Origin of the sequence: Bartonella queenslandensis (genome assembly GCF_018155095.1) — a bacterium.
GTDB lineage: Bacteria > Pseudomonadota > Alphaproteobacteria > Rhizobiales > Rhizobiaceae > Bartonella > Bartonella queenslandensis_B.
The window spans coordinates 115,343-173,013 of record NZ_NAAI01000003.1; the positions used below are offsets into that span (position 1 = coordinate 115,343).

At 37.2% G+C, this 57,671-nt stretch carries 45 protein-coding genes and 2 pseudogenes (1 of these 47 cut by a window edge); 27 read left to right on the plus strand and 20 right to left on the minus strand.

The annotated features are described in order from the left end of the window. The 5 genes from cysS to pssA form a co-directional block, all read left to right on the plus strand. Positions 1-513 carry the 3' end of a cysteine--tRNA ligase gene (gene cysS / locus B5V81_RS03060; RefSeq protein WP_212112138.1) on the plus strand. The gene continues 996 nt to the left of window position 1, outside the view, so the window shows 513 of its 1,509 coding nt (coding positions 997-1,509); the start codon falls outside the window, past its left edge; its stop codon occupies positions 511-513. Positions 514-556: 43 nt separating this feature from the next. Beyond that, positions 557-1,228, plus strand: coding sequence for a DUF421 domain-containing protein (locus tag B5V81_RS03065; RefSeq protein WP_212112062.1), 672 nt, complete (start codon positions 557-559; stop codon positions 1,226-1,228). Between the two features lie 99 nt (positions 1,229-1,327). After that, on the plus strand, positions 1,328-3,211 hold the full coding sequence (locus B5V81_RS03070) for an ABCB family ABC transporter ATP-binding protein/permease (RefSeq protein WP_212112063.1): 1,884 nt from the start codon (positions 1,328-1,330) through the stop codon (positions 3,209-3,211). A 117-nt stretch (positions 3,212-3,328) separates the two neighbouring features. After that, the gene (locus B5V81_RS03075) at positions 3,329-4,027 is read left to right on the plus strand and encodes a phosphatidylserine decarboxylase (protein WP_212112064.1); all 699 of its coding nucleotides are present in this window, start codon (positions 3,329-3,331) and stop codon (positions 4,025-4,027) included. A 9-nt stretch (positions 4,028-4,036) separates the two neighbouring features. After that, positions 4,037-4,876: a CDP-diacylglycerol--serine O-phosphatidyltransferase gene (gene pssA / locus B5V81_RS03080; RefSeq protein WP_212112065.1), complete on the plus strand. Its 840-nt coding sequence runs from the start codon at positions 4,037-4,039 to the stop codon at positions 4,874-4,876. A 71-nt stretch (positions 4,877-4,947) separates the two neighbouring features. Here the strand turns inward: pssA and B5V81_RS03085 are convergent, their stop codons facing one another. The 9 genes from B5V81_RS03085 to rpsF form a co-directional block, all read right to left on the minus strand. Further along, positions 4,948-5,697, minus strand: a complete 750-nt coding sequence (locus B5V81_RS03085) for an SDR family NAD(P)-dependent oxidoreductase (protein WP_212112139.1) — start codon at positions 5,695-5,697, stop codon at positions 4,948-4,950. A 2-nt stretch (positions 5,698-5,699) separates the two neighbouring features. Beyond that, entirely contained in the window at positions 5,700-7,190 is a 1,491-nt protein-coding gene (gene purF / locus B5V81_RS03090) for an amidophosphoribosyltransferase (protein ID WP_212112066.1), read from the minus strand. Between the two features lie 105 nt (positions 7,191-7,295). Continuing rightward, positions 7,296-7,850 carry a CvpA family protein gene (locus B5V81_RS03095; protein ID WP_212112067.1) on the minus strand — a complete coding sequence of 185 codons (555 nt, stop codon included), beginning with the start codon at positions 7,848-7,850 and terminating at the stop codon, positions 7,296-7,298. Between the two features lie 102 nt (positions 7,851-7,952). Beyond that, complete coding sequence (gene radA, locus B5V81_RS03100) at positions 7,953-9,368, minus strand: DNA repair protein RadA (protein ID WP_212112068.1); 1,416 nt, start codon at positions 9,366-9,368, stop codon at positions 7,953-7,955. A 6-nt stretch (positions 9,369-9,374) separates the two neighbouring features. After that, positions 9,375-10,865 carry a replicative DNA helicase gene (locus B5V81_RS03105; RefSeq protein WP_212112069.1) on the minus strand — a complete coding sequence of 497 codons (1,491 nt, stop codon included), beginning with the start codon at positions 10,863-10,865 and terminating at the stop codon, positions 9,375-9,377. Positions 10,866-11,435: 570 nt separating this feature from the next. Continuing rightward, on the minus strand, positions 11,436-12,032 hold the full coding sequence (rplI, locus tag B5V81_RS03110) for a 50S ribosomal protein L9 (protein ID WP_212112070.1): 597 nt from the start codon (positions 12,030-12,032) through the stop codon (positions 11,436-11,438). Positions 12,033-12,057: 25 nt separating this feature from the next. Continuing rightward, positions 12,058-13,038 (minus strand): hypothetical protein, encoded by a 981-nt coding sequence (locus B5V81_RS03115; protein ID WP_212112071.1) that lies wholly within the window; start codon positions 13,036-13,038, stop codon positions 12,058-12,060. A 148-nt stretch (positions 13,039-13,186) separates the two neighbouring features. Next, a complete protein-coding gene (gene rpsR / locus B5V81_RS03120; RefSeq protein ID WP_039759862.1) occupies positions 13,187-13,435 on the minus strand; it encodes a 30S ribosomal protein S18 in 249 nt (82 codons plus the stop codon). After that, positions 13,435-13,842, minus strand: coding sequence for a 30S ribosomal protein S6 (gene rpsF / locus B5V81_RS03125; RefSeq protein WP_212112072.1), 408 nt, complete (start codon positions 13,840-13,842; stop codon positions 13,435-13,437). Before rpsF ends, rpsR begins: the two co-directional genes overlap by 1 nt. Positions 13,843-14,185: 343 nt before the next feature. Between rpsF and B5V81_RS03130 the strand changes: the two genes are divergently transcribed. The 7 genes and pseudogenes from B5V81_RS03130 to gmk all read left to right on the plus strand — a co-directional run bounded on the left by B5V81_RS03130 (position 14,186) and on the right by gmk (position 20,583). After that, positions 14,186-14,773 carry an undecaprenyl-diphosphatase gene (locus B5V81_RS03130; RefSeq protein ID WP_212112073.1) on the plus strand — a complete coding sequence of 196 codons (588 nt, stop codon included), beginning with the start codon at positions 14,186-14,188 and terminating at the stop codon, positions 14,771-14,773. Between the two features lie 76 nt (positions 14,774-14,849). Next, on the plus strand, positions 14,850-15,794 hold the full coding sequence (gene fabD / locus B5V81_RS03135; RefSeq protein ID WP_212112074.1) for an ACP S-malonyltransferase: 945 nt from the start codon (positions 14,850-14,852) through the stop codon (positions 15,792-15,794). Between the two features lie 20 nt (positions 15,795-15,814). Further along, on the plus strand, positions 15,815-16,552 hold the full coding sequence (gene fabG, locus B5V81_RS03140) for a 3-oxoacyl-[acyl-carrier-protein] reductase (protein WP_212112075.1): 738 nt from the start codon (positions 15,815-15,817) through the stop codon (positions 16,550-16,552). 261 nt (positions 16,553-16,813) lie between these two features. Beyond that, on the plus strand, positions 16,814-17,050 hold the full coding sequence (locus tag B5V81_RS03145; protein ID WP_005865658.1) for an acyl carrier protein: 237 nt from the start codon (positions 16,814-16,816) through the stop codon (positions 17,048-17,050). Positions 17,051-17,152: 102 nt separating this feature from the next. After that, positions 17,153-18,415: a beta-ketoacyl-ACP synthase II gene (gene fabF, locus B5V81_RS03150; RefSeq protein ID WP_212112076.1), complete on the plus strand. Its 1,263-nt coding sequence runs from the start codon at positions 17,153-17,155 to the stop codon at positions 18,413-18,415. A 96-nt stretch (positions 18,416-18,511) separates the two neighbouring features. Continuing rightward, a pseudogene (gene mltG, locus B5V81_RS03155) lies at positions 18,512-19,620 on the plus strand (endolytic transglycosylase MltG). 297 nt (positions 19,621-19,917) lie between these two features. Then, positions 19,918-20,583, plus strand: coding sequence for a guanylate kinase (gene gmk, locus B5V81_RS03160; RefSeq protein ID WP_212112078.1), 666 nt, complete (start codon positions 19,918-19,920; stop codon positions 20,581-20,583). A 31-nt stretch (positions 20,584-20,614) separates the two neighbouring features. On the opposite strand, the gene rsmA is transcribed toward gmk, so the two are convergent. The 6 genes from rsmA to lptF all read right to left on the minus strand — a co-directional run bounded on the left by rsmA (position 20,615) and on the right by lptF (position 28,151). Next, the gene (rsmA, locus tag B5V81_RS03165) at positions 20,615-21,445 is read right to left on the minus strand and encodes a 16S rRNA (adenine(1518)-N(6)/adenine(1519)-N(6))-dimethyltransferase RsmA (protein ID WP_212112079.1); all 831 of its coding nucleotides are present in this window, start codon (positions 21,443-21,445) and stop codon (positions 20,615-20,617) included. Continuing rightward, entirely contained in the window at positions 21,436-22,449 is a 1,014-nt protein-coding gene (pdxA, locus tag B5V81_RS03170) for a 4-hydroxythreonine-4-phosphate dehydrogenase PdxA (protein ID WP_212112080.1), read from the minus strand. Before pdxA ends, rsmA begins: the two co-directional genes overlap by 10 nt. Further along, positions 22,449-23,399: a SurA N-terminal domain-containing protein gene (locus B5V81_RS03175; RefSeq protein ID WP_212112081.1), complete on the minus strand. Its 951-nt coding sequence runs from the start codon at positions 23,397-23,399 to the stop codon at positions 22,449-22,451. The genes pdxA and B5V81_RS03175 overlap by 1 nt, the downstream gene beginning before the upstream one ends. Positions 23,400-23,502: 103 nt before the next feature. Then, positions 23,503-25,872: an LPS-assembly protein LptD gene (locus B5V81_RS03180; RefSeq protein WP_212112082.1), complete on the minus strand. Its 2,370-nt coding sequence runs from the start codon at positions 25,870-25,872 to the stop codon at positions 23,503-23,505. Next, positions 25,873-26,964 (minus strand): LPS export ABC transporter permease LptG, encoded by a 1,092-nt coding sequence (lptG, locus tag B5V81_RS03185; RefSeq protein ID WP_212112083.1) that lies wholly within the window; start codon positions 26,962-26,964, stop codon positions 25,873-25,875. Then, positions 26,961-28,151 carry an LPS export ABC transporter permease LptF gene (gene lptF / locus B5V81_RS03190; RefSeq protein WP_212112084.1) on the minus strand — a complete coding sequence of 397 codons (1,191 nt, stop codon included), beginning with the start codon at positions 28,149-28,151 and terminating at the stop codon, positions 26,961-26,963. The genes lptG and lptF overlap by 4 nt, the downstream gene beginning before the upstream one ends. Before the next feature lie 412 nt (positions 28,152-28,563). Between lptF and B5V81_RS03195 the strand changes: the two genes are divergently transcribed. Genes B5V81_RS03195 through B5V81_RS08755 form a run of 3 tightly spaced genes read left to right on the plus strand, consistent with a single transcriptional unit; the run spans position 28,564 to position 29,442 of the window. Further along, a complete protein-coding gene (locus B5V81_RS03195) occupies positions 28,564-29,010 on the plus strand; it encodes a DNA polymerase III subunit chi (RefSeq protein ID WP_212112085.1) in 447 nt (148 codons plus the stop codon). Then, positions 29,010-29,189 carry a hypothetical protein gene (locus B5V81_RS03200; protein ID WP_212112086.1) on the plus strand — a complete coding sequence of 60 codons (180 nt, stop codon included), beginning with the start codon at positions 29,010-29,012 and terminating at the stop codon, positions 29,187-29,189. Before B5V81_RS03195 ends, B5V81_RS03200 begins: the two co-directional genes overlap by 1 nt. Then, positions 29,179-29,442 (plus strand): hypothetical protein, encoded by a 264-nt coding sequence (locus B5V81_RS08755; protein ID WP_244979356.1) that lies wholly within the window; start codon positions 29,179-29,181, stop codon positions 29,440-29,442. Before B5V81_RS03200 ends, B5V81_RS08755 begins: the two co-directional genes overlap by 11 nt. Here B5V81_RS08755 and B5V81_RS03205 read toward each other — a convergent pair. Continuing rightward, positions 29,439-30,728, minus strand: a complete 1,290-nt coding sequence (locus tag B5V81_RS03205; RefSeq protein WP_212112087.1) for an MFS transporter — start codon at positions 30,726-30,728, stop codon at positions 29,439-29,441. The two genes, B5V81_RS08755 and B5V81_RS03205, sit on opposite strands and share 4 nt — an antisense overlap. Positions 30,729-31,301: 573 nt before the next feature. Here B5V81_RS03205 and bafA (B5V81_RS03210) point away from each other — a divergent pair. From bafA (B5V81_RS03210) to ndk, 4 genes are all read left to right on the plus strand, one after another. Next, positions 31,302-36,824, plus strand: a complete 5,523-nt coding sequence (gene bafA, locus B5V81_RS03210; RefSeq protein WP_212112088.1) for a BafA family autotransporter — start codon at positions 31,302-31,304, stop codon at positions 36,822-36,824. 350 nt (positions 36,825-37,174) lie between these two features. Continuing rightward, positions 37,175-39,739, plus strand: a complete 2,565-nt coding sequence (gene bafA / locus B5V81_RS03215; protein WP_212112089.1) for a BafA family autotransporter — start codon at positions 37,175-37,177, stop codon at positions 39,737-39,739. 820 nt (positions 39,740-40,559) lie between these two features. Then, on the plus strand, positions 40,560-43,145 hold the full coding sequence (gene bafA / locus B5V81_RS03220; RefSeq protein WP_212112090.1) for a BafA family autotransporter: 2,586 nt from the start codon (positions 40,560-40,562) through the stop codon (positions 43,143-43,145). A 400-nt stretch (positions 43,146-43,545) separates the two neighbouring features. Then, positions 43,546-43,968, plus strand: coding sequence for a nucleoside-diphosphate kinase (ndk, locus tag B5V81_RS03225; RefSeq protein WP_212112091.1), 423 nt, complete (start codon positions 43,546-43,548; stop codon positions 43,966-43,968). Positions 43,969-44,280: 312 nt separating this feature from the next. Here the strand turns inward: ndk and pgsA are convergent, their stop codons facing one another. From pgsA to B5V81_RS03240, 3 genes are all read right to left on the minus strand, one after another. Beyond that, positions 44,281-44,862 (minus strand): CDP-diacylglycerol--glycerol-3-phosphate 3-phosphatidyltransferase, encoded by a 582-nt coding sequence (gene pgsA, locus B5V81_RS03230; protein WP_212112092.1) that lies wholly within the window; start codon positions 44,860-44,862, stop codon positions 44,281-44,283. A gap of 72 nt (positions 44,863-44,934) precedes the next feature. Then, positions 44,935-46,920 carry an excinuclease ABC subunit UvrC gene (gene uvrC / locus B5V81_RS03235; protein WP_212112093.1) on the minus strand — a complete coding sequence of 662 codons (1,986 nt, stop codon included), beginning with the start codon at positions 46,918-46,920 and terminating at the stop codon, positions 44,935-44,937. A 680-nt stretch (positions 46,921-47,600) separates the two neighbouring features. Continuing rightward, positions 47,601-48,464: a 23S rRNA (adenine(2030)-N(6))-methyltransferase RlmJ gene (locus B5V81_RS03240; protein WP_212112094.1), complete on the minus strand. Its 864-nt coding sequence runs from the start codon at positions 48,462-48,464 to the stop codon at positions 47,601-47,603. A gap of 1,139 nt (positions 48,465-49,603) precedes the next feature. Between B5V81_RS03240 and tatA the strand changes: the two genes are divergently transcribed. The 6 genes from tatA to B5V81_RS03270 all read left to right on the plus strand — a co-directional run bounded on the left by tatA (position 49,604) and on the right by B5V81_RS03270 (position 54,678). Then, complete coding sequence (gene tatA, locus B5V81_RS03245; RefSeq protein ID WP_212112095.1) at positions 49,604-49,906, plus strand: twin-arginine translocase TatA/TatE family subunit; 303 nt, start codon at positions 49,604-49,606, stop codon at positions 49,904-49,906. 55 nt (positions 49,907-49,961) lie between these two features. After that, positions 49,962-50,402 (plus strand): twin-arginine translocase TatA/TatE family subunit, encoded by a 441-nt coding sequence (locus B5V81_RS03250; RefSeq protein WP_212112096.1) that lies wholly within the window; start codon positions 49,962-49,964, stop codon positions 50,400-50,402. Further along, positions 50,399-51,181: a twin-arginine translocase subunit TatC gene (tatC, locus tag B5V81_RS03255; RefSeq protein WP_212112097.1), complete on the plus strand. Its 783-nt coding sequence runs from the start codon at positions 50,399-50,401 to the stop codon at positions 51,179-51,181. The genes B5V81_RS03250 and tatC overlap by 4 nt, the downstream gene beginning before the upstream one ends. Before the next feature lie 77 nt (positions 51,182-51,258). Further along, the gene (serS, locus tag B5V81_RS03260) at positions 51,259-52,536 is read left to right on the plus strand and encodes a serine--tRNA ligase (RefSeq protein ID WP_212112098.1); all 1,278 of its coding nucleotides are present in this window, start codon (positions 51,259-51,261) and stop codon (positions 52,534-52,536) included. 133 nt (positions 52,537-52,669) lie between these two features. Next, positions 52,670-53,329 (plus strand): protein-L-isoaspartate(D-aspartate) O-methyltransferase, encoded by a 660-nt coding sequence (locus B5V81_RS03265; RefSeq protein WP_212112140.1) that lies wholly within the window; start codon positions 52,670-52,672, stop codon positions 53,327-53,329. Between the two features lie 167 nt (positions 53,330-53,496). Beyond that, positions 53,497-54,678, plus strand: coding sequence for a M23 family metallopeptidase (locus tag B5V81_RS03270; RefSeq protein WP_212112099.1), 1,182 nt, complete (start codon positions 53,497-53,499; stop codon positions 54,676-54,678). 105 nt (positions 54,679-54,783) lie between these two features. Here B5V81_RS03270 and B5V81_RS09155 read toward each other — a convergent pair. Then, positions 54,784-54,998, minus strand: a pseudogene (locus B5V81_RS09155) (antA/AntB antirepressor family protein); the annotation flags it as partial. A 631-nt stretch (positions 54,999-55,629) separates the two neighbouring features. Between B5V81_RS09155 and yajC the strand changes: the two are divergent. Further along, complete coding sequence (yajC, locus tag B5V81_RS03275) at positions 55,630-56,091, plus strand: preprotein translocase subunit YajC (protein WP_212112100.1); 462 nt, start codon at positions 55,630-55,632, stop codon at positions 56,089-56,091. 457 nt (positions 56,092-56,548) lie between these two features. Beyond that, positions 56,549-56,935 carry an Mth938-like domain-containing protein gene (locus tag B5V81_RS03280; protein ID WP_039759927.1) on the plus strand — a complete coding sequence of 129 codons (387 nt, stop codon included), beginning with the start codon at positions 56,549-56,551 and terminating at the stop codon, positions 56,933-56,935. The last annotated feature ends 736 nt before the right edge of the window (positions 56,936-57,671 follow it).

Here is a 57,671-nt window from a genome sequence, read left to right on the forward strand (position 1 = left end):
TTGTCTGCACGTTTTTCAATGCTCCAAACGCATTATCGTGAACCATTAAATTGGACAGCCCAGCGTTTAATGCAATCGAGCAGTGAACTGTATCGTTGGTATGAATTGCTTCGCAGTAAAAAGAGTATGATAGAAAACAATGAAGCGATTGAGGATACTTTAATAGATGCCCTCAGTGATGATCTTAATACGCCAAAAGCATTAACCCTTTTGCGAAAATTTTATAAAGCAGGAGATGCTTTGGCTCTTTTTAATGGGATGAATTTATTAGGATTATTACGACAAGAATGGATTAAAGAAATAGATTGCCCATTATTTATAAAAAACACACCTCTTGATTCAAAATTTATTGATCAGCGCATTGCCGAGAGACTACGGCTTATCCATAATAAAGAGTGGGGAGCTGCGGATACAATTCGCAATGAGCTTGCAGCCGAGGGGATTCTCTTAAAAGATAGTAAGGATCCGCAAAGTGGTGAGCGTATAACTGTGTGGGAAATAAAAAGATTCTAATTTTCCTATTCCAGCAGTTCTCATAAATTAAAGGGAGAATATGATGGAATTTTTATATCATTACGGATATATCGCGCTTAAGCTTTCTGTAGGTCTTGTTGCCTTCCTATTTATTTTAAGAACGACGGGTCGTGGTAGTCTTAGTCAGATGACTCCCGTTGATTTGGTCAGCAATTTTGTTATGGGGGGTATTATTGGAGGAGTCATTTATAATCAGAATATTAGCTGCATTCAGTTATTGCTTGTTTTATTGATTTGGCAAGCGTTGATCGCCTCTTTTAATTTTTTTGCACGCTATTCAGTTTTTTGTCATCGTCTTATCGCAGGGCGGAATGTCACATTGGTTTTAGATGGGGACTTTCAAATGGATAAGATTAAGAATTTAGGGATCAATGTTAATGATCTCATTACAATGTTACGTCTTAAAGGGTGTCATTTACACGAAGCTGCTTTTGTTCGTTTGGAAACCAATGGTGATTGCACTGTTATTAAAAAGGAAGAGGGTAAGAGATCGACGATTGTCGTAGAAAATGGTGAAGTTATTGATGATGGTCTAAAAGAGATTGGTAAGACAAAAAAGTGGCTTCAGGCAGAATTGAAAAAAAAGCATACAAAAATTGAAAATTTATTTGCAGCAGAGTGGTATGAGAATACAGATCAAAATAATAAACTGTATAGTGGATTATTTCTTGTTCCTTTTTCGAAAACAGTCTAACTTCAAACAACGAATAGGTATAGCTTATTGGAAGCGTAAGAAACTTATAAACAGCCACAAGAAGCCTATTTTTGTGGATGATAGAGAAGTAAGGGCTTTATGAAACGCAATGAAATGACAAAGACTGTATCATCAGATACAGGGAAAACTCTGCACACACTTTACAATTTATGGCCTTATATGTGGCCGGTAGATCGGCGTGATCTAAAAATACGTGTACTATGGGCGATATTTTATCTTGTTTTAGCCAAGCTCATTCTTATATCTGTACCATATTTCTTTAAATATTCTACCAATGTGCTTGATGCAAGCTTTAAGCTCCCTACATGGTTTCCATCCAGTTTGATTATTCCAATCATGCTCATTTTAGCATATAATGTTGCCCGTATTATGCAGGCTGGATTAAATCAATTACGCGACTCCCTTTTTGCTACTGTTGGTCAACACGCTGTTCGTCAATTAGCTTATAAAACCTTTATACATATTCATGAGTTATCTCTACGGTTTCATTTAGAACGCCGAACTGGTGGGCTTTCTCGTGTGATTGAGCGTGGAACAAAAGGAATTGAAGCGATCGTAAGGTTCTCAATTCTCAATACTGTACCGACAGTTTTAGAGTTTATATTAACGTCCCTTGTATTTTATATAAGTTACGGATGGTATTATCTTCTCATCGTTGTTTTAACGGTTTTATTATATACTTTGTTTACCATTAAGGCGAGTGATTGGCGTATTCGTATTCGGCAACAAATGAACACAGCAGATACTGAGGCAAATACGCGCGCTGTTGATTCTCTTTTGAATTTTGAAACGGTCAAATATTTTGGCAATGAAACTCTAGAAGCTGGTCGTTTCGATGCCTCTATGGCAGGTTATGAAAAAGCCGCAACAAAGATTTGGACATCATTAAGCTGGCTTAATTTTGGTCAGGCTCTGATCTTTGGTACTGGAATGACGATCATGATGCTGATGTCGGCTTATGAAGTTTTTTATAAGACACAAACTTTAGGGGATTTTGTTTTTATTAATGCCCTTTTAATGCAACTTTCTATTCCACTGAATTTTATTGGTTCAATTTATCGTGATGTTCGACAAGGTTTAACAGATATGGAAGCGATGTTTGATCTTTTGGATGTTCAGCAGGAGATCGTTGATAAATCGGATGCTAAACCCTTAGAGATAAGCAATGGGACCGTTCGTTTTCATCAGGTAAAGTTTTCTTATGATTCGACGCGTCAGATTCTCAGAGATATCGATTTTGAAGTTTCTGGAGGGAAAACAGTCGCCATTGTCGGTCCATCGGGTGCAGGTAAATCAACCATTTCTCGATTACTTTTTCGCTTTTATGATGTTGATGCAGGCTCTATCACAATTGACGGTCAGGATATTCGTGACATAACACAAAAAAGTTTGCGTGAAGCGATCGGCATGGTTCCACAAGATACGGTGTTATTTAATGATACAATTGCCTATAACATTCGCTATGGGCGACCAAGTGCGACAGATGAAGAGATGCGCAAAGCTGCTGAAATGGCACAAATATCAAAATTTATTGAGATGTTACCGGAAGGTTTTCAATCTATGGTAGGAGAGCGTGGTCTCAAATTATCAGGGGGTGAAAAACAACGTGTGGCTATTGCAAGAACACTCTTAAAAGCCCCCCCACTTCTTATTCTAGATGAAGCAACAGCAGCTCTTGATACGGCGACGGAACAGGAAATTCAACAAGCATTGGATATTGTAAGCCGTGGACGTACAACATTAATTATTGCGCATCGTCTTTCTACGGTTATCAATGCTGATGAAATTTTGGTTCTTAAAAGTGGTCGTATTATTGAAAATGGGACGCATACAGAGCTCTTACGAAAGAAAGGTCTCTATGCTTCAATGTGGAATAAGCAGCTTGAAGCATCGCAAGCTGAAGAAAAATTACGTAAAATGCGCGAAGAAGATGAGACGGGTATTGTTAATCGTAAAAAATAAGGTGGGCAAAATGTAATCTATATCTTTATAGGAAGTGATTGATTAAATACATAAAAAGAGACAAGAGGAACAAAAAGGTTTATTGCTTGTTTAAGTTTACGATGAATAGGAAATTATATGAGTATTCTACAATCTGTCCATAATAGCTTTGTACCGATCCATAAAGAAGGTTATCCTTTTATTATAGCGTTTTTTGTTATTTCGCTCATTCTTGGTTGGATATGGAGTCCATTATTTTGGTGTGGTCTTATCCTTACAGTGTGGTGTATATACTTTTTCCGTGATCCAGATCGTGTAATCCCTTTGAATTCAAATTGGGTTTTGTCACCTGCAGATGGGCGTATTTCATTTGTGGAATCATGTGTTCCACCCGATGAATTAGGTTTAGGGAAAGATGAAATGATCCGTGTTTCCATTTTTATGGATATCTTTTCATGCCATATCAACCGTATTCCTGTCAGTGGTACAGTAGAGTCTATCATTTACCATCCTGGTCGGTTTACTAATGCGGAGTTTGATAAGGCTAGCCAGTTTAATGAGCGTAATGGAGTGGTCATTGATAGCAAGCATGGAAAAATTGGTATCGTACAAATAGCGGGAATGTTTGCCCGTCGGATTGTTTGTTGGTCAAAAGAAAATGATTCCGTTATCACGGGAGAGCGATTTGGATTGATTCGTTTTGGTTCTCGCCTTGATATTTATATACCAACTGAAATGAAATTGCGCGTTGCAGTTGGACAAACAGCAATTGCTGGAGAGACAGTTTTGGGTTCTTTTGATGATAAGAGTGCTACAACGGACTTCAGATATGATTAGGACCACACGATGAAAAATTTTTCGCCATTTTCTTCATTCAATCCTGAGGGGCAAAATGATGATGTTGCAAATCGGCGGCACTCACCGACATCAATGCGGTATGTCATTCCCAATATCATTACTATTTTAGCCATTTGCGCCGGAATGAGCAGCATTCGCTTGGCTTTTGAGCATCGCTATGAGGCGGCTATTTTAATGGTGCTTTTGGCTGCTGTTTTAGATGGTGCTGATGGTCGTATTGCTCGTTTAATAGATGGGAGTTCATCTTTTGGAGCGCAGATGGATTCTCTTGCTGATGTTATAAATTTTGGTGTTACCCCTGCACTTATTGTTTATTCCTTCATTTTAAATCAAGCATATCACATTGGTTGGGTTGCAGCTCTTGTTTATTGTGTTGCCTGTTGTTTACGATTAGCTCGTTTTAATGTGATGTTGGAGAGTTCCGATATACCTCAATGGCAGAAAAGTTATTTTGTTGGCGTTCCTGCACCTGCAGGAGCGTTACTCCTTTTATTGCCTACCTATTTAGGCGCTCTTGGTTTGGTTCCCAATAGGGGGTGGGCATTATTTTTTAGTCTTTATACTGTAATTATTTCTTTTCTTTTGATTAGCCGTTTACCGGTGTGGAATGCAAAAACAATTGATCAAAATTTGAGGCGTGATATCGTTATACCGTGCATGTTGGTCATTGTTATTTATGTCGGTTTTCTTGCGACTTACACATGGACAACTTTATTGATTACAGCTGTTGGTTATATGATTTTTCTCCCCTGTAGCTTTATTGCTTATAATAAACGTGCTGCTTTAGAAGAGAAAAAGGCTGATGCTAACGCGATCGAAGAATCATAAAGTGCTTCATTCTTCTGTTGAGAAGCACAGGAAAAAGAGAGAGATTGAACTATTTCTGTCCCAGGTGATGTTCAATGCGGGACATGATAATCCACAAACCGATTTTTACGGACATTAAAAAGTTTTCCAGTTTCCTTTAAATCAGGAGAGAGCAAATGGATTATTTTTTTTGCAACCTCTTGTGGCGAGGGGAGTGTTTGTGGATCTTCACCAGGCATAGCTTCAGCGCGCATAGCAGTACGTGTGGCTCCAGGGTTGACACAATTAATTTTAATAGAGGTTTGTTTGAGTTCTTCTGCCCAACAGCGGGCAATCATTTCTAAAGCCGCTTTAGAGGCTGCATAAGCTCCCCAGAAAGGGCGTGCAACATGTGCAACGCTTGACGATAACAGGACGGCTCGTCCAGCATCAGATTCACGTAATAAAGGCTCAAGGGCTTTTATTAAGCGCCATTGGCTGATAAGATTTATTTGAAAAACATCTTCAAATACTGTGTTTTCTATATGCGCTATTGGTGAGAGTGTTCCAAGGATTCCTGCATTTGCAACGATAATATCAAGTTTTTTCCAGCGTTTAGCAATTGATATAGCAAGAGTATCGATGTTTTCCATGTGATGCAAATCCAGTGGAACAAGGGTTGCATAAGCCCCTTTTTCTCGGATTTGATTGTCCAATTCAGTAAGCCCACTGACTGTTCGGGCAAGAGCAATAATGTGAGCACCACGTGCAGCGAGCTCGAGTGCCAAATAATAACCAATCCCCCTTGATGCACCAGTAACAAGTGCAATGCGCCCATGGAGACTAAAGTCATGTTTTGTCATCATTAATCTCTTGTTTTAAGAACAGATGATTGATGAATTTTGGAGAGATTTTCTTGATCAACCAGATGCGTAGGATAATATCCAGTAAAATAGTGGTCAGTAAATTGTGGATCGGCATTATTTCGTTTTTCTCCTGCTACAGCAAGATATAATCCATCCGTTGAAAGAAATTCTAAAGAGTCCGCTCCAATAAAATTGCACATAGATTTTAAATCTGGATATTGATTTGCTAAAAGGCTTTCAGCTTTAGGTGTATCAATACCATAAAAGTCAGGATAAAAAATCATAGGGCTAGAAATGCGCATATGGACTTCTTTTGCTCCTGCATCACGAAGCATTCGCACAATTTTAAGGGATGTTGTTCCCCGTACAATAGAGTCATCAACCAGAATAACACGTTTTCCTTCAATCACAGGACGGTTTGCCGAATGTTTTAACTTGACGCCAAAAGCACGAATTTGTTGCGTTGGTTCGATAAAAGTGCGACCAACATAGTGATTACGAATAATACCAAGCTCGAAAGGAATTCCAATTTCTTGTGCATAGCCAATTGCGGCAGGCGTTCCTCCATCAGGAACAGGAACCACAACATCGCCCTCACAAGGGGCTTCTTGTGCTAAGCGAATTCCCATATTTTTGCGTGTAGTGTAAACACTACGCCCTCCAACGATGGAGTCTGGGCGGGCAAAATAAACATATTCAAACAAGCAAAGTTTTTCTGGTTTTGTATTTTCTGGTTTTATAATTTTTTTGGTAATTTCTCCATTTTTTTGTATTTCACATATGATGATTTCTCCATTTTTAACATCACGGACATATTTTGCTCCAATAATATCAAGAGCACAAGTTTCAGAACAAAAGATCGGCTTACCATCAAGTTCCCCCATCACGAGAGGTCTAATTCCTGTTGGATCGCGGGCTGCAATAAGCTTTGTACGTGTGAGCGCTAACATAGCATACCCACCTTCTACTTGCCGAATTGCATCAACAAAACGATCAGAAGAGGATTCATAACGCGAGCGGGCAATAAGGTGGAGAAAAACTTCTGAATCTGATGTTGATTGACAGATAGCACCAGAAGCGATGAGTTCACGGCGCAATGTAAGACCATTGGTAAGATTACCATTATGTGCAATAGCAATGCCTCCAGCTTTCAATTCAGCAAAAAGGGGTTGAACATTGCGTAATGCCACTTCTCCAGTTGTTGAATAACGGGTATGTCCAATAGCGCGATTTCCTGGTAAACGTGCAAGTGTTGCAGGGTTTGTATAGTGATCACCAACAAGACCTAAATGCTTTTCTTGATGAAATATTTTATTATGGTAAGAAACAATCCCAGCTGCTTCTTGCCCACGATGCTGAAGTGCATGGAGTCCAAGAGCTGTTAATGTTGCAGCATCTTCATGCCCAAGAATACCAAAAACTCCACATTCTTCATGAAGGGTATCATCATCTAATGAAAATTCTTGGCAGGAAATATCACTTTTTATCATCATACTCTTTCAGTTGTGATATGAAGGAATCATTCATATCACATTTTATACCATTTAGTTCTCTTTCCTCATAAAAAGCTATTCTCTATTTCTGAGGAGCGTTTTTTAATGAGAATTTTGTTTGCGCGTATGTTTATCGTTATCTTTAAACAAACTTTCCACTTTTTCGAGAACAGACCCAAGATCTTTGGGGAGTATTTCCCCAACTTTTTGTCCCAGTGAATCTAAAATAGGCCTTGTTTTAGCATCTTTTAACCAGTTCGCTTGGTGCTCGGGTTTAATCAGGGCATTAATCAGTAACATACCGATGACCATAATCAGTAAACCGCGAAGTGCTCCAAAAATAAAACCAAGAGTACGGTCGAGGATACCAATTCGACTATCAATAATAAAATCGGAGATTTTCATTGTAATAATTGAAGTAATAATAAGGACAATAATGAAAATTGTGACCAATGTTGTGATCAATGCAATCATTTTGTTAGAGAGATATTGTTCAAAAAAAGGTAAGACAGGTTTGAATAAAAACAGTGTCGTAACAGCTGCAACTGCCCAAGAAATCAATGATAACACTTCACGTGAAAATCCTCGAAGCATAGCAAGAAAAGCGGACAACAGGATGACTATTACGACAATTCCATCAAGGATTGTTATGATCATTTGTTTGTTCCTTATAAATAAAGTTGTGTTCTTTTAAGTCAGTATGCAAATATATTTTTTGTTATGCCATTTTTTGTTCTTATAGCAAGGATATTTTGTATTTTATATATTTTTTTCTATATTACTTTTCCTGTGGTGCAGACCATTTTTACTAGCGGTAAGGGCGGCAACAAGTTCGGGTAGGTCGGAGAAAGTTTTTTGTTGAAAATTGATCGACTTCATCATTTTGGTTGTTGTTGTGGGATGAAATGCTCCCTGAAAGCCGAGTTTTTTTGCTTCATTGATGCGTTGGGCTGAATGTGCAACAGCGCGGGTAGCTCCTGAAAGACTGACTTCACCAAAATATACATAATCTGTTGGCAAAGGAATATTGGCAAGAGAGGATACCAAAGCGGCGGCTACAGCTAAATCAGCAGCGGGTTCTGATATGCGATATCCACCTGCTACATTTAGATAGACATCATGCTGCCCAAAACGAATGCCGCAATGGGCTTCTAAAACGGCCAAAATCATAGAAAGGCGATTTCCATCCCATCCAACAACCGCACGTCTTGGTGTTCCAAGGGAAGAAGGAGCAACAAGCGCTTGAATTTCTACCAATATCGGGCGTGTTCCTTCCATGCCGGCGAAAACAGCAGCGCCTGGGGCTTTTTCATTGCGTTCTCCTAAAAATAATTCGGATGGATTAATCACTTCGCGTAATCCTTTATCAGACATTTCAAAGACACCAATTTCATCTGTTGGCCCGAAGCGATTTTTTACAGTTCTAAGAATGCGATAATGATGCCCTCCTTCACCTTCAAAATAGAGAACACCATCAACCATATGTTCAACGACCCGAGGACCAGCAATTTGTCCATCTTTTGTAACATGACCAACAAGAACAACAGCAGCGCCTGTTTTCTTGGCAAAGCGTATCATAGCTTGAGCACCAATACGGACTTGTGTGACAGTACCTGGTGCTGAATCTGCTGTATCTGACCATAAGGTTTGAATTGAATCGATAATCACCATATCAAGGTTTTTATGCTCGCTTAAGGTTGCAAGAATATCTTCAACATTGGTTTCAGCAGCAAGTTTCACCTCTGTATTATGAGCTCCAAGTCTTTGCGCACGCAAACAAATTTGCGCAATAGCCTCTTCACCTGAGACATAGATAACATTATGTCCTTTGCGCGATAAGGCCGCAGCTGTTTGTGTTAGTAAGGTTGATTTTCCAATACCTGGGTCACCACCAACGAGGAGTGCTGATCCACGGACAAAGCCCCCACCGGTAACACGATCAAGTTCAGCAATACCAGAATGAATACGTGGAGCATCTTGGATATCTCCAGAAAGAGATGTAAGGGCGACGATGCGTCCTTTACGCGTATTCTGCTTAGGAGCACTTCCTATGCCACCATTTATATTTTCTTCAACAAGAGAATTCCACTCTCCACAGGCACTACACTTCCCTGCCCAACGAGAATGGGCGGTTCCGCAAGTTTGACAGATAAATTGAACACGGTTCCGTACCATAGTGATTTAACCAATTTGTTCTGGAAGATAATTGCTATCTGCCAGATCACTAAAGCGTGTGAAGTCAGATTGAAAGGCAAGGGATACGATTCCTGTCGGTCCATGGCGTTGTTTTGCAACAATAACATCAGCTTTTCCCATAATTTTATCCATTTCATCTTGCCATTTCGTATGTTCTAAAGTGCCTAACTTGGGTTCTTCATTTTTGAAATAATATTCTTCACGATAGACAAAAAGAACAATATCGGCATCTTGCTCGATAGAGCCAGATTCACGTAGATCAGAAAGTTGTGGACGTTTATCTGTTCTGTTTTCGACTTGACGTGAAAGTTGTGACAAAGCAATAATAGGGATATTCAACTCTTTAGCTAAAGCTTTGAGTCCCGTCGTAATTTCTGTAATCTCTTGAACACGGTTTTCAGATGAACGCTTTGAGCCACTTGTCATGAGTTGAATATAATCGATAATTAAAATATCCAAACCATGTTGTCGCTTAAGACGTCGGGCACGGGCCGCCAGTTGCGTAATTGATATTCCCCCAGTTTGATCAATATAAAGGGGAGCCTTTTGAAGTTGATTCACCGCACGAATAATTTTTGAAAATTGTTCATCTGAAATATTACCACGTCGAATATCAGAAGAAGAGACTTCTGTTTGTTCGGAAATAATACGTGTTGCAAGCTGTTCTGAAGACATTTCAAGTGAGAAGAATCCCACAATACCACCTTCATTTTCTTCGGTATTACCATTACGATTATAAGCATTGGCAATATTAAAGGCAATGTTGGTCGCTAGTGAAGTTTTCCCCATACCAGGGCGTCCCGCAAGGATAATTAAGTCGGATGCTTGTAATCCTCCCATTTTTTCATCAAGTGTTTTAATATGGGTGGCTATCCCTGATAATTGTGAAGAACGCTTTTTCGCAGCACTTGCCATATCGAGTGCTTTTTTGACAGCTTCATTAAAATTTTCAAATCCACCTCCATATTTCCCTTTTTCTGCAAGCTCAAATAACTGATTTTCAACAGTTTCAATTTGTTGGGCAGGCGTAAGCTCTACAGGAGCATCAAAGGCTGTATTGACAACTTGAGTTCCAAGGTTGATCAAAGACCGACGGATAAAAAGATCATAAATAACGCGTCCATAATCTTCAGCGTTAATAATGGTGACAGCCTCTTTGGCTAAACGAATAACATATTGATATACAGTAATATCTCCAATTTTTTCTTCCATTTGGATATAGGGCTTGATCGTAACCGGATCTACAAGTTTTCCTGTTTTAATAAGATGAGATAAAACAGCATAAATCTTTTGATGTAATGGTTCAAAAAAATGTTCTGGTTTTAAAAAATCCGAAACACGATCAAGAGAATCATTATTGATAAAGATGGCGCCAAGTAATGCCTGTTCAGCTTCAATATTATGCGGAAGTTGTCGAAAAGATGGAGAATCTTCTTTTTTCGAAGAGCTGACATTAACAACGCTAGTTTCTTCCATAATATTTTCCCATTAAAATTCTAAACCTAGCTACTTGAGACGATAAATTGAAGGATGTACATCGAAAGAATAGGGCTATAAAGCTTCATTTTAAGTTAAAATCATACAATTTTTAAGAACTCTCTTTTCGTTGCTCATTTATCATTCGTGTATTATTTATATAATATCTATTTCGTATGTTTTGTTTTTATAATATGTGATTTTTTAAAGAGGTCGTTTCGGTAATCTAAATTTAAGTATTTTAAAATCCAGTATCGGTGTAGGTAGAATTACTTTTCTCTATTTAAAATGATGAAGATATGATCAACTCTTCGCTCATACAAACTTTTATCCTCAAGAGTAGAACTTTAAATTATTTTTATTTTTATGGTGGATAATAAAAAACATTTCTTCTTAGCGATATTATCATTTTGAGCATGCAATATCTTTAGATAATATATCTCTAATTCTTCATAAAAATTAGATTCTTTATGCATGATAGTCATAAAATACTCAATTTTAAGAAGTGAGTATTTTATGACCAATATTAAATGGAATAAAACATATAAAAAAGAAATTAAAACATAGCAATTAAGCTTCCTGATGAGGACTATCTATATCGCTTTCATTAATTTCTTCTGTCAACAATTCTTCCTGATTTTCTTCTAATATTTCTTCTTTAATATTATATATTTCTTCAACAGAAGTAAGAGTTTCACCTTCTGCTTGGCGTTGTGCTTCACTCGTGGAACGCGCCACGTTAATAACCACAGAAATTTGAACTTCAGGATGGAGGTTAAGGGTAATCGTATGAAGACCGATCATTTTTATTGGATGATTAAGTTCAATTTGATTTCGTCCAATAGAGAATCCTTCATTTGTTATGATTTCAGCAATATCACGTGTTGACACAGATCCATAAAGTTGTCCTGTTTCACCAGCAGAACGCACAGCAATAAATGATTGACCATCAAGTTTTTCAGCAATTTTTTGCGCTTCGCCTTTGCGTTCAAGGTTACGTGCTTCAAGTTGTGCGCGTTGTATCTCAAAATGTTTTTTATTAGCTTCATTTGCACGTAAAGCTTTACCTTGAGGTAAGAGAAAATTACGTGCATAACCATCTTTCACTGAGACAATATCACCCATCTGACCAAGACGAGGAATGCGCTCAAGTAGAATAATATCCATAGTCTTTCCTTTCGAACAAATAAATTTAGTGAAGTTTTTTACGTGATTGAATGTTGTATTGAATAGCAGCCCAAATACCCATCAAAAACATCATGAAAGAGATAGGTGGGGAAAAAACGATAGTTAAAATAGCAATATAAACAAGGGAAAGTATAATAATCCGACCGTTTACCCCTTTTGTAATATTGTGAAGATACGCTAGACCGCTAATTGATATAGTAACAATATAGGCAGAGCTAAAGACACATGTCCCCAAATTAAGGGAAGTGCTGAATTCAACCATTGACGCGATGGAAACAACAATGAAAATGACAATTCCAGAAATCGGAAGGCGAAGCGTTTTGCTCCAATCATCGCGCGGTCTTTTTAGCCACTTCATATATTGGGCTATTATCATTGAAAAATAAAGATTACCAATGAGAAAAATCAAACTATAAACTGTCAGAGCGATAGCTGCCAATGTTGCAGCATGTACCATTAAAAAATCACTAACAGCAAGGATATTAGCTTCTTTTAATGACTGCGATTGTTGTAGGGTTTGTACGATATTTTCAGTGATTTTTTTTGCAATGAGAGGAGTGTCTGGATGGGCTTTTACGTAGAGTCCAATGAAGGTTACTATCAGAGCAATAAAGTTTGTTAAATGAAAAATAACGGATGATAATGGATACCATATCAGTGAGTTTTCTTTTTGCGCTGGTCGTGCAAGTCCAAGAAGCCAAGAGGCATAAACAGCAGGAAGAAAAGATAACAACATAAGACCAAGAGCAATATAGATATCAGTGGTTACGACAAGAACAAGAGTAGCACTTACTAAGGCAATAAAGCTGGCAAATGTTCCTTGGCCGAAAGCAACAATAAAAATTGGTAATGAAAGAAAGCAGCCAAGAAGAAGAGAAAAAGAAGGCGCTATATTGGCAACACTGATGATTGCCATGTCTATCACAACAGCAAATAATCCTGCAACAACACCGGTTAATATCTCATAAGTACGATTTTTTTTCATTGCTGTCCTGCTTTCTGCAGTTAGAGGCATATCAATCCCTCAACTTTTATATTTAAGTGCTTAACATAGGATACAATAAGCTATTTCTCTAAACCATATAAGAAAAGCAACTGGAGAGATTCCCCAGTTGCAAGAGTGTATTGATCATTTACTTTATCACATATGGAAGTAAGCCTAAAAAGCGAGCGCGTTTTATAGCGTTAGCTAATTCACGCTGTTTTTTCTGACTAACAGCTGTAATTCGTGAGGGAACAATTTTTCCACGTTCCGAAATATAACGTTGTAATAATTTTATATCTTTATAATCAATTCTAGGAGCATTAGCTCCTGAAAAAGGACATGTTTTGCGACGACGATGAAAAGGGCGACGTGCAGAGTTTTGATTCGTATCAGTCATCATTCTACCCCTTCTATAGCATTTTCACGTTGACGACGTGAGGAACGAGAGCGCTCTTCATCCTGACCAATATGTGTATTGCGATCAAGGTGTGAAAGCATTGCAGATTTTTCTTTTTCGTGTTTTTCTACACGAATGGTCATATAGCGCAAAATATCTTCATTGATTCGCATTTGACGTTCCATTTCAGCAATTGCTGCAGCTGGTGCATCAATATTGACCAATACATAATAAGCCTTACGGTTTTTACGAATACGATAAGCAAGAGGACGAAGTCCCCAATTTTCTATACGCCCAACCTTTCCACCGTGCGTTTCAATGACACCTTTGTAAAGGCTTAAAAGTTCATCAACCTGCTGCGGTGCAACGTCTTGTCGGGCAAGGAACATATGTTCATAAAGAGCCATTGTTTTGCCTTTCTTCAATTAAATTTTACCGGTTTTAGCGCAAAGCCTCTGCGACTTGTCTTTTTTGGAAATCCAAAGAAGAAAGGACGCGTTTACGATTTGAGACATCTCAGAGCGGAGACACGGGAGGCCGGAAACATTATATCTCCTACTGATTTTACAGCCCTCCGTTCAACCTCCAGCTAAAGTGCCGGCAACGAACATTTCACATTTACAGGTTATCTTTTAAAATAGCAAGTTTACGCACATAAAAAAATGGATTTATTAAATCTTGATATATTTTCGATATATTTCTTTCTTCTACAAAGATATAGGACTGTAACATACAGATAAGGAGAGAAAAATGGATTTTTTAAACCAGATTGATGTTACGCTCTTTGAGATTCTTGTCGGAAATCATCAGTCTTGGTCAATTTTAGTTTTGTTTAGTATTTTTTGTGCAAAGTTTTTAATTTACGTTATCCCTCTTCATTTTTGTGTGTTGTGGTTTTGTGGTGGAGAAAGGGAGCGATGTGTCGTGCTAAGCATTTGCATGAGCATTTGTATTGCTCTTTTTATAGGTTATCTCATTTCTCTTTTTTATTTTCATCCACGTCCATTCGTTGTAGGGTTGACAACACCACTGATAAAACATCGTGCAACATCTTCTTTTCCAAGTAATCATGCCTTGACCATTGCATCTTATACAGCGAGCTTTTATTTTTATCGATACAAAGTGACTTTTAGATTTGCTGTGGTGTTTTTATGCTTAATCTGTTGGGCGCGCATCTTTGTGGGTGTACATTACCCTTTTGATATTTTAGCAGGTATAATTTTAGGAAGTTTCATAAGTTTGAGTGTTGTTCAGTTTATAGCCCCATATTTTCCTAAGTTTTTATATCAAATTCCGCCCTTAAAATATAATTTTAAGAGGGATATTCGTTCTAAATAAAAGACTTTGTCTTGATTTGTGCGGATGAATAAGGTCAAAAGAAACTAATTTAATGGCATAATTTAGGAGTTGATTAATGGGTGCAGCTTTTATTTTTCCAGGGCAGGGGAGTCAAATTGTTGGTATGGGGAAGGCGCTCACAGAGAAATTTGTTGCGGCGCGGATGGTTTTTGAGGAAGTTGATGATGCGTTGGGTGAGAAATTATCAGAGATCATTTTTGAAGGACCAGCAGATGTTTTAACGTTAACAACTAATGCACAACCAGCATTAATGGCTGTATCCATGGCTGTCATTCGTGTGATGGAACAATTAGGGCTTCATATAGAAAAAAAAGTAAAGTTTGTTGCGGGCCATTCTTTAGGCGAATATTCGGCTCTTTGTGCGGCTGGTAGCTTTAGTCTCACAGATACGGCAAGGCTTTTGCGTATTCGTGGCAATGCCATGCAAGCTGCTGTCGCGGTTGATGAAGGTTCTATGGCGGCACTTATCGGTTTGGAAGAGCACGTTGTGGAAGAAATTTGCCAAACTGTTTCTGAAGAAGGACTATGCCAGATTGCCAATGATAATGGTGGTGGGCAAATTGTTATTTCAGGTGAAGCAAAAGCCATTGAGGTAGCGGTAAAGATTGCATCAACAAAAGGTGCAAAACGTGCGCTTTTGCTTCCGGTTTCTGCACCTTTTCATTCGTCTTTAATGCAGCCTGCTGCCGATGCCATGAAGAAAGCACTTTTGGCTGTTAACAAAATAGCACCTATTGTTCCTTTGATTGCCAATGTTTCTGTTGCACCAGAAAGTGATCCTGAGCGTATTGCTACTCTTCTTGTCCAACAAGTGACTGGGAGGGTGCGGTGGCGCGAAACAATAGAATGGATTGGCGCTAATGGAGTTGATACGCTTTTTGAAATTGGTTCTGGAAAAGTATTAACAGGTTTAACGCGTCGTATTAACAAGGATATAAAGGGAATAACAGTTGGAACAGTTGATGAAATAGAATCAGCGCTAGGGACGCTTGGTGTTTAATCAGTAAGGAGTTAAAAAAAATGTTTAAATTAACAGGACGTAAAGCTCTTGTAACGGGGGCATCAGGAGGAATTGGTGAGGCTATTGCACGTTGTTTTCATGCACAAGGAGCCATTGTTGGACTTCATGGAACACGTGAAGATAAACTTAGAGAAATGGCAGCGGAATTAGAACAGAATGTTTTTGTCTTTCCCGCTAATCTTTCCGAACGCCAATCGATTAAACAATTGGCTGAAGTTGCAGAAAAAGAAATGGATGGTGTTGATATTTTGGTCAACAATGCGGGAATCACCAAGGATGGTCTTTTTGTGCGGATGCAAGATAAACACTGGGATGAAGTTTTAGAAGTTAACCTAACGGCTGCTTCCCTTTTGACGCGTGAATTAACACATTCTATGATGCGTCGTCGTTATGGAAGAATTATTAATATTACATCTGTTGTTGGTGTTGTAGGAAATCCTGGACAAACGAATTATTGTGCTGCAAAAGCAGGTTTGATCGGTTTTTCTAAAGCATTGGCACAAGAAATTGCTTCACGAAATATTACTGTCAATTGTATTGCTCCAGGATTTATTAAATCTGCCATGACAGATAAGCTTAATGAAAAACAAAAAGAATCCATTATGGCAGCAATTCCAATGAAGCGTATGGGGAGTGGGCAAGAAATAGCCACTGCTGCTGTATATTTAGCGAGCGATGAAGCGGCCTATATGACAGGACAAACACTCCATATTAACGGTGGAATGGCAATGATTTAAGTATTTTCTTGCATTCCACATTGATTTATAAGCGGGATTATTTTAGATAGTAACGATTGATATGAAAAGATACACTATTTCTTTAACATGGTCGTTGATCAATTGATATCGGAATGTCAAATTGGTTCATTTTGCAGGGGATATCCACAGGGTGCTTTAAATCATTGCTAAAATCTTTTAAATGAATGCATCTATTGCTTGATTAGATGAGCTGATATAGTTAACCAAATTATAGGAAAATATAAATTCGAGGATTTCAACATGAGTGATACAGTAGAGCGCGTTAAGAAAATTATTGTGGAACATCTGGGGGTTAATGCTGATAAAGTCGTAGAAAATGCCAGCTTTATCGATGATCTAGGGGCTGATAGTCTTGATACGGTTGAACTCGTTATGGCTTTTGAGGAAGAATTTGGTATAGAAATTCCAGATGAAGCTGCTGAAACGATTTTCACAGTTGGTGATGCAGTCAAGTTCATTGATAAAGCTTCTGCATGATTACTGAAAGGGCAAAGGCATTGATTGCTTTTGCCTGTATTCTTCGGAGCTCTTTTGAAAAAAGAGTTGTGAAAGCTGAGGTCTAGTTCAAGGTTAGAAGTTATGAGACGTGTTGTTGTTACTGGTTTAGGATTGGTATCTCCATTGGCTGGTAATATCGAATATAGTTGGAAACGACTTCTTGAAGGAAGGAGTGGTGTTCGGCGAATTACTGAATTTGATGTGTCCGATTTACCATGCCAGATTGCAGCACGTATCCCTTTAGGTGATGGAACAGAGGGGACCTATAATGCTGATTTGTATATGGAACCTAAAGAGCAACGTAAGGTTGATTCATTTATTGTTTATGCAATGGCTGCTGCTAACCAAGCGCTTGCAGATGCTGAATGGTTTCCTAAGAGTGATGAAGATCAGATTTGTACAGGGGTGTTAATTGGTTCGGGAATTGGAGGGATTGAGGGCATTGTTGAAGCTGGTTATACGCTTCGGGATAAAGGTCCGCGCCGTGTTTCTCCTTTTTTTATTCCAGGCCGTTTGATTAATCTTGCTTCTGGTTATGTGTCTATTCAATATGGTTTACGGGGGCCTAATCATTCGGTTGTGACAGCTTGTTCGACAGGGGCTCATGCGATCGGTGATGCGGCACGTTTGATTATGTTCGGTGATGCAGATGTTATGGTGGCAGGAGGAGCCGAATCTCCGATAAATCGGATATCTCTTGCGGGATTTTCTGCTTGTAGAGCTCTTTCTACTTGTCGCAATGATGATCCTGAACGGGCCTCACGTCCTTATGATGCTGATCGTGATGGTTTTGTGATGGGGGAGGGAGCGGCAGTTGTTGTTTTAGAGGAGCTAGAACATGCCAAAAGGCGGGGAGCGCGTATTTATGCTGAAGTTATTGGTTACGGTTTATCGGGTGATGCTTACCACATTACAGCACCTTCAGAAAGTGGTGAAGGAGCTCAGCGTAGTATGATGGCCGCTCTTAAGCGTGCACAAGTGAATGTGAGTGAACTTGATTATATTAATGCTCATGGGACATCAACGATGGCTGATTCCATAGAGTTAGAGGCTGTTGAACGTGTTTTAGGAAATTATGCGCCACAAGTTTCTATGTCATCAACGAAGTCCTCTATTGGGCATTTACTTGGTGCAGCAGGTGCTGCTGAGGCTATTTTTTGTGTTTTAGCTATACGGGATAATATAGCGCCAGCGACACTTAATCTTGATAATCCATCGATTGAAACGAAAATCGATCTTGTCCCGCATAAACCACGTGAACGAAAGATTGATACGATACTTTCCAATTCTTTCGGATTTGGTGGGACAAATGCATCGTTGGTGATGAGACGTTTTAGGGGATAATAAGTATTTTTATTTAATTTCTGCTTTTGAATTTTCACCTTTATTATAAGGTAAATAAGAAATCGTAATATTGTCCTTAATTGCTATTGAGGGGTTGTGTCTGATGTGGAAAAGGAAAAATCATTAAAGGGCATAAGTGATTCCTCTTCGAATCATTAAGCGGATAGTTAGGCATGTTAACACATAAAAAACAAAAGAAATCATCCATTGTCCGTAATCCTTTGGTTATTCTTGGTCATTTTTTTCTCATGCTGATAGTGATTATTCTTTTCGGCATAAGTATTCCTCTTTATATTGGAAAAAGTATTTTTGAAGAAAAGGAAAAAATTGAGGAAGCACAAGTTGTTCTTATCCATCCCGGGACAGGAATTCGCGAAATTGCTTCATTGCTAGAAAAACGTGGTTTAATTCGATCATCAGATATTTTTGTTTATGGGGTTGGTTATTACAAAAACACCAGTCACCTGAAGGCTGGTGAATATTTAATTCCAGCCCATGCTTCAATGCAGGATATTATGGATATTCTTGTGAAAGGAAAATCCATTGAGTATACCTTTACAGTACCGGAAGGTTTAACGGTTCAGCAAGTTTTCGATCGATTAGCGGCCAATGAAATTTTGATTGGGGATCTTCCAAAAACGTTGCCTCCAGAGGGCTATTTGATGACGGATACTGTTCGCTTCATTCGAGGAACAACGCGTAAAGAAATTATAAATAGATTGTATGAGGGACAGAAAAAATTAATTCATGCGATATGGGCTACGCGTTCACCTGATTTACCCATTAAATCAATTGATGAATTTGTCATATTGGCCTCAATTGTTGAGAAAGAAACAGGCGTTGCAGCAGAAAGACCAATGGTTGCTGCGGTATTTTATAACCGCCTTGCAAAGCATATGCGTCTTCAATCAGATCCAACGGTAATTTATGGTCTCTTTGGAGGAAAAGGGAAGCCATCAGGTCGTGCAATTTACCGTTCAGATCTTGAGAAGGAAACACCCTATAATACTTATAAAATTAATGGTTTACCCCCAACAGCTATTGCAAATCCAGGTCGTGATTCTTTGAAAGCAGTAGCACATCCACCAAGCAGTGATGCGCTTTATTTTGTTGCGGACGGTTCAGGAGGACATGTTTTCTCTCAAACCTTAGAAGAACATAATATGAATGTTCGCAAGTGGCGAGAATTAAAGGCAAAACATTAATTTATGATGATACAAAATTTTCTGGCATCATCAATGAGAGTCCCAAATATAGTAAGATTTTACTACTTAATCTTTTGATGAGAATGATAAAAAATTATTTTCTTGTATGTTACAAATGAGATGAGCGTATAGATACAAAATATTTAAGAAAGAAATGAAAATATTTCTGATAAATTATCTCAATGAAAGTGCAGAATAGCATGGAGAACTGCTGACAAAATAATTGATTAGGGAAAAGGTTGAAATAATGTATCGTTCAAATTTTGAAGAAAAATTTATACAAAGTAGAGTGGTGTAATGACAGTCATTGAAAGTGAATTGAATACTCTAAAAACAAATCAACGACGCGGTTTTTTATTTATTCTCTCTTCACCTTCAGGTGCTGGTAAATCAACAATTTCGAGGTTACTTTTAAAAGATGGACAATTAGAGCTTTCTGTCAGTGCAACCACAAGGGAAAAGCGTCCCAGTGAAGTCAATGGACTCCACTATCACTTTATTTCGAAGGAAGAGTTTGAACATAAACGTGATAGAGATGAATTTATTGAATGGGCAGAAGTACACGGGAATTATTATGGAACGTTACGTGAAACCGTTGAAAATGCATTGAGTGCTGGTCGTGATATGTTATTTGATATCGACTATCAAGGTACCAAGCAGATGCAAAAAAAGATGCCAAGAGACACCGTCTCTGTTTTTATTCTTCCACCATCAATGAAAGAGCTTGTTGCGCGTTTATATCGTCGAGCAGAAGATAGCCAAGATATCATTAATTTACGATTGGAAAATGCACGAACGGAGCTAAAACATTGGCGTTCTTATGATTATATTGTGATCAATGAAGATTTAGATCAGTCTTTGTCTTTTATTCGGTCCATTTATTTAGCTGAAACCGCAAAACGCGAGAGAAGTGCTTTTCTTGAAACTTTTATTAAGGAACTTATTTCTGAAAAGATTAATTAATATTTTTATTGTTTTAAAAAAGTTATACTTTTTAGGTTATCAAATTCGCTAAAGTCACAAATTCAGAAATTGAAAGTGTTTCAGCACGGCGTGTTCCATCAATTCCTGCTTTTTCTAAAAGTACTTCACCTCCAAGTGTTTTGAGATTTTGACGAAGCATTTTTCGTCTTTGTCCAAAAGCGGTTTTTGTAACAAAGCTTAGTTTTTGTGCAGAGCAGACAAGAGGTTGAGTTCGTGGAATAATATGAACAACAGAAGAAGTTACTTTAGGCGCTGGTACGAAGGCTTGAGGCGGCACATCAAAAGCAATTTTAGCCGTGGCACGCCAACCAGTTAAGACACTAAGACGTCCATAATGAGAAGATTGAGGCTTGGCCGTAATTCGTTTAGCAACTTCATGTTGGAACATCAATGTCATTGATTCATAAAAAGGAGGCCATGGTTCCACTAACAGCCAATTTAATAAGAGTTGCGTACCAATATTATAAGGAAGATTGGCAATAATGCGTGGTTTTTCTGAGTTTGTTTCAAAAAGTTTTGAAAAATCTTGTTTCAATGCATCATTACAAATAAGTTTTAATTTGTTCGGATAGTGCTTTTCTATTTCTAAGAGAGCTGGTATGCAGCGCTCATCACGCTCTATTGCTGTTACAATCGCGCCCTTTGCTAGCAAGGCGCGCGTGAGCCCTCCAGGACCAGGACCAATTTCAAGAACAGGTTTTCCTTTTATATTGCCTGCTTGATGAGCGATTTTAGAGGTTAAATTCAGATCAAAAAGGAAATTTTGTCCCAACGATTTATGCGCTTGTAACCCATATGTATCAATGACTTCACGCAGAGGAGGGAGATTATCTATTGGCATGATATCGAATTATTTTTTGCAAGTTGATTTGCAAGCTTAAGAGCCGCAATAAAGCTTTCAGGAGAAGCTATACCTTTATCAGCAATATTAAAAGCAGTTCCGTGATCTGGAGACGTACGAATGAAGGGGAGACCTAACGTAACATTAACGGTGGTATCAAAATCTAATGTTTTCACAGGGATAAGAGCTTGATCATGATACATGCAAAGAGCCACATCATATATTTTTCTTGCGCATTCATGGAACATTGTATCGGCAGGAAGTGGACCAGTAATATTGATTCCTTTCTTTTTAAGATATTCAATAGCAGGTGTGATAACTTCAATATCTTCTTTTCCCATTGCACCTCTTTCTCCAGCGTGAGGATTAAGACCAGCTACAGCCAGTCGAGGTGACGTTATTTTAAACCGTTTTTTTAAGTCGCATTCAGTAATGAAGGCCGTTTGAATGATTAAACGATCGGTCAGCTGTGAAGGAACATCTTTGAATGGAATATGAACAGTTATTGGTACCGTTTTTAATCGAGGCCCTGCTAACATCATAACTGGATGATAAGATTTATGAAAAGCTTTATGGGCTAAATCAGCCAAAAATTCTGTATGACCTGGAAATTCAAATCCGGCATCATAAAGATTCTTTTTGGCAATAGGACAAGTAACCAATGCAGAAGCCTGTCTACTTTGAATCAATTGAACACCGCGCTCAATAGATTCAATGATTCCAGCAGCATTGTTTGGAGAGGAAACCCCCAATTGATCACTTTGTTTGTTTTTTAATGGTATGATAGGGAGAGCGTTTTGAAAGTTTTCGACAGGATTGGTGGTTAAAACAGATTCCACTTCAACATCAATCTGTAAAAAACGAGCGCGCGAACGAATAACATCTGGATCAGCAACAAGTACAAAAGCCGGAACTTGACGAGTAACACGCAAGCTCCATGCTTTTAGAGCTATTTCAGGACCAATTCCGGCTGGATCACCACCACTAACAACAAGAGCAGTCATTATTGAATACGAGCGACACGCCGCAGTTCTTCTAAATATTTTTCGCTTAATTCTTCAAGTTGTTTCGGACTTCTTTTTTTATTATCTTGAAGAGAAAATATCAGCCGAGCAACATAATCATCAGAAACCCTTTTTATTTTGCAAACAGCAATTGCTTCAATTCCATCAGATGTTTCTTGTAATTTTGTCATTTTTCCAGCAGGTGTTGCAAGAATAGCTTGCTCCCATGCACTGGGAAGTTGAGGCTCCAGATACTTTCCTAAGTGGCGGATCGTAACGTCTAAAATACCTCTTGCTTGATTGTGGGCATTTGCACATCCACGAAAATGGGTGCGGAAATTATTTGCTTCTTTCTGACGTCTTTCAAAGATTTCTGAACGACGATGGGCAGGAATAACAAAAACAATGCGCTGTAATGTATACTCGTTGGTTGAAGGTTTAACACCACCATTTTTTAATATTCTGCGCACAGCTTCTTGTTCGCTAACCATACCAATTTGAGCTTGATAGCGTGCGTTAACAAGACGCCCCCATCCTATTTGTCCACGGATGTAGTCTTTAAAATGTTGCACAGTAATATCACTTTCGATTAGAATGTGGTTGAGCTGATCAAGAGTCATATTATTTTGCGCTGCAAAGTTTTCAAAAGCTTTATCAACTTCATCATTGGTTACTTCAATATTACGGCGTTTTATTTCAATATTTTTTAGCTCTTCATCGATAAGCTCTTTTTTAGCTTGTGCCACCAAATTACCTTGCTTTTGTTGCAATCTGAGAAATGCAACACGCCTTTGTATATCATAATTTGTGATAGGATTGCCATTCACTGTAACAACAATAGCAGTCTGCGCGAAGGCCGACGGAATCAAAAATCCCTTTATTAGAAGGCTGCTTACGCTTAAAGACGTAATATAAAATAAAGCAAGAATACGCTTTTTCAATTTATTCATGTAAATAGGCTTTCGCATTGTTTATTAATTCTCATCAACAACTTAAACTATACGCTTTTTTTCATAAAAACAATAATAAGTTTAATTACTTATACATTACTCTTTACAAATTTGAATCTATCTTTTTTCCGATATCTGCGATTGTACGCAATGAAAGAGAGAAACTAAAGTTCTGCAAGGGTGTTTTTCTTATTGGATTCATTATCTGTTGATAACCAAATGTGAGCCCAAAACATTCATCTGAATAATTTAAGCTAATTCCTCGTTTTATAAATCTCCCCGATACAAGATCATAACCGGCATTACTATTAACGAACCAATAGTCTGCCAGTTTTAAGCCCGTTTGAAAAGAAATTTCTTGGCGCTCTTGTGGATATTCGTAATTTGGTTGGCTTGCGATATAAGCATATTGTACAGAGGCCCAAAAAGATTTCCATTTTTGTGATGCTTCAATTTCACTACGGCGGATTTTTCCTGTTTTTTTGTCAAAGCGTCCACGAGTTTCTAAGGAAAAGCCGCTTTTATGGGTCGCACCAAACATTGCAACATAGTCTGAACGTTTTGCCTCTAAGCTAGAATGAATACCGACATTAACAAAGTCTTTTTCTGCAAAAGAATTCTTTCCTGCCAGATGAAAGGATTGTCCAATGAGACCATAAAGAGACCAAGTGTCATTAAAGCTTCCGGAATATCTTAGACCTATATTGGCTCTTGTGCCCCCTTCTACACGATCATAACCAGAAAATTTATCCCGTTGAAAGAGAGTGGTTGCATCAAAGATAAAGCTTTGGGCATCTTCATTAGGAAGTTGTCCAATATATTGTTCGTTATTGCGTATAAAAATTTGTGCGGTTGGTTCTATAATATGTGTAGAATGACCTGCTGTAACAAGGAAAGGATAGCGTGCTTCCAGCCCTGCTGTTGCCATACCACGAATTGTTGAGCTACGAATTACGGATAAGGCATTGTTTTCTACAGAAACAGCACGATTTTCGTGTACATTGGTTGTAATGATATCGGCCCGTAGAGAAAGAAGGGGAGTTAAGATGAGGCCATTGTACGTGTTAAAACGTTTTTTCCACTGCAGCTCATTTGTCAAACGCAAACTATTTCCAGCCAGACCAGAAAGTCTTCCCGTGTTGAGAGAATTTTCATTCCAGTTGGGTGAAATGAAATCGGCATGACGACGGTAAATCGATTGTATATTGCTATGGAAGGTAAGCTCTCCATTATAAATGAGCTCATCTGGTGTGAAAGAATAATCGATACGTGGTAGAACCCATGCTTGCCGAGAGTGACGTTCATAATAAGGATCATTCAATACGGAGTCTTGAATTTTAAAATGATAAAAACGCATGTCAAAATAGTTTTTTCCTGCAAGACCATTCAGATAAATCTGAGAAAGTTTTGTAGGATTGCTATAGTTTTCCAGCTTGTACGCACGACTAAAATGTCGATCGGATTGAGTAAAAATATCCCATCCATAAGTCCAGTGTGAATTAATACGAAAGTCCCCTTTTGTTGCTAGCATATAACGGTTTTTATGCTGTGCATCAATCGTATCATTGTCAAATCTATGTGGTTTCATTTGATATATATGAGCAAAGCGAATGTTATACCTGCCCATTTTTAAACGCTGACGCCATTCTCCTTCGGTTAAAAGCCCTTGTTGAGTATAAACGGTAGCAGAAAGCGTAAAATCGTAATGGGGGGCAAGATTCCAGAAATAAGAATTCTTTATTCCCATACCAAGATAATCAGTATAAAAAAAATGAGGTGTAAGCAGACCGCTAGCACGTCTGACAGTTGGATCATAGAGCTCAAAATTTGGAAATTTTATAATCGGCACACCAAAAACTTCAAAACTGCTATTTTCAAACCGAATCTTTTTAACACGATTATTCCATATGATCTTTCTAGCTTTAATTTTCCACAGGACCTCTTTATCTGGTTTATAAGAGCAAGGTTCACAGGCTGTATAGGTTGCATTTTCAAAAATTGTTATCTGATTGTTTTTTCGTGCTGCATTTTGAGCGGTAAAGTGCACATTGTTAGCTGTATCAATACGTAAGGCGTTTACAAAACCCTCGCCAAGATCTTTGGTCATATCAATTTGATTAGAATAAATCTTATTACCATCTTTTTGAGTAATTTCAACTTTTCCTTGTGCTATAAGTCGTCCTGTTTTTTGATTATAAATAATTTTTTGAGCGACCACTTTATTGCCATCATATTCAACTTGGACATTACCTTGTGCAGAAACAGTGTTTTCATCACGATTGTAGATGAGTTCATCCGCAGAGAGCAAAAGAGGACGTTCTGGATTTTGAATGCGACTTTGAGGAGGAGACATAAGGCTTTGAGCTTGTGCGCAATAAGGCAAAGCTCCCCCTAAGACAACCACTATAACACTTCTAAAAGTGAGAGCACTTAATCTTGTTAAAATGATTTTTTTACGTATTAATGCTTTCACTTAGCCATCCTCTTTATGAAGTAAAAAAGAGATTCCCAAGAATAATGCAATAACAACAGGTGTCCAAGCGGCAATAATTGGTGGGATATATCCAGCATTACCAAAAGCCTGAACAAGTACGGAAATAACATACAGCATAAATCCAGCTATTACGCCACCAAGAATCAACGTTCTAGATTGTCCAAAACGCGTAAAATTTAAAGATACAGTTGCTGCAATGAGAGTCATTGCCACAAGCAATGCCGGTAAGGCAATCAAAGATTGTAAATACATATCAAAATTATTAGCAGAATAACCAAATGAACGTGCGATCATAATTTTTTGGGGCAATTGGTAAAATGGAATAGTTGCTGGGTTCACTAGACGTTCCGTTAAAAATTCAGGTTTTAAATTGGTTTTTATTTTCAACACGGTAAATTTTTCAGGAGGGCGCCCTATTTTATAAATTGTTCCATTTGTTAATAGCCAAGCACCATTGGTCAAAGTTGCTTTTGGAGCATTAATCCAATTTTTGACGGTTGCATCGTCTTTATATTGTATAAAGGTTGCATCGAGAAGAGAAAGTCCTTGGTCGGTGATAAATTTAGCACCAATGGTTGTTCTTCCTAAATCTGTACGCTGTGTTAACCAGTGGATACGCGGATTATGAAGCGATGTTAGTACATTATTATTACGCCATTCAGTCATCATTTTCTCTGCTTGAGAAAAACCCCATGCAGCAAGTGGATTAATGAGAAGAATTGAAAATAATCCCAAAAGAAAAGCTCCCAAACAAGCAGGCATAAGAAATTGCCATGCAGAAACACCGATTGAGCGCGTCACGACAAGTTCAAGTTTTTTGTTAAGCGAGATAAGCGTTGCCATGGAAGAAAAGAGTGCAATGAAAGGTATAAGTTGTTGCATAATAAAAGGGATGCGTAAAACAGAGAGGAGAAATGCATCCTTTGCTGTATAATGCGGAAGGGAAGGGAGCCTTCCAGAATTTTCTGTAAAATCGATTAAAAGAGCAAGAACAAAAATCCCCCCCAAAAAATAACAAGTTATTCTAAGATAACGTATAAAGAAATAGCGTCCAAGTGTCCACCCAATCATGATATTTTATCCAGAGAATCTTGAGATTTTCGATGTTCAAATTTGTTCACTACTTTTTGAAAAATGATTTGAAGTATCTCATGAAGTTTTGCGGGGAGGCCAATTTTATGATTCGTTAAAAGCATAAAAAAGACAAATATACTTGTTCCTATGGGTGTAATATAAAGAAGAGGAACATATGCAAGATCATTCTTTGCTTTTTCGGCGAAAAAATATCCGATCCAATAGACTAGAAAAGAAAGGGCCATTGCCGAAAAATTTGCGGAGTGGCGTGCTTGTCGATGGGAGCCTACATTTCCTGCCGCTGCTAATGCAATAAGTGAAAAAACGATTGGATAGAGCCACTGTGTTAGTCGGCGGTGAAACTCGGCTTTATATTGGAGTGGTTTTCGTTGATAGTAGGGATCTTTTGGGTCAGGGTTTTGTAAATAAGAAAGAGATCGATCTTTTGGATAAAGAGTAGGAATTTTATCACTGGGAATAAATTCCCCTAGGCTAAAGGTATATGCGCTAAATTGAACGATTGAAACGCTATTATTTTCATGATTGACTCTTTCTATTTCACCATTATTGAGGATTAAAAAATGGCCATTTTTATTGCTTACAATGGAGGCTTTTGTTGCATAATAAAAAAGATCAGTTTTAGGATCACGCTGGTCGGCAATGAAAAGACGTTCAAGTGTTCCGTTTGGATTCCGTTCGCCGATTTCTATGTAAAGGTTATTGGCAAGCTTTTGAAAGCTTCCTTCACTAATGAACAGATTAATAAGATCAAAATGAGCACTTGCGAGCATTTGTCGCATATGAAGACGTGCTTGAGGAACAACAAAATTAGCTATAGAAAAGGAGATACATGATGCAACAATAGCAAGAAAAAGAATAGGTTTCCAAACGGTACTCTTAGGAAAACCAGAGGCATTAATAACAGCAAGTTCTGAGTCTTGATTCATTGCTGAAAGGGTGGTTGTGACCGCGATCACTAATGCAAATGGAATGACAAGAAAAATAACAGAAGGAACCAATGAAAGTGAAAATTGCAAGACTGTGAGGAGTGTTTGTTTACTTGTTGTAAGAAAGTTTATTCGTGCAAGAATTTGCACCGTCCAACTAACACCCACTGCTGCAATCATGACAGAACTAAACAAAACAAAGACACGTTTCAGGATGTAGAACTCAATAATACGCATAAATTGGGAAACACCCTCAGTCTTTAATTCGATAGCAAATATTCTTACTGCTTTCGGTTAAAATATAATAAAGTTAAAAAAACACCCTCCCCTGGATTGGACGTTTTCAGTAAATAAATAATATAAAATTACTCGCTAAATTCCCTTTAATTTTTTTTACACATTATATTTTTATTTTCAACGATAGTCTAGAAAGAAACTAGAAGATAACTTAAAAAACTTTTTTATTAACATTGAAAACAAAAAATTTCTGTCTTCTAAGGAGTCTTTTAAAGACATATGTAAAAAGATAAGGCATCTCAATCGAAAAAGAGGTTTATATCTTGAACCGTTTCCTTTTATATGAGGAATATAAAAGTTTTTCTAAAAAAGATGTTAGCTTTTTTATAAAGAGTGATGAGGGCTTAAGAAGTTGGATATTTTATTCTATCATTTGACGCATTCAACGCTGAAAGATATTTTACCAACGCTTGTAGAGCGGGCGTTGGCTCGTTTTGGTAAGGTAACAATACAATGTGTGAGTAAAGAGCAACGCGATTCTATAGATATGCATTTATGGGTTTATGCTGATGAATCATTTATTGGGCATGGAACGGAATGTGATCAATATTCAAGCCTTCAGCCTGTATTTCTGACTACAGGACAAGAAAATCCGAATGATTCAAAAATCCGTTTTCTCACAGAGGGAGCTGTTTGTTCGAATATTGATACTTATCAACGGCTTGTTGTGTTATTCGATGGTAGAAATGATGAGCAGTTGAATTTTGCTCGGGCACAGTGGAAAAAATATAAAATGGAAAATCATAATTTAACCTACTGGCAACAGACTGAAGATCATTGTTGGGAAAAACAAGTTTAATGCGCCTCGTATCTTTTGTTATGGTTTTGATAGGGTTGGTAGGAATCGTAAATCCAGCACTTTTTATTGCGGAAGGATCAGGGGGAGGGCGTTGGGTCTTTATTATTATTTTTCTTTTAGGCATGCTAAAGATATGGCCTATAATTAAAAAAACGAAACGGCATGGTGATGATTATTGATCGAATTTTGCTTATTTTATGGGCTGTGATGTTCGCTTTTTTTTGCGTTTCGTGGTTGGGGACAACGCATATCCTATCAGGGGTGTTTGCTATTTCTGATATGAGCAATATTGCGGATTTCTTATTTTTCTTTTTGAGTGCATTATTTGCGGGAATATTGTGGTGGACAATACCGAACCCCATGTCTCTTAAAATGAGACTGGCAGCATTTTTTCTACCAGTCATCATTTTATTATTTGTTATTATATCTTAGTTGGATATTTCATCATCTGTAAATCCAACAAAGCAAATCAGTGAAACAAAAGAAGCAAAAAGCAAATAATAGCCAATATAAGACGTATCAAAATGTTGCACCAAATATTCTGCAATATAAGGTGCGAGAGAAGCTCCTACAATACCAGATAAGTTGAAAGTAATAGAAGAACCCGTGTATCGAATGGCTGTTGGGTATGGTGAAGCCAAAACAGCACCAAGAGGGCTGTATATCATTCCCATGATAGACAAGCCAATGACAGACATTGCAAGGACTCCTATAACTCCAGAATTTAAGAAATAAGGAATTGCGAAAGAATAGATACCGGTGATGATTGTAATCCAAATCATCAAAGTTCTTCGTCTAATACGATCAGCGAGTCTTCCAGTAATGACGGTAAAAATTCCACAGAAAATAGCACCAACAATTTCGACTTGAAGAGCTTGATAATATGACAGTTGCAAATGGTTTGTTGAATAGCTTAACAAATATGCTGTAACCAAGTAAAACAAGACGAATGTTGCCATACCAGAAAATACCCCAAGAAATAAGATTCGAGGACATTTTAAAAAGACATCAATGATAGGAACTTTGACACGTTCTTTACTTTCAAGACTTTTTTTGAATTGAACAGTTTCATTGATTGAAAGACGAACCCATAATCCTATAATCATAAAAACAACTGAGGCAATAAAAGGGATGCGCCATCCCCAAGCGACAAGTGCATCATGATCAAGGAAGTATAACAGACCTAAATAAACAGCAATGGATAAAAACAAACCTATAGGAACGCCCAATTGGGGAAACATTGCGTACCAGCCGCGCTTTTCTGGGGGTGCATTTTCTGTTGCGAGCAAAACAGCTCCTCCCCATTCACCTCCTAGTCCCATTCCTTGTCCGATACGGCACAAGGTTAAGAGGAAGGGGGCAAACCACCCAGCGGTCTCATATGTGGGAAGAAAACCAATAATGACTGTTGAAAGGCCCATTGTGAGAAGAGAGGCGATAAGTGTTGCTTTTCTTCCAATTTTATCTCCAAAATGTCCAAAGACAATTGACCCAAAAGGCCGAGCAAAAAAGGCCGCTCCAAAGATTAGAAAAGATTGTAAAATGGCAATTTGATCATTTTGTGTGGGAAAAAACACATGAGGAAATATGAGAGCTGCGGCAGTGGCAAAGACATAGAAATCAAAGAATTCAATTGTTGGGCCAATAAGGCTTGCAAACAAAATGCGACGAGGGGAATTTCTGTTGCTTGTACCTTGCATTTCTAAGTTTATAGACATGAATAGAATGTCCCTTTCAGTATATAGCAAATCAAATATGAATTAACCGATTATAATTATAAAAATTTCAAATCGGTGTCGAGTCGATATTATGATGTTTCTTAATATATTAGAACAATGATTATAGCTTAATGAACATGAATTAAGTGTTTTTTCGATTATTAAAATTTAATAAAATTAAAGAAACTATTTTAAATGCTGTAAAAGATGAAAATATTTGTCCATAAAGGCAGCTCTCATTCATAGGGCTGTTTCCTTTAAAGTTTAAGTTCAATTTTTATCTATCGAGAGATTAATCTTATTCGTAGATCAGTGTTTAGTGTCTCAAAAATATTAAAATTTTTTTTAATGAATATAATCATAACACTTTTTAGTTGTATTTAATGAAAATTAAATCTTTTAATTGTGCATACATTTAAAAACACAAGGTGTATATTTGATCTGTCAGAGATTAATCATCGCATGCTTTATTATTAAAAAAAACATGACGTTAAGCCATTACAGAATGTTGTTTTGGTCTATGCACTTTTTTCTAAATGGGGGATTTAAATTTGGAATTATGGAGTGTGAATCATGCAACGCAAATTGAAATTAAGTTTTTATGCGTTAATGACCAGTAGTTTTTTTATCAAGATTGCAAGTGCAGATCGAGTCGTTACACCAAAAGAAAAACTATTAACACCGGTAGATATCAGTGAACATCTCAAAGAAACTCCAAAGTTGTTATCAAAAGTACAGGGATTAAAAGAAAAAAAAGGGGGATCAAAAAGGATAATGCATGAAAAGACAATAGAAGAAAGTAAGTCTTCAGAAGAGAAACAGAAGGGATTAGAAAACCTATTCTTTACAGTTCTCACAAATTCAATAATAAGCGATGGTGATATCATTTATATTACGAACCGTGACTCCGAAGGTTCTGAAATAAATAGCTTTAGCTATAAAGATGCTGCCTATTCCATCAATAATACAGTTCAAGAGGGGGGAAAACTCTACATTGATGCAGCAAGTGTGAGTAGGGATACGATCATTGAGCATGGTGGGATTGAGTTTGTCCAAAACTTGAGCACTTCAGAATATGCCGTTGTTAAAAAAGGGGGTAAACAAATTGTTGAAAGTGGCGCAAATGCTGAAGGAACTAAAATCAATGGTGGTGAGCAGATTATTTTTGGTAAGGGGGGCCTTGGAGATGGTTTGTCGCTTGAAGATAAGGAAAATCTTGAAGATAAGGCAAGTAGTGCTTATGGCACTGAGATTTATGCTGCAGATGGAATGCCAGGAATACAAAATGTCTATAGTGGGGGGATGGCTGTTGACACAAGGGTTATGAAAGGAGGAGTCCAGAATCTTGATGGTCAAGAGAATTTTAATAACGGCTTTTCAGAAGATGCTGATGCAGCCGATACAGAAGAGGAAGATTTTACAATCAATGAGGGGGCTTCTGCTCTGAGTACTGAACTTTTTAAAAATGGGATGCAGAATATCTTTGCAGGAGGGAATGCGAGCGAAGTTACTTTATACGATAGAGCTACGCAGAAGATATATGATTCTGGATATACGGATGATCTAACAATTAATCATCAAGCAAGCTCATGGGGTTTTGCGGGGGCAATATTAGATAAGGATACAAATATTTATGACTTTGGCAGCCTCTATCTTTCTGCTGGAAATGATGGAGCAGTTACGGAAGTAGAAAATCTTAATTTAAATGGAGAAAATACCAAACTATACATTATTGCGTCTGAAGATAACGGCAAAAAACCTCACGTTAATATCCAGAGTTTAAAAGGAAATGGTAGGGTTATTTTTACGTCTTCTGGGGCTAAAAAGCATTACTCAGAGCTTAATATTGATAATCTTTCAGGTTCTTTACATTTCGATTTTAATGTCAATTTTGCCAAGCGCCTTAGAGATTATCTTGTCATTAAAGAAAGCAGCTCTGGTTCTCACACAATAAGTGTGGCTGATTCTGGGCGTGAAATGACAAATTCTTTTCACAAAAAGCTTAAATTAATTTCTGATCGCAGTGGAAATGCTCATTTTACTCTGACAAATACTTTTGGTGAAAAAATCGAAACAATTGATGCTGGAACCTATAGATATCGTTTGAAACATAGAAATAATAAGGGGGCTGGTAAAATTTGGTATTTAGATGCGAATTATACTGTTGATGAGGCAAATACCTCTTTATTTTCTGATTTTAGCTTGCAGCCATCTGTTATGGCTCCATTATCGAAAGATCTCACAGAGCTCACAATTAAAAAGGGAATGATTGTTACGATTGCGGATCCTAGCTTTGAGAGTAGCAGTGAGAAGGTTAATAGCAATGGAGAAACTTCAATTAATAATACAGTTAAAGATGGTGGAAAGCTTTCCGTTTATAGCGGTGGTTTTAGCTTGTATACGACAATTCAAAGAGGCGGCACAGAGCTTATTAAAACACAGGGTCTTTCACAGGATAGTGAAGTTAAGAGAGGGGGAAAACAAAAGGTTGAAGATGGGGGAAAAGTTGAAGGGGCTAAAATTTACGGTGGTGAACAGTTTGTTTCGGGAAAGTCTGATATCAAGGGTAAGATGGTAAGGAGCCGCGCCTATGACACTGTTATTTCTGGTGAAAATGGAGTTCTAGGATATCAAAATGTGTACGATGATGGAGAGGTTTCTGGTACAAAGATCATAGCAGGAGGGGTGCAAAATCTTTATGTAGAACAGGACCTAAACAATTATAGCAGTTTTGCATTTGATACGAAGGTCTTTTCTGGTGGAGAGCAACACGTTTTAGCGGGGGGAATGGCTCTTGGAGTTCTTTTACAGGGGAATGCTTTCCAAGCAATAGATTTAGGAGGCTATGTAAAAGATTTAACGATTAAAGATCAAGCACAGTCATGGTTACATTCTGGTGCAACGTTAGAAGGAAATACCATGATTCATGATTCTGGACGAATTTATCTTTATGCTGGTGCTGATCGATCTCGTACTGAAGTAGAAAAAATTGTTTTAAATGGCAAAGATACAAAATTGTACGCTATTGCTTCTGATACAGATGGCGAAAGTTCTTTGATTGAGAATCTGAGTGGTGATGGCAGCGTTATTTTTGCGTCTACCGTATTTAATCCACATTACTCTCAACTTGAGGTCGGTAATCTTTCAGGGAGTTTACATTTTAGACTGAACACCAATTTTTCAGAACAGCGCGGTGATTATCTCCTTATCGAAAAGGGGGAGGGACATCACACAATAAGCGTGATTGATTCTGGTATTGAAATTGCCAATTCTTCTCTAGAAACACAAAATTTAGTCCTTAAGCTTGATTTAATTAATGAAAAAAGCGGAAAGGCTCATTTTGCTCTGACGGATTTTTCTGGTGAAGAGACCAGTACGATTGATGGTGGAGTCTACATATATGCGCTAAAGAAAAAAGATCATAACGGGGGAAAGATTTGGTATTTGGCGCCGTTGGAAACAACTTCTACTCCTGTGATCCCTGCACCTCATGCTGGGTCGCCTATAGATAAGCTTCCTGAAAAAGAAGAAAATATGATATCTTCAAAAGATTTTAGTATCTCGGATATCATTAATTTCAGTATTCATGAGGGAGGAGGCATTTTACAAAACTTTTTGCTTGGTGATGACAGGGTAGTTTATATCTCTAATGATGGAGAGCAAAGTGTTCTTAAACAGTCTATTAACGCTACAGTTGAGGGATCAGGAAGACTGTATGTTGAGGCTGGTGGTTTCAGTAAAAATACAACAATTGAAAGGGGTGGTGCCGAGATTATCGGGGAACAGGGGATCTCAGAATCTACGATTATTTACGAGGGTGGAAAACAAAAAGTGGAGGGGGGAGGCTCTGCATTGAGAGCTGAAATTTATGGTGGGGAGCAGCTTGTTTTCGGAGATGGGTACGTGGACGGTGGGATTATTGGCAGCAGTGTTTATGATACGACAATTTATGGTCAAGGGGACACACCGGGGCAGCAGAATGTGTATGATGATGGAATGGCAGTGGAAACAAAAGTGATGCGTGGAGGAATACAAACTCTTGCTAAATGGTTTCCTTATGACGATAACTTTGCAGAAAAAAACGGTGGTTTAGCTGTAAATACTGAAGTCTTTTCAGAGGGTATACAGCGTGTTTTAGCAGGAGGTGAAGCGAATACAGTCATTTTACGTACTGGTGGTGTTCAAGAAGTCTATGCGGGTGGAATTGTGAAGAATCTAACGATTGAAGGTAATGCCAATTCATGGGTTTCTAATGGTGCGATATTAGGAGGAGACATAAAAGTTCAGGATTTTGGAAGACTCTATCTTGATGCTGGAGATGATGGTCAACAAACTATAGTAGAAAACATTGCATTAAATGGAGAAGACGCTCAATTATACTCCGTTTCTCGTGGGGTTGACGACAAAGGTACACACATTCAGCAGTTAAGCGGTGTAGGAAAAGTCATTTTTACATCTTCTGAAGATAATTTATATTACTCTCAACTTTATATTGCTAATCTAGCAGGGAGTCTACATTTTAACTTTAATGTTAGTCTTGCAGAAGAAAAAGGTGATTACCTCTTTATTGAGAAAGGGAGTGGTTTTCACACAATAAGTGTTCTAGATTCTGGTATTGAAATTGTTGATCCTTCGTTAGCAGAACTTGATTTAATTTTGGATCACAGTGGAGGCGCATCTTTTACTCTACAAAGTTTTTCTGGTGCAAAAATTGGAATGGTTGATGGGGGAACTTACACGTATGGTTTAAAACAGAGAACTGATGAAGACGGAGGAGGAAAAGTTTGGTATTTATCCGCGGTCTTTATCGATAATTTTTCATTTCTTAATAGTTTACCACAAATTAGAAGCAGATATGCGCGGCATTTAAGTCAAAAACAACCGATTTCTTCTCTTTCAACTCTTACAAATACAGAAGAGCATGCGATTAAGTTGCCACGTCAAAGAAAAAAGCGCTCCAACTTGACTCAAAAATCTTCAGTTTCTTCAATTGTTTCAACTCTGAAAAGTCAAATGATTAAAGGAGCACCTCCAACAGGTTCTCGCCCTCTTTCTGATGAGAAACAACAGATTGCTGTTTCAGGCTCTTCTCACTCTTTAGCCGATCAAATGATTTTGCGTCCAAGTTCTCAGGAACAACCTTCTCCACAATTAAGTGAGACACTTTCAGTTTCTGACTTTTTAACCACGCCTTCTACAGATGCAGTCTTGTCTATGTCTGTAGCGCCAGCAATGGTGTTTCATAATGAAATGCAAACTGTGCGTGTGGGAAGAGGAATTCTCGATAAAAGTAAAAAGAATAAGGCTTTGTGGACCTATGCAATTAAATCTAAAGAAAGCATTGCGACAGAGCATATAGATTTTAAGCTGGATCAGACCGGTATCGTTTTGGGGATCAATGGTTTAAGCGAGTGGGAAAATGGAGATTTTTATATAGGTGGTTTTGGCAGTTATGATCATGCCCGTGTTGCGCATACACGGGGGGGGACCAGTGGTATCAATAGTTATGGCATTGGCGCTTATCTCACGTATTTGGATCATAGTGGATGGTATCTCGACAGTATTTTAAAATACAATCATTATCAAAATACGCTGAAGGCTGTTTCAACGAATGGTTTAGGGATTGAAGGAACATATGCGCAATGGGCGGTGGGAACCTCCTTTGAAGCTGGTTACCGACTTCAGGCGTCACAGAGCAGTTGGCTCCAGCCTTATGGACAATTTACATGGTTGCAAGTTGAGGGTAAGGAAATCAAGTTATCGAATGACATGACAGGTGATATGGGTCCCTTTACTTCATTACGCAGTGAGGTTGGCTTATCTTTAGGGTATGAATTTGGTTCACACGATGCTTCTTCATCCCTTGCGTATATTACCGCAGCATGGTTGCGTGAGCATAAAGATGATAATCAAACGTTGATTAATCAACGCCATCCATTTACCACGGATGTATCAGGGAATGCAGGAAAATTAGGGATAGGTTTAAGCAGTTTAGTGAGTGATAAGTTGAAGTTATATGGAGAAGCCCATTATGTTAAAGGGCGTAAAACGAAGCAGTCTCTTCAGGGCATTATAGGGATACGCTATAGTTTCTAATGATAGGGATGTTTTTCAGTTATATTCAAATGTATAATTGCTTTTAACAGTCTTTAACGAAGCGTAAACAACTTCAGAGCATGCAGTTCGTTTTTTATGACAGAGTGTATGCTCTATTTTATATTATAGTTTATTATGTGTTACTTTTTTCTTTGAAGAAAAAACTTTGAAGGAATGGAAGGATTCCCTTATATCTTCGATCAAAAATGCGTTGAAGAGATGGTAAAAAAACAGTTTTTGAATAAAGTGATGAGGCTACTTAGAAGAATTATTACAATCTAAGGTTGAAAATATATTTTGTAGAGCTAGTTACGTTTGGTGTCTATACAGACGTGAAGAGGGGGGAAGATATGGCTACAAAATATAAATGGAAACGAAATTTTTGGGTACTCATGTTGAGCAGTTGTTTTGTACAGGCTGCTGCTGCAAGCGAGGGGGGAACATCGCTTTTTTGTCAATCTTCGAGTTATGAAAATAACAAAGTATTTCAAGATCAATACAATGAAGATATGAAAATGGGAAGATGCATCCTTGGAACATCGAATGATGGTATTGTAAGAACACGCAATGAATTAGGCTTTTTAAAAAAGCCTAGTGATTTTACTCTTGTTAGGGGCACGAGAGTACTCGCAAGTCAACAGGAGTTTGACAGCCGTCATCGTGACAATGTTGGGTATAATTTCCAAGAACAAAATACTACGTTTCTTAAAAAGCCTGAACTTATCTCTATTAAAGATGGGGCGCTGTTAGAAAATTATATCCTTGATAATGAAGGTAAAGCTTACATTTCAAATGATGGTGAGATTGATAGACCAGGACGATCCATCAATAATACGGTAAGGAATGGTGCAGAGCTTTATGTGTATGCAGGAGGTCTTAGTGAGGATAGTAAAATTGAACATGGTGGAATTGAAAATGTTCAGGCTTTAAAGGGAAAACAAGGTTTTTCGAAAAATGCTGTCGTTAAAGAAGGCGGACAACAAAGTGTGGAAAATGGAGGAAAAGTAGAGGACACTAAAATTTATGGTGGTGAGCAGCTTGTTTTCGGTGAGGGAGATGTTGGAGGAGAGATTAAAGGAAGTAGTGCTTCTCATACTGTCATTTATGGTCAAGATGAAGCACTAGGCCAACAAAAAGTATATGATGGAGGGAAAGTTTGGGATACGAAGGTCATGCGAGGGGGCATACAAGAGATTGGAAAAAAATCTCAAAGTGCAAAAAATGGTGGTTTTGCGTTTGACACAAAGGTTTTTGGTGGTGGTAAACAGCGTATCTTAAATGGCGGACAGGCCATTGGAGTGATTTTAAATGAGAACGCTATTCAGGAAATAGATACTGACGGATCTGTAAAAAATCTAACAATGAATGATGAAACAAAATCATGGGTGCATGCTGGAGCGACATTAGAAGGAAAAACACAGGTAAATCATTCTGGGCAACTTCATCTTTATGCTGGTAATGATCAACATCGCACTACAGTAGAAAATATTATTTTGAATGGAAAAGATACAAAACTGTACTCTATTACTGATGAGTTTGATGGAAAAAACTCTTTGATACAAAAATTAAGTGGTGAGGGGAGTGTTATTTTTGCGTTTACGGGTTCTGATCCATATTATTCTCAGCTGCATGTGAATAATCTTTCAGGAAATTTACATTTCGCGTTCAATACCACGATTGCTCATAATCGTGGTGACTATCTCTTGGTTGAGAAAGGAGCTGGAAATCATACGATAAGTGTTGCTGATTCTGGTGTTGAAATAACGGATCCTTTTTCAAATAAGCGTGATTTAATTACGGATAAAAGTGGCGGAGCGCATTTTACGCTGACAGATCTTAAGGGTGAAAAAATTAACGCCATTGATGGTGGAACGTATATGTATGGACTGAAAGAAAGAAAGGATGAAAATGGAAAAGTCTGGTTTTTATCGGCAGACCGCCTCAGTGGACCAGAATCCTCTATTCCAGATCCTACAAATCCTTTTTTTCCTGGTGAAACATCAACGACTCCCTCTACAGATGCAGTGTTAACGTTGTCCGTAGTTCCTGGACTTATTTTTAACAATGAGTTGCAAATTGTACGGAATGGTAGAAAAATTTGGGACAGAAATAAGAAAGATATTGAATTATGGACTTATGCGATTAAGAGCGGAGAACGCATTGCGACAGGCCATACACACTTTAAGCTTGGGCAAACAGGCTTAGTCTTTGGTGTTGATCAGTTGAATGAGTTAAGGCATGGAGAGTTGTATGTTGGTGGTTTCGGGAGTTATGATCAAGCACGTGTTTCTCATGCACGAGGGGGTGACAGTAGTGTGAGTTCTTACAGTATTGGAACTTACGCAACTTATTTTGATCATCGTGGATGGTATATGGATGGTGTTTTGAAATATAATTATTACCAAGATGATTTGAAAGCCATCTCAACGAATAATTTAACGATTCAAAGTCATTACAATCAGTGGGCGTTAGGTGGGTCATTTGAGATTGGTTGTTATTTTGAACCTGCACAGAATACTTGGATGCAGCCTTATATCAAGCTAACAGGTTTACAGGTTGAAGGTAAAAAAATAAAACTTTCCAATGGAATGATCGGTGATTTAAAACCATTGACTTCATTCCGCAGTGAAGTTGGATTGACTGCAGGACATGAATTCTTTGTGAATTCAGAAACTTTATTAACAGCGTACATTATGGCAGCTTGGTTGCGTGAGAATATAAATAATAATTATGTGACAATTAATAACCAGCATAAATTTATCACAAACTTATCGGGTAGTGCGGGTAAATTGGGAATTGGTTTAAACAGTTCGGTTAATGATAAATTAACACTTTATGCGGAAGCACATTACCTAAAGGGACATAAAATTAAGAATGCTCTTCAAGGTATTTTAGGATTACGCTATAGTTTCTAAGTACACCTTTATACGGCTTATTAACTTTACAAATGTCATTGTTTTACGAACTTAGATAACGCATCACTGTGAGTTATCGAGAGTATAGAGACTATCTCAAACAGTAGGAATGCCTTTATACTCTCCTTTAAGATAAGGGATTAATTTATAAAGAGTATTTATTGTTTTGCGTGTTGAATGAGAGTCCTAAATATCGTAGGATTCTCTTCTTCCAAACTGCTCCATGTTGAATTAATCAAAACCATTTTCTTGTATTTTACAAGCGGGAAAGCTTGCGTAGATAAAAATTGTACAAGAAAGAACTAAAAATATCTCTTATAAACTTTCTTCAAGGATCAAAGGGTATCGCATCGCAACATGTTAGAGCTAGAAAAGTACGTGATGGTGCCGGCTTTCTTCGCCATAAGCGTAAAGATGGTAGCGCTCAATGGATTATATTCATTGTTGACATCAGGAAATGGGCTTGGACGTATTGAGAGATGTTTCTTTAAAAGAAGCGCGTGAATTGGAAGCCCAATGATATTCTGTCTTATATGAGGGGGCCCATTAAAGGGTATAAGAACTTTTTCTACCCATAATTTTAAATATGCAAATTATTCATTGAATTAAAATAAACAATTTGAATTTTATCAGTTTTTTTATCCTTAAGTTAGAGTTTTTTAGTGGTTTACAAGTCAACAACTTATGATTGTTTAAATTAAAAAATACACTAAAAAATTGTATTTAGACATAAATAAAACACATTATGATACAATCTAAAATGAGCTACCTACGTAGCCGCGGGATATTTTTCTAAATAATTGAGAGTGGAGTGTGGATAATGCGGTATAAATACAAGTTAAGTTTTTCAGTATTGATGATCAGTAGTTGTCTTGCGCAATCTGCAAGTGCAGTTGAGAATAGGAATGGAGGGATAATAGGAGCGACCCATGTAGGAAATGAAGAAGAGGAACGAAAAAAATTAGAACTGATTGCTCGTTTTTTTAGAAAGAATATTATAATTAAATACGGTGATGTAGAACTTGTTGATAATGGAAAAACTTCCGTGGGTTCCACTATTAAAAAAGGAGGGATGCAAATAGTTACACGCGGAGGAATTACAATGGAATCCCAAGTTTTGGGAGGTCAGCAGTTTGTTCATGAAGAGCCAAATGTTGATTTTACACGCATGTTGAGACGAAGTAGTGCATATAATTCCACAGTTACGGGTGGAGAAGGGGCAATAGGGCAGCAGAATGTGTATGATGGGGGAGGGACTTGGTATACGAAAGTGGGAAATAATGGAGAACAAAATCTTTATGCGGGGCAGAGGAAGGAAGGGGGGAGAGCAACGGCTACAGAAGTTTTTGATAATGGTAGACAGCACGTCTTGGCACTAGGAGAATCTGTGAAAACTACTTTGAAGGATCATGCAACTCAGGTAGTATATCCTAGAGGGTTTGTAGATACTTTAACAATTACGGATTTTGCCAAATCGTGGCTACATGTTGGTGTAAAAAAAGTTGTTGGGGAAGTAAGGGTTAATAATCACGGGGAGCTTTATTTATTTGCGGGTGATTCAATAAATCATATCACCAAGAAAAGTATTCCTATAGAAAAAAGACCTGATGAACCAATATTTGAGGTTGGTGAACGGAATGTAAGAGAAAAACCACAGATTGAAATTGAAGATTTAGGTGGGAATGGAGGGACTGTTATTTTTTCTTCTATTCCGTATGATCCACGTCATATTTCACTTCATGTTGAGAACCTTTCAGGGAATTTACATTTTCGATTCAATGTTACTGCTACGTGGGATGCAAGTGATTACTTGTTGATTGATGAAGGGACAGGTAATCACAAAATAAGAGTTGCAGATTCTGGTCGTGAAATTACAGCTCCTCTTTCACAAAGGAATAGTTTTGTTACTGAGCTTCCTTTAATTACCGATAAAAGCCCAGATGGGGGAGCTAATTTTACTCTCACAGATCTTTTAGGGAAGGACATTACAGCTGTTGATGGTGGAACCTATCAGTATCAATTAGTAAAGAGAGAAAGATGTGCGAGTTCTAGTGGTTATTCTACAATTTGGTATTTATCTAGAGCTTCTGAAGATAGGGGAAGTTCGAATACTGAGGGACAGTGTGTGAATAAGAAAGCGAAGGTTCCTCTTGCATTGTCTATGAAGAGTGGTAAGCAGTCTGGTCAAGAGGCTTCTTCTGGAGGAAAAAATACTGATCGTCGTCCACCTAAAAAAGAGCACCCCAAGCCACGTCCTCCACGTCATTTAAGAGAAACACAGAATGTTCCTCGTGTTTCGGTTTCTTCTTCTAAAGACAATCAGACTCGTGTAGAGTTACCTCCATCAGGTCAACATCCTCTTTCTGAAGTGAAACAACAGGCTGTTTCTTCAGAAATCTCTCATTCTTCAGCCGATCAGATGGTGTTACGTCCAGTTCAGAAAGAACAATCTTCCCCACAAATGAGTGAGACGCTTTCAGTTTCTGACTTTTTAACCACGCCTTCTACAGATGCGGTATTGTCTATGTCTGTAGCGCCAGCGATGGTATTTCACAATGAAATGCAAACTGTGCGTGCGGGAAGAGGTATTCTCGATAAAAGTAAAAAGAATACAGCTTTATGGACCTATGCAATTAAATCTAAAGAGAGCATTGCGACAAAGCATATAGATTTTAAGTTGGATCAGACGGGTATAGTCCTAGGGATCAATGGCTTAAGCGAGTGGGAAAACGGAGATTTTTATATAGGTGGTTTTGGCAGTTATGATCGTGCCCGTGTTGCACATGCACGGGGTGGTACCAGTGGTATCAATACTTATGGCATTGGTGCTTATATCACTTATTGGGATCATAGTGGATGGTATCTCGACGGTATTTTAAAATACAATCATTATCAAAATACGCTGAAGGCTGTTTCAACGAATGGTTTAGGGATTGAAGGAACATATGCGCAATGGGCGGTGGGAACCTCCTTTGAAGCTGGTTACCGACTTCAGACGTCACAGAGCAGTTGGCTCCAGCCTTATGGACAATTTACATGGTTACAAGTTGAAGGTAAAGAAATCAAGTTATCGAATGACATGACAGGTGATATGCGTCCATTTACTTCATTACGCAGTGAGGTTGGCTTATCGTTAGGGTATGAATTTGGTTCACACGATGCTTCTTCATCACTTGCATATATTACAGCAGCATGGTTACGTGAGAATAAAGATGATAATCAAACGTTGATTAATCAACGTCATTCATTTACCACGGACTTATCAGGGAATGCAGGTAAATTAGGAATAGGTTTAAGCAGTTTAGTGAGTGATAAGTTGAAGTTATATGGAGAGGCCCATTATGTTAAAGGGCGTAAAACAAAACAGTCTCTTCAGGGTATTATAGGGGTACGCTATAGTTTCTAATGATAGGGGTACGTTTTGATTGATTTCAGTGTGTGAGGGGATTTTCGAACCTAAATATGAAGTGTCTAGATCCATCTTCTTTAAAAGAAGAAGCCTTTTTTAAAAGGTATATATATTTTGCGTATTGGTTTTTTCTTATAATTTTTTATTGCTTAAATGATAATTTTAATAGGAAGCATTTAGGAATATAAAAGAAAGTTCAACATTTACTGAGAGGCGAGGGCACTCTTATGATGGGAAGAACAATTGTAGGCATATCTATTTTTATTGAAGTCTTTTTTATCATTTATTCTATATTTTTGAGAATTTGTGTAGATTTTTCCAGAGTCACTTGGCAAAGAGCTGCTTGCTCGCTATAGAAACGGTCAGAGAATGTTATCAATAAAATGAAGGTGAATAAATGGCTTTAGAGCGTACTTTTTCAATGATTAAACCAGATGCAACACGTCGTAATTTAACGGGTGCAATTACGAAAATGCTTGAAGATGCAGGGTTGCGTGTTATTGCATCTAAACGCGTATGGATGGGTAAGCGTGAGGCTGAAAATTTTTATGCTGTTCATAAAGAACGCCCTTTTTTCAGCGAATTGGTTGAATTTATGTCTTCTGGTCCAACAGTTGTACAGGTTTTGGAAGGAGAAAATGCAATAGCTAGAAACCGTGAAGTGATGGGTGCTACAAATCCTAGTGATGCAGAAGAAGGAACAATTCGTAAAGTTCATGCTTTGTCGATTGGTGAAAATTCTGTCCATGGGTCCGATAGTGCTGAAACGGCAAAAACAGAAATCGCTTTTTGGTTTTCTGAGATAGAAATTGTTGGTTAATAAAAACGTAAATAAAAAGCAAAAACCCGAAATATTATGTTTCGGGTTTTTGTTTATAAGATTATAGATCTCTTTGATAAATATATCGTTTCACCATTTTTCCCACTTTTAATATTGCAACTGTTTTTGCAAGAGCCTACTTACCCTTTTCTTGAATGTCTTTTTATCTGTACGTTCACTTCGTTTGCGATGAGAAAAAGAGGTATTTTAATTGTCTCATCACCAATAGATTGGAAGGATGTAGATTGACGGTATCTTTTTTCTTGTTTAAATTGCAGAAAGATAGTTATGATTATAAATCAAGAGACGATTTCATGAGATGACGTGTTTTAAACCTGCGCGAAAATAATCCCAACCTGTCCACAATGTAAGGAGGGCAGCAATCCACAGCATAGTAATGCCAAATTCCACTGTGTAAGGGAAAATTTTGTTACCAGCTGGCCCTGCTAAAAGAAAGATAATAGCGATCATTTGTACAAAGGTTTTCCATTTTGCAAGACGAGAGACCGGAACGCTCACTTTTAATTCAGCTAAATATTCACGTAATCCTGATACAAGAATTTCTCGGCAAAGAATGATAATAGCTGCCCATAAAGTCCATCCAGCAATGGTCGTGTCTGCGGCAAGTAAGAGCAAGCAGGCAGAGACGAGAAGTTTATCGGCAATTGGATCTAACATGCGACCAATATTGGATGTTTGTTCCCAAATACGAGCAAGGTAACCATCAAGAAAGTCAGTAATGGATGCGACGACAAAAATGGAAACGGCAATCCAGCGTGCGATATCACTTGACTGTAGGCGTCCTTCTACAAAAAAGCACGCAACAACCATCGGGACTGCAACAATTCGTGCATAAGTTAAAAGATTCGGAAAAGAAAAAGTATGATTTTTCATAGAGCTATTTTAAATTCTTGTGAAAGAGAATATATCCCCTAAACGTAACAAGGCTAAGGTGATGAAACAAGCTTATTTTTCATGAAAATGGTTATGAATTTTTTGTGCAATTGTCGTAGAGATTCCTGTAACTTTTTTCAAATCTTCAAGTGAGGCACCAGCAACAGCCTTGGCACTTCCAAAATGGTGAAGCAGCGCACGTTTTCTTGTCGGACCGATATTTTCAATTTCATCAAGTGGATTTTTGAATGTTGCTTTTTTTCGTTTTATTCTATGTGTTCCAATGGCAAAACGATGCGCTTCATCGCGCAGACGTTGCAAAAAATAGAGGATAGGATCACGGGGGGGAAGTGTAAAAGGAGGGGTCCCTTTTATAAAAAATCGCTCACGTCCCGCATGACGGTCAACACCTTTGGCGATTCCAACAACTGTGATCAGGCTATTTAATTGTAATTCAGTAAGTATTGTATGGACACTGTTGATTTGTCCTTCACCACCATCGATTAAGATAAGATCAGGCCAAATGGGAAAAATATCATTTTCTTGATCTGGTATATCATGATTTTTATTTGGCAAATCATGTTCTTTGATAAGACGTGAAAATCTCCGTTTAATGACTTCTTTCATCATGCCAAAATCATCGCCAGGCGTAATATCTGTTGAGCGAATATTGAATTTGCGATATTGGTTTTTAACAAATCCCATTTGACCAGCAACAATCATGACACCTACAGAATTTGTTCCCATAATATGAGAATTGTCATAGACTTCTATACGACGCGGAGGAAAAGGGAGTTGAAATCTTTCAGCAAGCCCCTGAAGCAATTTTGTATGGGTGGTTGTTTCAGCAAGCTTATGTTCAAGTGCTTCATGAGCATTGAGATAGGCGTGATTAACAAGCGTTTTCCGTTCACCTTGCTTGGGTAAAGAGAGAGACACTTTGTGATTTGCTTTGAGACTTAATGCTTCTGTAAGAAGTGTCATTTCTTCAATTTCTTCAGATAAAAGGATGTTTTGGGGAAGGGGTTTATCATCGTAAAATTGGGCCAGAAAACTTGCTAAAATTTCAGTACGGGAAAAAGAGGGATCTGCTTTAGGAAAATAGGCGCGGTTTCCCCAATTTTGCCCCATGCGAAAAAAAAATACTTGAATGCAGGTCATTCCTTCTTTTTGCGCAATTGCAAAGACATCCGCTTCTTTTATTGTTTGAGGATTAATACCTTGATGGCTTTGTATGTGAGAAAGAGCTGATAAGCGGTCACGGTAGGAAGCAGCTTGTTCAAAATCAAGATTTTCTGCGGCTTTATTCATAGCTTGAACCATATCATTTTTAACAGATTGATCTTTTCCCGAAAGGAATGCTTTTGCTTCTCTCACCAGTTCTTTATAGTCACTGTCATTAATTTCATGGGTACAAGGGGCAGAACATCGCTTAATTTGATAAAGCAAACAAGGGCGTGTACGGTTTTCAAAAATTGCATCGGTACAGGTCCGTAATAAAAAAGCGCGTTGTAAAACATGAATTGTTTGTGTTACCGCACCAGCAGAAGCAAAAGGTCCAAAATAATGAGCTGTTTGTGTTCGAGCACCACGATGTTTGTAAAGTGCAGGTGCTCGATGATCATTTGTAATCATGATATAAGGGAAGCTCTTATCATCACGCAGTAATACATTAAAATGTGGATGCAATCTTTTGATGAGATTCGCTTCTAAAAGGAGTGCTTCCGTTTCTGTATGGGTAACAATAAATTCCATATGATATGTTGCACGAATCATGCGGGTAATACGATTATTATGTCCTTGTTCACGTGTATAGTTTGAAACACGTTTTTTGAGATTACGGGCTTTGCCAACGTAGAGAATATCACCATTTTCACCAATCATCCGGTAAACTCCCGGCTTATGCGGAAGGTGTCTCACAAATTCTTGTATGAATTTAACACCTTGAAGTTTATTTGTCTCATTGCTTTGATTGGCATTGTTCCATGTAAGGTTAGAGGGAAAAGAAAGCTTTTCTCGTTTATTTTTCGGACAATTTGTATTATTTTTCAGGATCATTCCATTTATCAAGAAATGCTTTTTGTTTACTCTATTAGATATTTTTTTATTAAATAATGATTATTTATGTCTTTAGTATTTTTTGTCCATCAATAACACATGATAGCATAAGAGTCTGATTTTAGGGTACCTATCTTTCATAAAAAAAATATGAAAGTTTTTATTTAAGACAGCTTTACGAATGCACCTAATTGATTCATTAAAAATGATTGGAATAAGAAATCCATGATGATAGGAGGATAGACTACCTCAGAAAAAATAATTACGAAATAAATACTGATTTATAAACTCCTAAATAGCGCAATATTCGCTCATTTCAAACCTATTCCATGTTAAATCAATCAAAACGATGATGTCTCTTGCATGTTACAAGGGGGGAGAAGTACATGGAGTAAAACTTATACAAGAAAGGACTAAAAATTTCTCTTATGAGTTGCCCGAAGTGCCAACGACTATTGCAACATTGAGGGCTAGCAAAAGTATGACTGAGCTGATCTATCTCTTTTATGAGATATAAAGAGATGGTGGTGCTCAATAGCTTTAATATTCTATGTTTCACGTAATCGTTATAAGCTTATCATTCCTATATTATATATTGGTATTATCTAAAAAATAATAGAATTTCATCGCCTTTGTATCTTACAAAAGGGTATTTTTAAGGAAAATATGAGGGGAAAAATCTAACTTAATAGATGTTCTTTTTGAAGCCACTTATGCGTTATTTTTGCATTTTTATCTTGTCCAAGACGGCTGATAAGAAAGGGACTGAGTTTTTTCATTTCTTCTTCTAAAAGATAGGGAGGGTTGATAATAATCATCCCACTTCCATTCATTGTAGGTGGATTTGAATTTTTCCGGATACGCATTTCAAGCTGTAAAATTTTAGGAATTCCTGTTTGATAAAGCGCATGAAGAAAACTTTCAATTTCTCTGTCATATTTAACAGGATACCATAAAGCGTAGATTCCTCCAGAAAAACGGCGGTAGGCTTTCATTAATCCTTCAATAAGGCGGGAAAATTCTCCATTTTTTTCAAAGGGGGGATCAACAAGGATAAATCCACGTTTTTCTTTTGGTGGTAAATGAGCATTTAAAGAAAGCCAACCATCCAAATGCAGAACTTTTGTTTGATAATCGCCGGCAAAATTTTTTGCTAAAATATAGTAATCTTCATTGTGCAATTCTATTGCGGTAAGGCGATCTTGTTTCCGTAATAATTGACGAATAAGAACAGGAGATCCAGGATAAAATACAATTTCTTTTTTCCCTTTATTGAGGGCATCAATGATATCACACCATGGGTGAAGGAGTGCTCTTAAATCTTCTGGGATAGGCGTTGAAAAAATTTTTTGCACACCTTCGCGCCACTCTCCTGTTTTATGGGCTTCTAAAGAAGAGAGGTCATAAATACCAATACCAGCATGCGTATCGATAACGCGAAAAGCTTTTTCTTTGCGTTTGAGATATTCTACAATGCGGGTGACAATAATGTGTTTAAAAACATCAGCAAAATTGCCAGCATGATAAATATGCCGATAATTCATGGAAGAAACTCTATCATATGGATAACGATATCAGATTATTAGCATAGAATAATAGAATTGATATCCATAAAAATTTTTCTTGTAGAAATCAAATAAGGTTCTCATCAAAAAATTATACACATAAAATATGAATGTCATGGTGGCATTTATTTACGAGGATTTTAAATCTTTTATACGTTTAAATCTTTTATATGAAAGTTGGACAGTGAGAGGGTAAACATTTCAATGGAAGCTCTTTGACTTAATAAAGATGAAAGCTGGCATCGTCATATCCCTCATATTGTGACTTATTTGCTAACGCTCTTGACACTTGAGCTGGTCTATAAGAAATATTTTAATAGCTTTTATCTTTCTCTGCTAACTTTGTTTGTGAAGCGCAAGTGAATGATTTTTATAAATGAATATATTTTATACGGTTAATAAAACATATTTCCAGATATGATTACGTGCACAAATGTTGCCTCATATGCATTTTGAGCGAGTTCATATTGCGGTATCACACTTAATATTTAGAAAAGTATGATGTTGCACCTTTTAAAAATTTGACTGATTGATTGACAATGGTCATTGCTCATATTGCTTATGAAAAAATTGATAACAGGATTCCTGCAACGCAAAGAATTATTGAAAATATTATTCGTAAGAGATGAGTGTTGAGGAAACTTTAATGTTCAATGATGTGTCAAAGAAAGCTCATCTAGGGAATATACTTTCGGAAAATTTTCAGATACATGTAAATTTTTTATAGAAGGTTATGATATTATTCTCATTGGTAAAGTTAATTGGGAAGAGATATTTACAATTTCACGTACGATACCGTTTTTAAAAGAAAAGACATTGGATACAGTATTTGCAGGAAGATAAGCAGTCCAAGAGATTATATGAGGTTTCTTTAGAAAAGTTTTTAAGCCTTTTGAATTTTATAGGAAGTCGTTTATAATTTTTGAATGGTTTGTATTATAATATGCTAAACAAGGGATGAGAGGATAGAAGTTTGTTTATGCCATTTACCTTAAAAGCGTGTGATTGCTTTTAAGGTAAGAGGAAAATATGTAAGTAAGATACGCTATTTGATACATTCTTCAGAGGAAGTATGAATAAGTAAGATAAGATTTAAAAGCATAAAGTTAGAGAGAGTAATGGGTAATATTTTTTCACCAACGCATTTAATTGTAATTTTATTGCTTATTTTTGTGCTTTTCGGGCGCGGTAAAATTTCTGAATTAATGGGCGATGTTGCTAAAGGAATTAAAGCCTTTAAAAAAACTATGAAGGAAGAAGAGGGGGGCGTTGAAGATAAAGTTGAAATAGCTGATACTTTTAAAATAATTGATGGAGAATCACAACCATTATCAGTAAAACGTACAGCAACACGCAGAAAGGCTTCCTCTGACTCTAAAGGAGGCAAGGCATCTGTTGCTAAAAAACATCGTATCAAATAACAAAAACGTCATCATCATTGTGCATTATTTTTTATGAGGAAGTCGAGTATAAGCGATGTTTGGGATTGATGGACCAGAGTTTGTCGTAATCTTACTTGTTCTCATCATTGTCATTGGACCGAAAGATTTACCTAAAATACTCAAGACAATAGCAAAGGTAAGGGCGTATGTGTATTCAACAGCAAATGAATTTCGGCACCAGTTTGATGATTTAATAAAACAAATTGAGCGCGATGATTTGCAAAAAACATGTTCGGATATTAACGATTCAAGCAAGAAATTGGCAGAGACTTTTGATTCCATTCAAAATACATTAGAGGATATTCACGATAATTTGGATGTTAAGGCAACACACCATAAATCAAAAAAAGATAAAGAAATTTTGGAATGTGATCAAAAGGTAATCAAGAAAGATAGAACAGTCTCTATAGCTTCTCATCATTCTGAAAACATTTCTGTTTCTCCTAAAGATAAAGAAAAAGAAGATGTGTCATGAATGTAAAAAAAGATGAATTTGATGCCGATATGGCACCACTTTTAGAACATTTAATTGAACTTCGTCAGCGAATTATTTCTGCTTTGGTTGCATTTATGATCGCTTTTATGATGTGTTTTCTTGTTAAAGATTATATTTTAAATTTTTTACTATGGCCGTATCAGTGGGCAATGAAAATAGCAGGAGGGTCCCCTGAGAGTATTCGTTTGCAATCAACACAAGTATGGGAAACTTTTTTAACGAAGATGAAGCTTTCTGCCTTTGGGGGAATTATTTTATCTTTTCCCTATACGGCTTTTCAATTTTATAGTTTTATTGCACCAGGGCTTTATAAAAATGAGCGCATGGCTTTTTTACCATTTCTCATTGGTGGTCCTATTTTATTTTGTATTGGAGGAGCGTTTGTTTATGCTCTATTGGCACCCATAATACTATGGTTTAGTCTTTCTCAACAATTTCTTCCAGATGCCCATTTAAAAATAGAGTTTATAGTGCGTATTTCTGATTATTTGGGCTTTATGACGTCGTTTATCGTAATTTTTGGTTTGATTTTCCAATTGCCTCTTGTCATCAGTCTTTTAACAAAAGTTGGATTTTTAACGTCTCATGATTTGGTATCTAAGCGAAAATGGGCTACTCTGCTCTCCTTTATCATTGCGGCAATGATAACGCCGTCAGATTTTTTTACGATGTTTGCAGTAGCTTTACCAGCGATAGCGCTTTATGAGATCTCAATTTTAATTGCTTACGGTATAGAAAAGAGAAGAAAATCCACTTAAGAAAAGTGTATAATCATACGCGATGAAAAATGAGTAAAAACAATATAGAATAAAAATAATATAAATGAGGAATTTTAATGCTTGATATTAAGTGGATTCGTGAAAATCCTGAGAAATTAGATAAAGCGCTCGTAAGTAGAGGCCTTGAGCCACAAGCTGAAAAGTTAATAGAACTTGATTTTGCACGCCGGTCACATGTTGCTAAGGTGCAATTAGCGCAGGAACGTCGCAATGCAGTTTCAAAGGAAATAGGACAAGCTTTAGCTCTCTCTGATCAGAAAATGACTGAAAGTCTTAGAGCTGAAGTGGAAGAGATTAAAGTCTTTCTTTCTTCTGCAACAGCGGAAGAGAAACAGCTGACAGAGAGTCTTGAGAAAATTCTTTCAGCACTTCCCAATATTCCATTGGATGATGTTCCAGAAGGTAAAGATGAAAGTGATAATGTCGTTATTCGACATTTTGGTACACCTCCAACATTTAATTTTACACCAAAGGAGCATTTTGATCTTGGTCAAGATCTCAAGCAGATGAATTTTGAGCGCGCTAGTCGTTTGTCTGGAACGCGTTTTACAGTTCTTTCAGGGGCGTTAGCACGTCTAGAACGTGCATTAGGACAGTTTATGCTTGATGTGCATGTCAATGAGCATGGTTATACAGAAGTTTCTGTGCCTCTTCTTGTTCGTGATGAGATTGTTTACGGAGCAGCCCAATTGCCGAAGTTTGCTGAAGATCTTTTTCAGACAACAGATGGCCGATGGCTTATTTCTACAGCAGAAGTGCCATTAACCAACTTGGTCAACGATGAAATTCTTGAAGTATCAGATTTACCACTGCGATTTTCTTCTTTATCACCCTGTTTTCGTTCAGAGGCGGGAGCAGCCGGTCGTGATACGCGTGGTATGTTGCGTCAGCATCAATTTTGGAAGGTAGAAATGGTCTCGATTACCAGTGAAGAGCAGTCTTTAATGGAATTGGAACGTATGACAGAATGTGCAGAAGATATATTAAAACGGCTTGGTTTGCCTTTTCGCACAGTGGTTCTTTCTACAGGGGATATGGGGTTTGCAGCACGTAAAACTTATGACATCGAAGTTTGGCTTCCTGGTCAAGAATGTTATCGTGAAATTTCTAGCTGTTCAGTTTGTGGAGACTTTCAAGGTCGACGTATGAATGCTCGCTATCGTAAAGAAGGTGATAAAAAATTGCATTTTGTTCATAGCCTTAATGGTTCTGGTACAGCTGTTGGCCGTTGTCTTATTGCTGTGCTTGAAAATTATCAGCAGGCTGATGGATCAATTATTGTTCCAGATGTTTTACAACCCTATATGGGAGGCATGCGTTGTATTTCTGCTTAATTTTTTGAAAGGAGAAACAATATGCGTTTATTGCAAATAGGGAATGATATGCAAACGCAAAGTTTTGCCATTTTAAAAGAATCGATTTTTAGAGACGATAAAAGTACACCTCCATTAGAGAGTGAATGATACGATGGGACAAAAGGGTATTTTACAATTTCGTGAGGAGTTGGCTGCTCTTGTACTGAAAATGCGTAGCAAAGGCATTGATGACGTGCGATTTTTTTCGGCATTAGAGAAAATTCCGCGTCAACAATTTGTTTCTGCTCCGTGGTTTAATAGTGCTTATGATAATAAAGTTATTCCCCTTGAGTGTGGTGAATATATGGAACGTTTGGAAGAACAACTCTTGATTCTTTCGGCACTATCATTGAAAAAAAAGCACCGTGTCTTAGAAATTGGTACAGGCTCTGGCTTTTGTACGGCTCTTATGGCATGTCTGAGTGACCGTGTGACAACGGTTGATCGTTATAAAACGCTTGTTGATTTGGCACGCCAAAAATTTCAAACTTTGGGTATTGAAAATATTGTTATACGGCAGATTGATGGAAGTCATAGTGTGACAGGTTTGGGATCATTTGATCGCATTCTTGTTTGGCCATCACGTTCTGATGAACCCAAGGAATTTTTAGAACTTTTAGCTGAAAATGGAATTCTCATTCAGGCGATAGGACCTGATGAAGGGGTACAAACGGTGACGCGCTATACAAAAATTGGTAGTCGATTCGAGTGTTTAGAATTGTTTCAAGTCCGTTATCATCCCTTTATTAAAGGTATTGCGGAGATACTTTAATTTTTAAGATTTAAGAAATAGTGCAAATTATTTCACTTTTTTATTTTCTTTAAATTCATTTTGATCTTAACTAAAGATATTTATAAATAAAACATCTCATTTTAACTCTTCGGTAATTTAAAAAAGCTTTAATGGAGTGAGTTGAGTATTGATGAGTGAGCAAAACGATGTGTTTAAAAGCTTTGGATAATATTTTCCGGCATAATTTTCAGAAAATGACTTTTTTAGCGGTAGCAACTATTGTTTCTGGTTGTAGTTCTGGGACACAACGTTTTTCCAATGTTTTCTCTCATCATACGGTATCATCTCAATCAGATATATCGAATTCTATATCTACAGATCCGAGAATGCTATCGTACGGTGGGGATATGATACAAAGCAGTGAATTACCACCTGTGGAACCAAGTAATGATTCGTTGATCGATAACAATTCTCCTTATAATTCTCCACAGCAAGGTAGGGTAGATTCTTCTGATGGTCGCATTATGGGGGGGCCTCCACGTAATCTTGGAACGCTTTCCCGTTCACAAATGGATAACTCTCCTATTTTTCGGCGGAATTCTTATATTGTCCAGAGTGGAGATACACTGCTCAGTATTGCACGACAAGTAGGGGTTAATGTTGAGGCATTAAAATCAGCAAATGGTATAAACAGCAATTCCATTTATATCGGTCAGGTTCTTGTACTTCCAAGCAGGCGTACATTAGCAACTTCAAAAGTGCCCAGTCGTAACGATTGGGCAACGTCAACAGCAGAATCTTCATCTCAATCTCGAGTGAGGTCTTCTATAAAGCCGAAGAAGACTTCTCCTATATATAAAGCTCCTGTAACAACACCAACTTCTGCACAGATGAACAGGTCAAATTCTGAAAAAAGTTCTTCTCAACAGATGGTGCAATTGAACCATGAATCTGATTTATCAGGTACTGTTACGAATACAGATAATATTAAGACGCCGCAAGCCACAGGAATTTCTAAAATGCGTTGGCCAGTACGAGGGCGTTTATTAAGCCAGTTTGGTCAAAAAAAAGGAACAGTAATGAATCGAGGAATAGATATTGCTGTGCCTGAAGGATCATCGGTAAAGGCATCAGAAAATGGTGTCGTTATTTACGCGGGAGATGGATTAAAAGAGCTGGGTAATGTTGTCATGATTCGACATGAAAATAATATTATCACTATTTATGGATGTAATAGTAAGCTTACTGTTAACAAAGGACAAAGGATAAGACGGGGTGATGAGATTGCTAAGTCGGGTGTTTCAGGAAATGTTAAAACGCCACGTGTTTATTTTGAGATGCGTAAGAATTCATTACCAGTTGATCCTCTTAAATATTTAGAAAACTAATTTATTGATGACGTTAAGTTTGAATAATCTTATAGATTTATAGAAATCTTATGAAAAACAATTTGTTTTCTTAAACCAATAGGCACGTATCAGAACGTTTTAATCTTCTGCTTTCGGAGTTAATTCTGCAATAACATGATCTTTCTGCTTGCTTTGCTCTTGTCGATGATTCAAAATACCAAGCAATGATTGAAGAGTCGAATAACTAATCTGTTGTGGTGCTACTTTTTTCAAAGCTGTTTACATTTGATAAAGTATTGATGTGCTTCATGTATTTTATCATTATGCTCGATCGTTGAAAGGCGTTTGCCCATATCTAATCTGTTTGCCTATGTCTAATCTAATGTATCAGCAGGAAATCATTACTTGAAAAGAGAGTTCCTTGAGTTTATTCGATATGATCATCTTTGTGTTGATGAAGGTATAAGACGATAGTACCTATTATCATCTGTCAGCGCTCAATGTTCCGATTGCTTTTGCATTTAAGAGGAGGCATGAAAAGAGATATTTGACTTCCTATCATAAATAATTTTTCTTTCCATGTTTATTTCACAGGTGTGATGTGCAAGAAAACCATTTGGATGAATTCAATGGAATTTAAACAAAAGAGTTTTACGATATTTAGCGCTATCATTTTAACATTAAAAATAATGAATTATCTCTATAAATTAGAGTTTTTCCATTACAAAAATTTTTTTGTATCAATTTATTAAGTGAGTGAGAAGGCTTCTCATTGTAGGATATATAATAGAGAGAAATAAATCTGTTTTTTAAAGATTTTTCTTATTGTATTCTGTCTCTTAAGGATTTATTGCATTTTTATCAAGCTGAGATTACATTATCTCGTCATCACTTTTTTATAATAAATTCTTTAGGAAAGTTTTTCTGAATCGGAATTTTATTTTAATAGAGTGGGAAATAATACCTGAAGTTTAACTATAGGAGATAAAAATGTTTATTACGAACGCTTATGCTCAAAGTGCAGGCGATGTTTCCAGTGGAATTTCATTTGTTGGCTTTTTCCCGCTCATTTTAATTTTTGCAATTATGTATTTTTTTGTTATTCGTCCACAGCGTGCACAAATGAAAAAGCGTCAGGAAATGCTTAACGCAGTACGGCGTGGTGATACAGTTATAACAGGTGGTGGTATTATCGGCAAGATTACGAAAGTTCACGATGAGAGTGGTGAATTAGAGGTTGAAATTGGTGAGGGTATAAATATTCGTGTTATTCGCTCAACATTAGCTGATGTGCGGGTTAAAGGTGAGCCGATTGCAGAAAAAAAATCAAAGTTTAATGTTAAAGAAAAAACTTCCCAAAAGTCTAATTCTAAAACGACAAAGAAAGAAAAAGTGAGTATTTCTAAAGAGAAAAAAGCTCTATCAAAGGAAAATAAAGAAAATGCATCTTAAAGTATGAATGCAATTTATACTGTTTTTAAAAGCATTTTTATAAAAAATATTAAAATACAAAGACAATTTCATTAAGAGGAATGGTTTTATACAATCACTACAGAAAATGGTGTCTTTGTTTTCTGTAGATGATTTAAATAGTTGCTTTATTTATGGGGTATTACGGCAAATTTTTCTGTTCTTTAAACAAGATCCTTATTTCCATAAAGAGAATTTTTTCACTTTTAAACTAAGTTGAGGAAAGTTTTTAAAACGTAGATGAGTATAGCATTTAATCGCAGGTTCTTGCTAACTTTTCATGTGTTTTTGTATGATTCAATCAAGATTTTATAGTAGAAATTTCTACCTCAATATTCTGATAGGCTATGGTTAACATATCGATGTTTGTATTACCCTTAACTTTTATAGTGAGAAGTAAAAGACAAGTGAATTTTCAAAAATAAAAGGTGCTTATTATATGTCCGATGCAATTCAAATTCGTGAAGCACATTTTCCAAGTCGTGCGCCTATTGATGCTTATGGAAATGGTGGATTTCGTTTTGCTGATATGTCACATAGAGGTTCTATTATTTGTGTCCCGTCAGGAATTTATGGCATTGATATGGCAGGACCTATTCCCACCCAAGGGGATCTATCTCGTGTTTTAGAAGAAGCAAATGAGATTGAAGTTTTATTAATAGGTACTGGAACTGAATTATTACGATTACCTGAAGAGTTACGGAGCCTTTTATGGGAAAAGCGTATTTCATCAGATACAATGGGTACGGGAGCTGCGGTACGTACATTTAATGTTTTATTGGCCGAAGATCGCGCTGTTGCAGCCTTATTATTTGCGGTAGAATAAAGTATTGTTTAATAAAATAAATATTCTCGCCTAGCCATAAAAGACGCGTATTATTAATTTTATTGTGCCGCAAAATGACGTCGTTTAAGGCGGTCATATAAGGAGCATAAGTATATACAAATTAACATATTAAGTATATTTTTAATACAGCAGCAACGATTCAGAGTTGGGTTAGCTTGAAATGCTTAGTGTATTGCATAAGGTGATAAGCCTCTGGCGCGTGAGGCGACCATAAGAGGCATTTTTATTCCTTTTTTAATAGTATTTACACACCCGCTCCGCATGTGACGTGGAAGGGGATAGATTTAAAATAAGAAAACCATGTGATCTTAGTTTTTTTCATTCAACAGACAAAAGGAAAAATTATATTATATATTAATTTGTTACGAGCAGTAGGAGCATGTCAAGATCAATTGGATTTTTGACAGACTAGTGCGGAAAGGAAGTTTTGTCCTTTTTATGCATAGCTTGAACCATATCATTTTTAACAGATTGATCTTTTGAGGAGGCAGGAAGAGGTCAATAATTTAATTAAGTCTTTGTGATCAATGAATTTTCTATAAGAGTACATTGTGATCTATTTGGTAAAAAAGTGTTTTTTGTTGTTCTAAGTTTCATCACGCATGTTACGGTTCATTTTTAGCTGTTTTTTTACGACAAATAAAAGCTTAAATCCTATAAGCTAAATTTTATCAAAAAAATGATTTATTTAATTTAAAAGAAATTTCTTTTTGAA

Bases quoted from the DNA above. Each gene is read 5' to 3' on its own strand.
- fabG (WP_212112075.1), top strand. From the start codon at position 15,815: ATGTTTAAATTAACAGGACGTAAAGCTCTTGTAACGGGGGCATCAGGA.
- B5V81_RS03265 (WP_212112140.1), top strand. From the start codon at position 52,670: ATGGGACAAAAGGGTATTTTACAATTTCGTGAGGAGTTGGCTGCTCTT.
- fabF (WP_212112076.1), top strand. From the start codon at position 17,153: ATGAGACGTGTTGTTGTTACTGGTTTAGGATTGGTATCTCCATTGGCT.
- yajC (WP_212112100.1), top strand. From the start codon at position 55,630: ATGTTTATTACGAACGCTTATGCTCAAAGTGCAGGCGATGTTTCCAGT.
- B5V81_RS03145 (WP_005865658.1), top strand. From the start codon at position 16,814: ATGAGTGATACAGTAGAGCGCGTTAAGAAAATTATTGTGGAACATCTG.
- B5V81_RS03240 (WP_212112094.1), bottom strand. From the start codon at position 48,464: ATGAATTATCGGCATATTTATCATGCTGGCAATTTTGCTGATGTTTTT.
- rsmA (WP_212112079.1), bottom strand. From the start codon at position 21,445: ATGCCAATAGATAATCTCCCTCCTCTGCGTGAAGTCATTGATACATAT.
- lptF (WP_212112084.1), bottom strand. From the start codon at position 28,151: ATGCGTATTATTGAGTTCTACATCCTGAAACGTGTCTTTGTTTTGTTT.
- pgsA (WP_212112092.1), bottom strand. From the start codon at position 44,862: ATGAAAAATCATACTTTTTCTTTTCCGAATCTTTTAACTTATGCACGA.
- B5V81_RS03070 (WP_212112063.1), top strand. From the start codon at position 1,328: ATGAAACGCAATGAAATGACAAAGACTGTATCATCAGATACAGGGAAA.
- B5V81_RS03200 (WP_212112086.1), top strand. From the start codon at position 29,010: ATGCGCCTCGTATCTTTTGTTATGGTTTTGATAGGGTTGGTAGGAATC.
- serS (WP_212112098.1), top strand. From the start codon at position 51,259: ATGCTTGATATTAAGTGGATTCGTGAAAATCCTGAGAAATTAGATAAA.
- B5V81_RS03105 (WP_212112069.1), bottom strand. From the start codon at position 10,865: ATGGAAGAAACTAGCGTTGTTAATGTCAGCTCTTCGAAAAAAGAAGAT.
- radA (WP_212112068.1), bottom strand. From the start codon at position 9,368: ATGGTACGGAACCGTGTTCAATTTATCTGTCAAACTTGCGGAACCGCC.
- bafA (WP_212112090.1), top strand. From the start codon at position 40,560: ATGCGGTATAAATACAAGTTAAGTTTTTCAGTATTGATGATCAGTAGT.
- B5V81_RS03205 (WP_212112087.1), bottom strand. From the start codon at position 30,728: ATGTCTATAAACTTAGAAATGCAAGGTACAAGCAACAGAAATTCCCCT.
- pssA (WP_212112065.1), top strand. From the start codon at position 4,037: ATGAAAAATTTTTCGCCATTTTCTTCATTCAATCCTGAGGGGCAAAAT.
- B5V81_RS03075 (WP_212112064.1), top strand. From the start codon at position 3,329: ATGAGTATTCTACAATCTGTCCATAATAGCTTTGTACCGATCCATAAA.
- B5V81_RS03130 (WP_212112073.1), top strand. From the start codon at position 14,186: ATGGATTTTTTAAACCAGATTGATGTTACGCTCTTTGAGATTCTTGTC.
- B5V81_RS03175 (WP_212112081.1), bottom strand. From the start codon at position 23,399: ATGAATAAATTGAAAAAGCGTATTCTTGCTTTATTTTATATTACGTCT.
- ndk (WP_212112091.1), top strand. From the start codon at position 43,546: ATGGCTTTAGAGCGTACTTTTTCAATGATTAAACCAGATGCAACACGT.
- B5V81_RS03065 (WP_212112062.1), top strand. From the start codon at position 557: ATGGAATTTTTATATCATTACGGATATATCGCGCTTAAGCTTTCTGTA.
- rpsF (WP_212112072.1), bottom strand. From the start codon at position 13,842: ATGGCTCTTTATGAACATATGTTCCTTGCCCGACAAGACGTTGCACCG.
- uvrC (WP_212112093.1), bottom strand. From the start codon at position 46,920: ATGATCCTGAAAAATAATACAAATTGTCCGAAAAATAAACGAGAAAAG.
- B5V81_RS03280 (WP_039759927.1), top strand. From the start codon at position 56,549: ATGTCCGATGCAATTCAAATTCGTGAAGCACATTTTCCAAGTCGTGCG.
- gmk (WP_212112078.1), top strand. From the start codon at position 19,918: ATGACAGTCATTGAAAGTGAATTGAATACTCTAAAAACAAATCAACGA.
- B5V81_RS03250 (WP_212112096.1), top strand. From the start codon at position 49,962: ATGTTTGGGATTGATGGACCAGAGTTTGTCGTAATCTTACTTGTTCTC.
- purF (WP_212112066.1), bottom strand. From the start codon at position 7,190: ATGATAAAAAGTGATATTTCCTGCCAAGAATTTTCATTAGATGATGAT.
- tatA (WP_212112095.1), top strand. From the start codon at position 49,604: ATGGGTAATATTTTTTCACCAACGCATTTAATTGTAATTTTATTGCTT.
- rplI (WP_212112070.1), bottom strand. From the start codon at position 12,032: ATGGATATTATTCTACTTGAGCGCATTCCTCGTCTTGGTCAGATGGGT.
- fabD (WP_212112074.1), top strand. From the start codon at position 14,850: ATGGGTGCAGCTTTTATTTTTCCAGGGCAGGGGAGTCAAATTGTTGGT.
- B5V81_RS03270 (WP_212112099.1), top strand. From the start codon at position 53,497: ATGTGTTTAAAAGCTTTGGATAATATTTTCCGGCATAATTTTCAGAAA.
- lptG (WP_212112083.1), bottom strand. From the start codon at position 26,964: ATGATTGGGTGGACACTTGGACGCTATTTCTTTATACGTTATCTTAGA.
- bafA (WP_212112089.1), top strand. From the start codon at position 37,175: ATGGCTACAAAATATAAATGGAAACGAAATTTTTGGGTACTCATGTTG.
- bafA (WP_212112088.1), top strand. From the start codon at position 31,302: ATGCAACGCAAATTGAAATTAAGTTTTTATGCGTTAATGACCAGTAGT.
- B5V81_RS03115 (WP_212112071.1), bottom strand. From the start codon at position 13,038: ATGAAAAAAAATCGTACTTATGAGATATTAACCGGTGTTGTTGCAGGA.
- rpsR (WP_039759862.1), bottom strand. From the start codon at position 13,435: ATGACTGATACGAATCAAAACTCTGCACGTCGCCCTTTTCATCGTCGT.
- B5V81_RS03095 (WP_212112067.1), bottom strand. From the start codon at position 7,850: ATGATCATAACAATCCTTGATGGAATTGTCGTAATAGTCATCCTGTTG.
- tatC (WP_212112097.1), top strand. From the start codon at position 50,399: ATGAATGTAAAAAAAGATGAATTTGATGCCGATATGGCACCACTTTTA.
- pdxA (WP_212112080.1), bottom strand. From the start codon at position 22,449: ATGACTGCTCTTGTTGTTAGTGGTGGTGATCCAGCCGGAATTGGTCCT.
- B5V81_RS08755 (WP_244979356.1), top strand. From the start codon at position 29,179: ATGATTATTGATCGAATTTTGCTTATTTTATGGGCTGTGATGTTCGCT.
- B5V81_RS03085 (WP_212112139.1), bottom strand. From the start codon at position 5,697: ATGACAAAACATGACTTTAGTCTCCATGGGCGCATTGCACTTGTTACT.